At 34.0% G+C, this 50,773-nt stretch carries 59 protein-coding genes and 3 tRNA genes (1 of these 62 running past the window's edge); 57 read left to right on the top strand and 5 right to left on the bottom strand.

The window, feature by feature from the left end:
• A protein-coding gene (gene pgsA, locus ACCQ42_RS06035; protein WP_410035657.1) for a CDP-diacylglycerol--glycerol-3-phosphate 3-phosphatidyltransferase crosses the window boundary here: on the top strand, nucleotides 1–384 show its 3' portion. It extends 147 nt beyond the left edge of the window; only the last 384 of its 531 coding nucleotides appear in the window; its start codon lies off the left edge, out of view; its stop codon occupies nucleotides 382–384.
• A 93-nt stretch (nucleotides 385–477) separates the two neighbouring features.
• A complete protein-coding gene (gene recA / locus ACCQ42_RS06040) occupies nucleotides 478–1,536 on the top strand; it encodes a recombinase RecA (RefSeq protein ID WP_106459961.1) in 1,059 nt (352 codons plus the stop codon).
• Between the two features lie 45 nt (nucleotides 1,537–1,581).
• Here recA and ACCQ42_RS06045 read toward each other — a convergent pair whose 3' ends face one another.
• Nucleotides 1,582–2,616, bottom strand: coding sequence for a DNA polymerase IV (locus ACCQ42_RS06045; RefSeq protein WP_410035658.1), 1,035 nt, complete (start codon nucleotides 2,614–2,616; stop codon nucleotides 1,582–1,584).
• A 71-nt stretch (nucleotides 2,617–2,687) separates the two neighbouring features.
• On the opposite strand from ACCQ42_RS06045, the gene ACCQ42_RS06050 reads away from it, so the two are divergent.
• The 11 genes from ACCQ42_RS06050 to ACCQ42_RS06100 all read left to right on the top strand — a co-directional run bounded on the left by ACCQ42_RS06050 (nucleotide 2,688) and on the right by ACCQ42_RS06100 (nucleotide 13,012).
• Nucleotides 2,688–2,936, top strand: coding sequence for an RNA-binding S4 domain-containing protein (locus ACCQ42_RS06050; protein WP_106459963.1), 249 nt, complete (start codon nucleotides 2,688–2,690; stop codon nucleotides 2,934–2,936).
• Entirely contained in the window at nucleotides 2,926–3,417 is a 492-nt protein-coding gene (locus tag ACCQ42_RS06055; protein WP_265213980.1) for an FtsB family cell division protein, read from the top strand. Before ACCQ42_RS06050 ends, ACCQ42_RS06055 begins: the two co-directional genes overlap by 11 nt.
• Nucleotides 3,401–4,762: a tRNA lysidine(34) synthetase TilS gene (gene tilS, locus ACCQ42_RS06060; RefSeq protein WP_410035659.1), complete on the top strand. Its 1,362-nt coding sequence runs from the start codon at nucleotides 3,401–3,403 to the stop codon at nucleotides 4,760–4,762. Before ACCQ42_RS06055 ends, tilS begins: the two co-directional genes overlap by 17 nt.
• On the top strand, nucleotides 4,752–5,321 hold the full coding sequence (gene hpt, locus ACCQ42_RS06065; RefSeq protein ID WP_106459966.1) for a hypoxanthine phosphoribosyltransferase: 570 nt from the start codon (nucleotides 4,752–4,754) through the stop codon (nucleotides 5,319–5,321). The genes tilS and hpt overlap by 11 nt, the downstream gene beginning before the upstream one ends.
• A gap of 39 nt (nucleotides 5,322–5,360) precedes the next feature.
• Entirely contained in the window at nucleotides 5,361–5,852 is a 492-nt protein-coding gene (locus ACCQ42_RS06070; RefSeq protein WP_106459967.1) for a DUF986 family protein, read from the top strand.
• Between the two features lie 61 nt (nucleotides 5,853–5,913).
• Entirely contained in the window at nucleotides 5,914–6,705 is a 792-nt protein-coding gene (locus ACCQ42_RS06075) for a type III pantothenate kinase (RefSeq protein WP_106459968.1), read from the top strand.
• The gene (gene dusB, locus ACCQ42_RS06080) at nucleotides 6,683–7,681 is read left to right on the top strand and encodes a tRNA dihydrouridine synthase DusB (protein WP_410035660.1); all 999 of its coding nucleotides are present in this window, start codon (nucleotides 6,683–6,685) and stop codon (nucleotides 7,679–7,681) included. The genes ACCQ42_RS06075 and dusB overlap by 23 nt, the downstream gene beginning before the upstream one ends.
• Nucleotides 7,650–8,123 (top strand): transcription elongation factor GreA, encoded by a 474-nt coding sequence (gene greA, locus ACCQ42_RS06085; RefSeq protein WP_106459970.1) that lies wholly within the window; start codon nucleotides 7,650–7,652, stop codon nucleotides 8,121–8,123. Before dusB ends, greA begins: the two co-directional genes overlap by 32 nt.
• Before the next feature lie 9 nt (nucleotides 8,124–8,132).
• On the top strand, nucleotides 8,133–10,022 hold the full coding sequence (gene lysS, locus ACCQ42_RS06090) for a lysine--tRNA ligase (RefSeq protein WP_410035661.1): 1,890 nt from the start codon (nucleotides 8,133–8,135) through the stop codon (nucleotides 10,020–10,022).
• 51 nt (nucleotides 10,023–10,073) lie between these two features.
• Complete coding sequence (locus tag ACCQ42_RS06095; protein ID WP_410035662.1) at nucleotides 10,074–11,390, top strand: sodium-dependent transporter; 1,317 nt, start codon at nucleotides 10,074–10,076, stop codon at nucleotides 11,388–11,390.
• An 8-nt stretch (nucleotides 11,391–11,398) separates the two neighbouring features.
• Nucleotides 11,399–13,012 (top strand): alpha-amylase family glycosyl hydrolase, encoded by a 1,614-nt coding sequence (locus tag ACCQ42_RS06100; RefSeq protein ID WP_410035663.1) that lies wholly within the window; start codon nucleotides 11,399–11,401, stop codon nucleotides 13,010–13,012.
• Nucleotides 13,013–13,052: 40 nt separating this feature from the next.
• On the opposite strand, the gene ACCQ42_RS06105 is transcribed toward ACCQ42_RS06100, so the two are convergent.
• On the bottom strand, nucleotides 13,053–13,955 hold the full coding sequence (locus ACCQ42_RS06105) for a diacylglycerol/lipid kinase family protein (protein WP_410035664.1): 903 nt from the start codon (nucleotides 13,953–13,955) through the stop codon (nucleotides 13,053–13,055).
• Nucleotides 13,956–14,104: 149 nt separating this feature from the next.
• On the opposite strand from ACCQ42_RS06105, the gene ACCQ42_RS06110 reads away from it, so the two are divergent.
• Genes ACCQ42_RS06110 through ACCQ42_RS06125 form a run of 4 tightly spaced genes read left to right on the top strand, consistent with a single transcriptional unit; the run spans nucleotide 14,105 to nucleotide 17,896 of the window.
• Nucleotides 14,105–15,172, top strand: coding sequence for a siderophore ABC transporter substrate-binding protein (locus ACCQ42_RS06110; RefSeq protein WP_410035665.1), 1,068 nt, complete (start codon nucleotides 14,105–14,107; stop codon nucleotides 15,170–15,172).
• A gap of 2 nt (nucleotides 15,173–15,174) precedes the next feature.
• Nucleotides 15,175–16,146, top strand: a complete 972-nt coding sequence (locus tag ACCQ42_RS06115; RefSeq protein WP_410035666.1) for an ABC transporter permease — start codon at nucleotides 15,175–15,177, stop codon at nucleotides 16,144–16,146.
• Nucleotides 16,147–16,148: 2 nt separating this feature from the next.
• The gene (locus ACCQ42_RS06120) at nucleotides 16,149–17,144 is read left to right on the top strand and encodes an iron chelate uptake ABC transporter family permease subunit (RefSeq protein ID WP_410035667.1); all 996 of its coding nucleotides are present in this window, start codon (nucleotides 16,149–16,151) and stop codon (nucleotides 17,142–17,144) included.
• Nucleotides 17,141–17,896, top strand: a complete 756-nt coding sequence (locus ACCQ42_RS06125; RefSeq protein WP_410035668.1) for an iron ABC transporter ATP-binding protein — start codon at nucleotides 17,141–17,143, stop codon at nucleotides 17,894–17,896. The genes ACCQ42_RS06120 and ACCQ42_RS06125 overlap by 4 nt, the downstream gene beginning before the upstream one ends.
• 43 nt (nucleotides 17,897–17,939) lie before the next feature.
• On the opposite strand, the gene ACCQ42_RS06130 is transcribed toward ACCQ42_RS06125, so the two are convergent.
• Nucleotides 17,940–18,302 carry a PaaI family thioesterase gene (locus tag ACCQ42_RS06130; protein WP_410035669.1) on the bottom strand — a complete coding sequence of 121 codons (363 nt, stop codon included), beginning with the start codon at nucleotides 18,300–18,302 and terminating at the stop codon, nucleotides 17,940–17,942.
• 110 nt (nucleotides 18,303–18,412) lie between these two features.
• Here ACCQ42_RS06130 and ACCQ42_RS06135 point away from each other — a divergent pair, with 110 nt between their 5' ends.
• The 27 genes from ACCQ42_RS06135 to ACCQ42_RS06265 all read left to right on the top strand — a co-directional run bounded on the left by ACCQ42_RS06135 (nucleotide 18,413) and on the right by ACCQ42_RS06265 (nucleotide 42,639).
• The gene (locus tag ACCQ42_RS06135) at nucleotides 18,413–19,717 is read left to right on the top strand and encodes a CapA family protein (RefSeq protein WP_410035670.1); all 1,305 of its coding nucleotides are present in this window, start codon (nucleotides 18,413–18,415) and stop codon (nucleotides 19,715–19,717) included.
• Nucleotides 19,717–20,274: a phosphatase PAP2 family protein gene (locus ACCQ42_RS06140; RefSeq protein ID WP_410035671.1), complete on the top strand. Its 558-nt coding sequence runs from the start codon at nucleotides 19,717–19,719 to the stop codon at nucleotides 20,272–20,274. The genes ACCQ42_RS06135 and ACCQ42_RS06140 overlap by 1 nt, the downstream gene beginning before the upstream one ends.
• 31 nt (nucleotides 20,275–20,305) lie before the next feature.
• Nucleotides 20,306–20,392: transfer RNA gene (locus ACCQ42_RS06145), tRNA-Leu, on the top strand.
• Between the two features lie 180 nt (nucleotides 20,393–20,572).
• On the top strand, nucleotides 20,573–21,235 hold the full coding sequence (locus ACCQ42_RS06150; RefSeq protein WP_410035672.1) for an ABC transporter ATP-binding protein: 663 nt from the start codon (nucleotides 20,573–20,575) through the stop codon (nucleotides 21,233–21,235).
• Entirely contained in the window at nucleotides 21,232–21,945 is a 714-nt protein-coding gene (locus ACCQ42_RS06155; RefSeq protein WP_410035673.1) for a beta-carotene 15,15'-monooxygenase, read from the top strand. Before ACCQ42_RS06150 ends, ACCQ42_RS06155 begins: the two co-directional genes overlap by 4 nt.
• The gene (locus ACCQ42_RS06160; protein WP_410035674.1) at nucleotides 21,942–22,580 is read left to right on the top strand and encodes a hypothetical protein; all 639 of its coding nucleotides are present in this window, start codon (nucleotides 21,942–21,944) and stop codon (nucleotides 22,578–22,580) included. Before ACCQ42_RS06155 ends, ACCQ42_RS06160 begins: the two co-directional genes overlap by 4 nt.
• 2 nt (nucleotides 22,581–22,582) lie before the next feature.
• Nucleotides 22,583–23,740 carry a histidine kinase gene (locus ACCQ42_RS06165; protein WP_410035675.1) on the top strand — a complete coding sequence of 386 codons (1,158 nt, stop codon included), beginning with the start codon at nucleotides 22,583–22,585 and terminating at the stop codon, nucleotides 23,738–23,740.
• Nucleotides 23,721–24,314 (top strand): response regulator transcription factor, encoded by a 594-nt coding sequence (locus ACCQ42_RS06170; protein ID WP_410035676.1) that lies wholly within the window; start codon nucleotides 23,721–23,723, stop codon nucleotides 24,312–24,314. Before ACCQ42_RS06165 ends, ACCQ42_RS06170 begins: the two co-directional genes overlap by 20 nt.
• A gap of 13 nt (nucleotides 24,315–24,327) precedes the next feature.
• A complete protein-coding gene (locus ACCQ42_RS06175) occupies nucleotides 24,328–24,549 on the top strand; it encodes a hypothetical protein (protein WP_410035677.1) in 222 nt (73 codons plus the stop codon).
• A gap of 127 nt (nucleotides 24,550–24,676) precedes the next feature.
• Nucleotides 24,677–27,316, top strand: coding sequence for a DNA polymerase I (gene polA, locus ACCQ42_RS06180; protein ID WP_410035678.1), 2,640 nt, complete (start codon nucleotides 24,677–24,679; stop codon nucleotides 27,314–27,316).
• On the top strand, nucleotides 27,303–27,896 hold the full coding sequence (coaE, locus tag ACCQ42_RS06185) for a dephospho-CoA kinase (protein WP_311531307.1): 594 nt from the start codon (nucleotides 27,303–27,305) through the stop codon (nucleotides 27,894–27,896). Before polA ends, coaE begins: the two co-directional genes overlap by 14 nt.
• Nucleotides 27,893–28,549 (top strand): lytic transglycosylase domain-containing protein, encoded by a 657-nt coding sequence (locus ACCQ42_RS06190; protein WP_106460028.1) that lies wholly within the window; start codon nucleotides 27,893–27,895, stop codon nucleotides 28,547–28,549. Before coaE ends, ACCQ42_RS06190 begins: the two co-directional genes overlap by 4 nt.
• 68 nt (nucleotides 28,550–28,617) lie before the next feature.
• Nucleotides 28,618–29,946 (top strand): electron transport complex subunit RsxC, encoded by a 1,329-nt coding sequence (rsxC, locus tag ACCQ42_RS06195; RefSeq protein WP_265213936.1) that lies wholly within the window; start codon nucleotides 28,618–28,620, stop codon nucleotides 29,944–29,946.
• 8 nt (nucleotides 29,947–29,954) lie between these two features.
• Complete coding sequence (locus ACCQ42_RS06200) at nucleotides 29,955–30,935, top strand: RnfABCDGE type electron transport complex subunit D (RefSeq protein WP_311531310.1); 981 nt, start codon at nucleotides 29,955–29,957, stop codon at nucleotides 30,933–30,935.
• Nucleotides 30,928–31,473, top strand: coding sequence for an FMN-binding protein (locus ACCQ42_RS06205; protein ID WP_106460031.1), 546 nt, complete (start codon nucleotides 30,928–30,930; stop codon nucleotides 31,471–31,473). The genes ACCQ42_RS06200 and ACCQ42_RS06205 overlap by 8 nt, the downstream gene beginning before the upstream one ends.
• An 8-nt stretch (nucleotides 31,474–31,481) precedes the next feature.
• A complete protein-coding gene (rsxE, locus tag ACCQ42_RS06210) occupies nucleotides 31,482–32,105 on the top strand; it encodes an electron transport complex subunit RsxE (protein ID WP_265213930.1) in 624 nt (207 codons plus the stop codon).
• An 8-nt stretch (nucleotides 32,106–32,113) separates the two neighbouring features.
• Nucleotides 32,114–32,692, top strand: coding sequence for an electron transport complex protein RnfA (locus ACCQ42_RS06215; RefSeq protein WP_106460033.1), 579 nt, complete (start codon nucleotides 32,114–32,116; stop codon nucleotides 32,690–32,692).
• Between the two features lie 9 nt (nucleotides 32,693–32,701).
• A complete protein-coding gene (locus ACCQ42_RS06220) occupies nucleotides 32,702–33,499 on the top strand; it encodes an RnfABCDGE type electron transport complex subunit B (protein ID WP_410035679.1) in 798 nt (265 codons plus the stop codon).
• A 219-nt stretch (nucleotides 33,500–33,718) separates the two neighbouring features.
• A complete protein-coding gene (locus tag ACCQ42_RS06225) occupies nucleotides 33,719–34,108 on the top strand; it encodes a NusG domain II-containing protein (RefSeq protein WP_410035680.1) in 390 nt (129 codons plus the stop codon).
• A complete protein-coding gene (locus tag ACCQ42_RS06230) occupies nucleotides 34,108–34,623 on the top strand; it encodes a Gx transporter family protein (protein WP_410035681.1) in 516 nt (171 codons plus the stop codon). Before ACCQ42_RS06225 ends, ACCQ42_RS06230 begins: the two co-directional genes overlap by 1 nt.
• Nucleotides 34,620–35,300, top strand: a complete 681-nt coding sequence (radC, locus tag ACCQ42_RS06235; RefSeq protein ID WP_265236887.1) for a RadC family protein — start codon at nucleotides 34,620–34,622, stop codon at nucleotides 35,298–35,300. The genes ACCQ42_RS06230 and radC overlap by 4 nt, the downstream gene beginning before the upstream one ends.
• A 9-nt stretch (nucleotides 35,301–35,309) precedes the next feature.
• Nucleotides 35,310–36,320 (top strand): rod shape-determining protein, encoded by a 1,011-nt coding sequence (gene mreB / locus ACCQ42_RS06240; RefSeq protein WP_410035682.1) that lies wholly within the window; start codon nucleotides 35,310–35,312, stop codon nucleotides 36,318–36,320.
• 6 nt (nucleotides 36,321–36,326) lie between these two features.
• A complete protein-coding gene (gene mreC / locus ACCQ42_RS06245; RefSeq protein ID WP_410035683.1) occupies nucleotides 36,327–37,229 on the top strand; it encodes a rod shape-determining protein MreC in 903 nt (300 codons plus the stop codon).
• Nucleotides 37,222–37,713, top strand: a complete 492-nt coding sequence (gene mreD / locus ACCQ42_RS06250) for a rod shape-determining protein MreD (protein WP_106460040.1) — start codon at nucleotides 37,222–37,224, stop codon at nucleotides 37,711–37,713. The genes mreC and mreD overlap by 8 nt, the downstream gene beginning before the upstream one ends.
• Before the next feature lie 8 nt (nucleotides 37,714–37,721).
• Nucleotides 37,722–41,078: a penicillin-binding transpeptidase domain-containing protein gene (locus tag ACCQ42_RS06255; protein WP_106460041.1), complete on the top strand. Its 3,357-nt coding sequence runs from the start codon at nucleotides 37,722–37,724 to the stop codon at nucleotides 41,076–41,078.
• Between the two features lie 14 nt (nucleotides 41,079–41,092).
• Complete coding sequence (locus ACCQ42_RS06260; RefSeq protein ID WP_106460042.1) at nucleotides 41,093–41,716, top strand: hypothetical protein; 624 nt, start codon at nucleotides 41,093–41,095, stop codon at nucleotides 41,714–41,716.
• Entirely contained in the window at nucleotides 41,713–42,639 is a 927-nt protein-coding gene (locus tag ACCQ42_RS06265) for a ribonuclease E/G (protein WP_106460043.1), read from the top strand. The genes ACCQ42_RS06260 and ACCQ42_RS06265 overlap by 4 nt, the downstream gene beginning before the upstream one ends.
• Here ACCQ42_RS06265 and ACCQ42_RS06270 read toward each other — a convergent pair.
• Both ACCQ42_RS06270 and ACCQ42_RS06275 read right to left on the bottom strand, forming a co-directional pair.
• Entirely contained in the window at nucleotides 42,628–42,882 is a 255-nt protein-coding gene (locus ACCQ42_RS06270; RefSeq protein WP_106460044.1) for a GIY-YIG nuclease family protein, read from the bottom strand. The two genes, ACCQ42_RS06265 and ACCQ42_RS06270, sit on opposite strands and share 12 nt — an antisense overlap.
• Entirely contained in the window at nucleotides 42,882–43,487 is a 606-nt protein-coding gene (locus ACCQ42_RS06275; protein WP_106460045.1) for a regulatory protein RecX, read from the bottom strand. Before ACCQ42_RS06275 ends, ACCQ42_RS06270 begins: the two co-directional genes overlap by 1 nt.
• Nucleotides 43,488–43,809: 322 nt before the next feature.
• Here ACCQ42_RS06275 and ACCQ42_RS06280 point away from each other — a divergent pair.
• The 13 genes from ACCQ42_RS06280 to rpmF all read left to right on the top strand — a co-directional run bounded on the left by ACCQ42_RS06280 (nucleotide 43,810) and on the right by rpmF (nucleotide 50,735).
• Nucleotides 43,810–43,886 (top strand) — tRNA-His (locus tag ACCQ42_RS06280).
• 1 nt (nucleotide 43,887) lies between these two features.
• Nucleotides 43,888–43,973: transfer RNA gene (locus tag ACCQ42_RS06285), tRNA-Leu, on the top strand.
• Nucleotides 43,974–44,164: 191 nt separating this feature from the next.
• A complete protein-coding gene (gene pyrH / locus ACCQ42_RS06290) occupies nucleotides 44,165–44,878 on the top strand; it encodes a UMP kinase (protein ID WP_410035684.1) in 714 nt (237 codons plus the stop codon).
• A 1-nt stretch (nucleotide 44,879) separates the two neighbouring features.
• The gene (gene frr / locus ACCQ42_RS06295; RefSeq protein WP_410035685.1) at nucleotides 44,880–45,440 is read left to right on the top strand and encodes a ribosome recycling factor; all 561 of its coding nucleotides are present in this window, start codon (nucleotides 44,880–44,882) and stop codon (nucleotides 45,438–45,440) included.
• 78 nt (nucleotides 45,441–45,518) lie between these two features.
• Nucleotides 45,519–46,535, top strand: coding sequence for a type II secretion system F family protein (locus ACCQ42_RS06300; protein WP_410035686.1), 1,017 nt, complete (start codon nucleotides 45,519–45,521; stop codon nucleotides 46,533–46,535).
• Nucleotide 46,536: 1 nt separating this feature from the next.
• Nucleotides 46,537–46,905, top strand: coding sequence for a type II secretion system protein (locus ACCQ42_RS06305; RefSeq protein WP_410035687.1), 369 nt, complete (start codon nucleotides 46,537–46,539; stop codon nucleotides 46,903–46,905).
• A 3-nt stretch (nucleotides 46,906–46,908) separates the two neighbouring features.
• Nucleotides 46,909–47,610: a prepilin peptidase gene (locus ACCQ42_RS06310; RefSeq protein WP_410035688.1), complete on the top strand. Its 702-nt coding sequence runs from the start codon at nucleotides 46,909–46,911 to the stop codon at nucleotides 47,608–47,610.
• A 4-nt stretch (nucleotides 47,611–47,614) separates the two neighbouring features.
• Nucleotides 47,615–48,052, top strand: coding sequence for a type II secretion system protein (locus ACCQ42_RS06315; protein WP_265236745.1), 438 nt, complete (start codon nucleotides 47,615–47,617; stop codon nucleotides 48,050–48,052).
• Nucleotides 48,042–48,404 (top strand): type II secretion system protein, encoded by a 363-nt coding sequence (locus ACCQ42_RS06320; protein ID WP_410035689.1) that lies wholly within the window; start codon nucleotides 48,042–48,044, stop codon nucleotides 48,402–48,404. The genes ACCQ42_RS06315 and ACCQ42_RS06320 overlap by 11 nt, the downstream gene beginning before the upstream one ends.
• On the top strand, nucleotides 48,388–48,858 hold the full coding sequence (locus ACCQ42_RS06325) for a prepilin-type N-terminal cleavage/methylation domain-containing protein (protein ID WP_410035690.1): 471 nt from the start codon (nucleotides 48,388–48,390) through the stop codon (nucleotides 48,856–48,858). Before ACCQ42_RS06320 ends, ACCQ42_RS06325 begins: the two co-directional genes overlap by 17 nt.
• Nucleotides 48,855–49,235 carry a hypothetical protein gene (locus tag ACCQ42_RS06330; protein ID WP_410035691.1) on the top strand — a complete coding sequence of 127 codons (381 nt, stop codon included), beginning with the start codon at nucleotides 48,855–48,857 and terminating at the stop codon, nucleotides 49,233–49,235. Before ACCQ42_RS06325 ends, ACCQ42_RS06330 begins: the two co-directional genes overlap by 4 nt.
• A 62-nt stretch (nucleotides 49,236–49,297) precedes the next feature.
• Nucleotides 49,298–50,491, top strand: coding sequence for an acetate/propionate family kinase (locus tag ACCQ42_RS06335; protein ID WP_106460055.1), 1,194 nt, complete (start codon nucleotides 49,298–49,300; stop codon nucleotides 50,489–50,491).
• A gap of 64 nt (nucleotides 50,492–50,555) precedes the next feature.
• On the top strand, nucleotides 50,556–50,735 hold the full coding sequence (rpmF, locus tag ACCQ42_RS06340; protein ID WP_106460056.1) for a 50S ribosomal protein L32: 180 nt from the start codon (nucleotides 50,556–50,558) through the stop codon (nucleotides 50,733–50,735).
• Nucleotides 50,736–50,773 lie beyond the last annotated feature (38 nt).

The raw sequence follows: 50,773 nt of genomic DNA on the forward strand, positions 1-50,773 counted from the left end.
GCAAGAAGTAGAAATCTAATTACAAACTTCGGTAAATTTGTAGATCCACTTGTAGATAAGGTATTAACTCTTGCAGCCTTTATAGTACTTGTAGAAAGTAAAATAATTCCCGCTTGGGCAGTAATAATAATTGTAGCAAGAGAGCTAATAATTACAGGTTTTAGGACTCTTGCAGCTGATATGGGTATAACCATAGCGGCAAGTGTATGGGGCAAGGCCAAGACTATAAGCCAGATGGTATCCTTAGTCCTCTTGCTTCTAGAAAGTGAATTTACCCATATGATTGGAATATACGTATTTTACCTAGCAGTAATCCTTACAATTATATCTGGCCTTGACTATATAATTAAAAATAAAAAGGTTCTAGACCTAGAAAATATTTAGAAAAACTATATTTTTTACAAAAAAACTTTAATAAAGAAAAAATAAGTATATAATAGTACTAACGATTAGACATTTAATGTATAAGGAGAAAATATGGATAAAGAAAAACAAAAAGCTCTGGACCAAGCTTTTAAGCAAATAGAGAAAAAATACGGAAAAGGTTCTGTAATGAAGATGGGAGATGCTCCTAAGATTGAAATTGAAGCAATACCAACTGGAGCTATCAACCTTGATATAGGTCTTGGTATAGGTGGTCTTCCACGTGGTAGGGTAATAGAAATCTATGGACCAGAATCATCTGGTAAGACAACCCTAGCCCTTCACGTAATAGCTGAAGCCCAAAAGCTAGGCGATACTTGTGCCTTTGTCGATGCTGAACATGCTCTAGATGCGGAATATGCCGCAAATCTTGGTGTAGATATAGACAATCTTATCATGAGTCAGCCAGATACAGGTGAGGCAGGACTTGATATAGCTGAAAGTCTTGTAAGAAGTGGGGCGGTTGGCCTAATTGTAATAGACTCTGTAGCAGCTCTAGTACCAAAGGCAGAAATCGAAGGAGAAATGGGAGATAGCCATATGGGTCTACAAGCTAGACTTATGAGCCAGGCCCTAAGAAGACTAACAGGTATTATTGCTAAATCAAACACTACAGTTATTTTTATTAACCAATTAAGAGAAAAAATTGGAGTAATGTTTGGAAGTCCTGAGACAACAACAGGCGGTCGTGCCCTTAAATTCTATTCATCAGTAAGACTTGATATAAGAAGGATAAAGACCATCACCGAGGGAGATAACTCAATTGGATCTCGTACAAGGGTAAAAATTGTCAAAAACAAGGTGGCACCACCATTTAAGGTAGTAGAATTTGATATAATGTATGGTAAGGGAATCTCCAAAGAAGGAGTACTCCTAGATACTGCGGTAGATTTAGATATAATAGACAAGGCAGGATCATGGTTCTCCTACGGTGACCAAAAACTTGGCCAAGGTAGGGAAAATGTAAAGAAAATGCTAGAAGATGATCCAGAATTTGCCAAAGAAATCGATGCTAAGGTAAGAGCGGCCTTCAAAAAGGACGCAAAAGCTGAAGACTCATCAGAAGAAGCCGAAGAAGATAAACAAGAATCATTACTTGAAGATAAAGAATAAAAGAAAAACCAAGTCATCCACAAAAATGGATATGACTTGGTTTTTTTATAAGAAGGTAAGTTGGTCAATGTCCCTATCAGATAAATTTGAAAGGGAAATACCGATAAGCCTTAGATATTCACCTTCAAAAACCTCATCAAAAAGACTTATCGCTTCATTGTAAATATCACTTGCCTTATAAATGGGCTCCTGAAGTGTATAAGACCTGGTTCTGTTTTTAAAATACTCATCTTTAAGTTTGATAGAAACGGTCTTAGCTTGGATTTTCTTATCATCCATCTCTTTTTCAATGAGACTTGCAATCTTTTTAAGATATGATTTAAGGAGAATTTTATCATTGGTATTCTTACTTAGGGTCCTCTCCTTACCAATTGACTTTCTAAGTCTTGAAACTTCAATTGGTCTGTCATCAATACCTCTAATTACATGGTAAATATAATCCCCACCCTTGCCAAAAAGGTCTTCTAAAAAGACCCTATCAAGTTTTAGAAGGTCACAAACCTTATAAATCCCGATTTGATTAAGCTTGGAAGCTGCCTTCTTACCAATGCCGTGGACCTTTCCAACAGCAAGGTCTGGTAAAATCCTATCAGCTTCTTCTTTATCAATATACTTTATTCCAAAAGGTTTATTCCAATCAGAACCGAGCTTGGCAAGAAACTTATTATAGGAAATACCGATGGAAATTGGAATGCCAGTCTTATCTATGATTTCCTTTTGTAAGTCCTTGGCAAAGGAAATTGGGTCATCCAAATAAATTTGTATATAGGCCTCATCTATTGAAACTTGCTCGTAGATTCTAGAATAGGACCTAATTATGCCAAAGACCTCCCTTGACTTTTTCCTGTAATAATCATGGTTAACAGGAACAATCTTAAGGTCAGGACAGAGGTCCCTTGCAATAAAAACAGGCATAGCAGAGTGGATGCCATATTTCCTTGCCATGTAATTGGCAGTCGTAATAATAGACTTATTTGTAAGGCCACCCACAGCCATAGGAATATTTTTAAGTTTTGGATTTCTAAGCTCCTCGCAGGATGCGTAAAAAGCATCGCAGTCGATGTGAAATATGTACTTCATACCTACACTATACTAATTTTTGGCTAAATACCTATTATTGAATAAGATATAAGAAAAAGTACAGTTATGTTATGAGAGTAGATAAATTTTTAAAGAATTCAAGAATAATTAAAAGAAGACAAGTAGCAAAAGAAGCTTGTGAAAACGAGAGAGTAAAGATTAACGATAAAATAGCAAAGCCAGGCAGCGAGGTAGAAATAGGCGATATAATTGAAATAACCTTCGGTAAATCTGTCTTAAAGGCAAAAGTTCTAAGCCTGATAGAAGGGGCTAAGAAAAATAATGCTGAGAGCATGTATGAGGTAATAGATGGCGAATAATATGAGAAAGGCTAGGAAAAATTCCTACCTTAAGCAAAGAGGCAAGAAGAATAAGAGGTTTTTGCTAACAGCCTTTGGTCTTGTGATTTTTTCTGTAATTGGCTTTTATTTTTTAAATTCAAATTTAAATGCTGATATGAATAAACTCGACCAAGATATAGTTTCTAGTAAGAAAAAGCTTGAAAATGTCAAAAAAGAAATCGATAGCCTAAATAAAGACTACGAAAATAGGAATACTGACCAATTTAAGGAAAAAGTCGCCAAGGAAAAACTAGGTATGGTCAAGAAATCTGAAGTCAAGGAAGAAAATTCAGGCGTAATCAATAAAATTGATCAAAATGATAATAAAGAAGGTCAAGAAAATAACGAAAAAGTAGAAAATCCTGACCAAGGACAAGGCGTAGATCCTAATAATGAAGTAGAAAGCCAAGAAAATACAGAAACCAAAGAGAATACAGAAACAAATGAAAATGGAAGATAGGTTTTTAGAAACTATTAGAAAACATCAGCTAATAGAAAAAGGCGACACGATAATTGTTGGAGCAAGCGGTGGACCAGATAGTCAATTTTTAATCTATATGCTAGATAAACTTAGAAAAGAAATTGACTTTGACATAGTCCTTGCCCATCTTAACCACCTCCATAGGAAAGAGGCCGCAAAGGATGAAGACCTTGTAAGAAATACAGCAAAAAATCTTGGCCTTAAATTTTTCTCAGAAGCAAGGTCTATGGATGATTTAGCAAAGAAAGAGAAAATTTCATCAGAAGATGCAGGTCGCAGGCTGAGATATGATTTTTTTAACCGCTTAGCAGGAAAATTTCCGCATTCAAAGATTGCAGTTGCTCATAATAAGGATGATCAAGCAGAAACTGTCCTTATGAGGATAGTAAGGGGAACAGGCCTAGATGGCTTAAAGGCCATGGCTTATAGGTCTGGAAATATTATAAGACCAATTCTAGATATAAAGAAGAAAGATATCTTAACTTATTTAGGTAAAAATAACATCCCCTACGCAATAGACCACACTAATTTTGAAGCAGACTACACTAGAAATAAGATAAGGCTAGAAGTAATACCTCTTCTAGAGGAGATAAATCCTAGATTTATTGACCAAGCAGCAAGACTAAGTGACCTTGCCAAGGATGACCTTACAATAATAGATTATACTATAGGAGAGATTTTTGATAAAATATGTGATAGGTCAGTTAGAGCAATAAAATTTAGAAAAAATGATTTTGAAAGTTTAAGAAAGCCCTACCAAAATAGGCTCATAAGACTTGGGATTGAAAAGTTAAAAGGGACTATAAAGGATATTTCAAAAGATAATATAGATGAATTTTTATCTCTAATTACTCTTGCCAATGGCAAGGAAATAATAAAGGATGATCTAAGGTTTAGAAAGTCTTACGACTATTATATTTTAGAAGATGTCAAGGACTTTAAAAATGAAAGCGTCTATGATTTATACGCCGAAGATGAGATTGACTTTGATGGTAAAATCATAAAATCAAGTATAATTAATAGTAAGACTTACACAAGGGATAGATCAAAGGCTTTCTTTGATTATGATAAGCTTAAATTTCCCCTAAAAGTTAGAACTAGGCGAAATGGCGATAGGTTTATCCCCTTAGGAAGTAAATCTAATAAGAAGCTTAAGGACTTTTTTATCGACCAAAAGATAGATAGGGCTAAAAGAGATAGACTGCCAATAATTTTATCGGATGATAAGATTATATGGATAACAGGTCTAAGGATGAGCGGAGAATTTAAGGTCACAGACCTTACGAGCAAAATACTACAAATCGAGGTATATGATGAAGATTGACAGCAATGATCTTATAGAGAAAGTACTCATTGATGAAGAAAGTTTGAACAAAAAGATAAGAAAATTAGCTAATACTCTAAATGAACATTACGCAGACAAGGACGAACTAATTCTAGTTTGCATCCTAAAGGGATCAGTGATGTTTGTAAGCGAGCTAGCTAAATATCTAAATGTAGAATGTAAGATGGAATTTATGTCAGTTTCATCCTATGCTGACAATACTTATTCTTCAGGCAATGTTAAAATCTTAATGGATTTAGACATGGATATAAAGGATAAGGAAGTACTTATTATAGAAGATATAATAGATACTGGCTACACCCTAAAGAAGGTTAAGGAGAACCTACTTCAAAGAGGTCCAAAGGATTTAAAGATTATAACACTTTTAGACAAACCTGAAAGGCGTGAAGTTGACTTAAAATCTGACTGGGTTGGCTTTAAGATACCAAATGAATTTGTAGTAGGTTTTGGTCTTGACTATAACCAATTATATAGGAATCTTCCTTATATCGGCGTAGTTAAAAGATCAGTATACGAAGACATAGAAGAGATGAAATAGGTCGCTTGGCCTATTTTATTTTGAAAGAAAGGAGAATATATGGGAAGTTTTGACAATATGATACTAATTTTATACGGGGTAATAACAGTATTTTTTATTTACAGGATTTTTAAGCAACAAAGAGATAAAAAACACCTTGGGAGTGATATAAAGTCCTTCAAAAGACCAATATCAAGCATGGAAGCAATTTTATTTTCCATTCTAATTGTAACAGCTATTGTTAATTTATATCAAGGTTATAAGGTTTCAAACAAAAACTCCATGATGGTAGCATCCATAATGATAGTTCTTGCTCTAGTATTTGCAATTTATTCAACCACAAAGCTTTATATAGCAGATAACGGTATGCTCATAAATACAGGCTTTGTAAGCTTTAAAGAACTTAAAAAATGGGGCTTTGACCAAGAAAGAGGAGACCTTGTTATGGCTATCAAAAAAGATGGCAATACAAATAGGGAATCAACCAAGGTAAGAAAAGAAGATATAGAAGAGATAAACGACCTAATAAGAAAGCATAAATTAGGCAAATAATCTTGAAAAAACGTCTAAAAACCGTATCATATAAGAGTTAAACAAGTAAAAAGGGGATTATATGTTACTGGTTATAGATATTGGCAACACAAACACTGTAATAGGTGTCTATGATGATGAAAATTTAAAGGCTAGATTTAGAGTGGCAACTGACTTGAAAAGCACCAGCGATCAATTAGTTGCTACTTTATTTAATATGTTTATGATTCATGGCTTTGACATAAAAAATATCAACGACACAATCATATCATGCGTAGTACCAGATGTGCTCTACAATTGGCAATCAGCAAATAGAAAGCTATTTGACAAGGAAGCTAAGGTAGTAGATCATACTACCTACACAGGGATAAGCATAGCCTACGAAAATCCAACAGAAGTTGGGGCTGACAGGATAGTAGATGCTGTAGCAGCCTATGAAAAATACGGCGGTCCATCCATCGTAGTGGATATGGGTACAGCCATAACCTTAGATGTTATAACAGGTGATGGTAAGTATCTTGGTGGATCAATTGCCCCTGGCATAAGGATTGCCCAAGATGGATTATTTGGAAAAACAGCTAAGCTGCCAAAAATAGAGCTTAAACAACCAACTACAGCCATCACAGAATCAACATCAGAAGCCATCAACGCAGGAATTGTAATAGGTTATATAGGAATGATTGATAAGTTAATAGAGACAATAGAAGATGAAATCATAGAAAGACTTGGTATCAAAAGGGAAGATATCAATGTCATAGCTACTGGTGGATTTTCAGAATTAATTTCTCAATCAAGTAAATATATAGAAACCATAGAACCAGATTTGATGCTTGAAGGGCTTAAAATAATCTATGACAGAAATATTAACAGATAAAAAAATAATGCTAGCTCCCCTGGCAGGAGTCACAGATACAGCCTTTAGGATAATATGTGAAAGGCATGGGGCAGATAAGACCTTTACTGAAATGGTATCAGTCAATGCCCTAGTCTATGACAACAAGGCCACAGAGGATATCATGTATATATCAGATTTAGAAAAAAAGGCCAATATCCAAATATTTGGTTCTGATATAGACAAGATAAAAAAAGTAGTTGAGGAAAAAATAAATCCCCTTAAAAATATTGAGGAAATATCCTTTAATATGGGCTGCCCAGCTCCAAAGATTTTTAATAATGGCGAAGGATCAGCTCTTCTAAAAGATCCTAGAAAAGTTTATCAGATTACAAAGGCACTTAAAGAAGCAACTGATAAGAAGATAAATATCAAATATAGGCTTGGCGTAGATGATGACCATATAAATTATCTAGAAAATGGTAAGGCCATGGAAGAGGCAGGAGCTGACTATCTAATCCTTCATGGAAGGACTAGGAAGGCCATGTATTCAGGAAAGGCCGACTGGCATGCTATTGGAAAGCTTAAAGAAGCTGTAAAAATACCGGTAATTGCAAATGGTGACTGCTTCAGCGTAGAAGATTTTATAGAAATTATTAATACAACAAAAGCTGATGGAGTCATGCTTGCCAGAGGTGCAATGGGTAATCCGTTTATATTTTCTTATATAAAAGACTATATAAAAACTGGTTCTTACACAAAAGCAAGTTTTGATGATATAATAAATCAGATAAAAGATCACTACGAACTTGCCCTAAGATTTAAGGATGAAAGACTTGTAATAAATCAAATGCGCAAGCATGTTGGCTGGTATATAAAAGGCCTATATATGTCTAGCGAATACAGAGATAGGGTAAATAAGATATGTACAAGAAAGGAAATTTTTGACCTGCTTGACGAATATAAAGAAAAATTAGGTGAATATAATGACAGAGAAAAAAGAAGTAATATTAACTAAAGAAAAATTAGAAAAATTAGAAGATGAACTAGAGTATTTAAAAACCAAAAAGCGTCCAGAAATGGCAGAAAAAATCAAGATTGCTAGAAGCTTTGGAGACCTTTCAGAAAATGCTGACTACGATGAAGCAAAAAATGAACAGGGTGAAGTAGAATCTAGGATAATGAAAATTGAGGATATGATCAGAAATGCCAAAACTATCGAAGTAGTAGAAAACTCTGATATAGTTGGAGTCGGAAATACTGTAAGGCTTTTTGATGAAGAATTTGAAGAAGAAGTAGAATACAAGATAGTAGGAACAGCTGAATCAAATCCTCTTGAAGGATATATTTCAAACGAATCACCAGTTGGAGAAGCTATTATTGGCCATAAGGTTGGCGATAGGGTAGAAGTTGAAACTCCAAATGGTAAAATGTATTTTGTAATTAAAGGTATTAAATAAGGAGAGAAAATGGCTGATAACACACAAGATTTAAATGAAATGCTTCAGATCAGAAGAGAAAAGCTCCATGATCTAAAAGAAGAGGGCAAAGACCCACACAGAATAGTAAATTTTAAAAACAGAACAGACTCAAAAGAAATCAAGGATAACTTTGATAAATATGAAGATCAAACTGTAAGAGTAGCCGGTAGAATTCTTGCCAAAAGAGGCCACGGAAACATGAGCTTTATGGATGTGCAAGATGAATCTGGCAGAATTCAAGTAGTAAATAGAAAAAATGTTATCGGCGATGACTTCAAATATGTCAAAAAATACGATATCGGTGATATAATCGGTGTTGAAGGAAAGGTATTTAAAACCAACCAAGGTGAAATATCAATAGAAGTAGCAAAAAGCGACCTTTTAACCAAGGCCCTACAAATGCTACCAGAAAAATGGCACGGCCTAAAGGACCCAGATTTAAGATATAGACAAAGATATGTAGACCTAATAGTAAATCCTGAAGTAAAGGATGTATTCATGCAAAGGTCAAAAATCATATCCGCAATCAGAGAATTCTTAGATAATAGGGGCTTCTTAGAAGTTGAAACTCCAATCCTAAATACAATAGCAGGTGGAGCTACAGCTCGTCCATTTATAACCCACCACAACACTCTAGATATAGATATGTACCTAAGAATAGCAAACGAGCTTTACCTAAAAAGACTTATCGTTGGTGGCTTTGATAGGGTATATGAAATAGGCAGGATGTTTAGAAACGAAGGAATGGATGCAACCCATAACCCTGAATATACCGCTATGGAATTATACCAAGCCTACGGAGACTATGAAGACATGATGGAAATCACCGAAAACATGGTTGAATTCATTGCTAAAAAGGTAAAGGGCACAACTGTAGTAGAATTTGATGGCCAAGAAATAGAACTAAAGGCTCCATGGAAGAGAATTCCAATGATAGAAGCTGTCAAAGAATATTCTGGTGTAGACTTTAATGAAATTAAAACTGACGAAGAAGCAATAGCTATTGCTAAGGAAAAGGGTGTAGAAGTTAAGGAAACAAGGGGAGAAATCATAGCAGAATTCTTCGATGCTTATGTAGAAGAAAACCTAATCCAACCTACTTTCATAACTGATTACCCAGTAGAAATCTCACCACTAGCTAAGAGAAAGAACGACGACAGAAGCCTAACCTATAGATTTGAGGCCTTTATTTCTGGAGCAGAAATAGGCAACGCATTCTCAGAGCTAAATGATGCTGAAGACCAAAAGGAAAGATTCCTAGACCAAGTTAGAAAAAGAGAAGCTGGCGATGATGAAGCCCAAATGATGGACTATGACTTCGTAAATGCCCTAGAAGTAGGACTTCCTCCAACAGGTGGTCTTGGAATTGGTATCGACAGACTAATAATGATCTTGACAGGCCAACACTCAATTAGAGACGTCCTATTATTCCCAACAATGAAGCCACTTGGTCTTGAAAAAACAGAAAATAAAGCAAGCCAAGAAGCTCATAAGATTAAACTTGACCTATCAAAGGTAAAAGTTGAGCCATTATTTGAAGAAGATGTTGATTTTGAAACATTTTCTAAATCAGACTTTAGGGTTGTAAAGGTTAAATCTTGTGAAGAAGTTCCAAAGTCTAAAAAACTTCTAAAATTCACCCTAAATGACGGTACAGGAGAAGATAGGGTAATCCTATCAGGAATTAAAAATAACTATAGCGCAGAAGAATTAGTAGGCAAGACCCTACTTGCTATAACAAACCTTCCACCTAGAAAAATGATGGGTGAAGAGTCTTGTGGTATGCTTTTATCAGCTATATGTGAATACGATGGCGAGGAATTATTAAATCTAATAATGCTTGACCCATCAATACCAGCTGGAGCAAAAATATATTAATATGAAAGGTGCCGCTTTGTCGGCACTTTTTTTAAAAATTATGGAGTAATTATGGAAAAAAGAAACGAATTTACAAATTCCTGGGGCTTTGTCATGGCCTGCGTGGGCTCTGCTGTAGGCCTTGCCAATGTTTGGGCCTTTCCCTATCAACTTGGAGCAAATGGTGGCCTAGCATTTTTAATACCTTATTTGATATTCATATTTTTATTTGGCAGGGTAGGCCTCGCAGCAGAAAATGCTATAGGAAGAAAATATAAGTCAGGCCCAATGGTTGTTTATAAAGAAGCCTTCAAGGAAAGAAATATGGAAGGCTTTGGCAAAATTATAAGATGGCTACCTATGCTTGGAGTAACCCTCCTTGCCGTAGGTTATGCGGTAGTTATAACCTACGTCTTAAAGGCATTAATAGATACAATTAGCGGCAATCTTTTCGCTACAGATAGCCAGGCCTGGTTTGAAAGCATATCTACAAGTGACTTTAGACTTGTAGGTGTCCACTTGATTCTATTAATAATGGTTTATTTCACTCTAGCTTATGAGACAAAGGGAATAGAGAAGACTAACAAGTTGATGATGCCATTATTCTTTGTTTTATTTTTAGTTTTGGTTCTTAGGGTGGCCTTCCTTGATGGGGCAAGCGATGGTTATAAGTTTATCTTTACTTTGGATAAGGCAAAGCTTTTTGAAGTTAAAACCTGGGTAGCAGCCATGGGTCAAGCTTTCTTTTCCCTATCCCTTGTTGGAACTGTAATGGTTGTTTATGGATCATATCTTCCAGATAGGGAAGATGTAGTAAAAGCATCAACAACTACAGCAGCTTTTGATACCCTAGCTGCTATGCTAAGTGCTTTTGTTATGATACCAGCATCCTTTGCCTATGGACTTTCACCAGAAGCAGGTCCAAAGCTTTTATTTATAGTATTACCTGAAGCCCTAAGACAGATGCCTCTTGGCAGAATCTTTGCCTTAATTTTATTTGTGGCTATAGTCTTTGCAGGAATTTCTTCTATCCAGTCAATGATAGAAACAGTGGCAGAGGCGATTGTCTTCTCCTTTCCAAAATTAAAGAGAAACCTAGTCCTAATTGCTTTGATAGTAATAATCTACTTAGGAGGAATCTTCCTCCATCCAATAAGCAAATGGGGTCCATGGATGGATGTCATAACAATCTACATTCTGCCAATAAGCGGGATAATTGGGGCCATAACATGGTTTTGGGTAATCAAAAAAGATGAACTTTTGGCAGAAGTAAACAAAAATTATCCAAATAAATATGGAAATATTTGGTACAATCTTGGAAGATTTTTATATGTTCCACTTGCAATTATCCTATGCTTCATTGCAATAAGATATCATATTTCATTCTAGGAGGGGCAGTGAAAAAAATATTTTTTAGGCTATCGAGTATATTTTTAGCCTTAATCTTAATATTAGCACCTAAGTCTTTTGCAGAAGAAAATAAGAAAAATTCAGACTGGGATGAAGAAATTATCTATATGATAATGACCGATAGGTTTTTTGATGGAGATGAATCTAATAACAATCCAGCTAATGTAGAAGGGTCCTTTGATAAAGAGCACTTAGAAGCCTATCATGGTGGTGATTTTAAAGGAATAATAGAAAAAATTCCTTATCTAAAAGATCTTGGAATTACGACCTTGTGGATTACACCGATTGTAAAAAATATAGATGCAAATATGATGGCTGATAAGGGAGGCAAGCAATTTGCCTACCACGGCTATTGGGCAGAAGATTTTACCAAGCTTGACCCACATTTGGGTAGTGAAGATGATTTTAAAAACTTAATCGATGCCCTCCATGATAATGGCATAAAGCTAATGGTAGATGTAGTAATCAATCATTCAGGTTATGGAACTAAAAACCAAGGACCATTTGCCGGTATGCACAGGGAAAAAAGCGGGGCTGGTGATATAGAAACAGAACTTGCTGGTCTGCCAGATTTTAAAACAGAAGATAAGAGCGTTAGAGATAAGATAATTGCCTGGCAAGTTGCTTGGCTAAAAAATATAAAGACTGCAAAGGGAAATGGAATCGACTATTTTAGGGTCGATACAGTTAAGCATGTAGACTACGAGGCTATGAAGGATTTCAAGGCTGAGGCTCGTAAAGCTAAGCCAGATATAAAAATGATAGGGGAAAATTTTGGGGCTTCTATTTTAAAGGATGGAGGATATCTAGACCCAAGTATGATGGATTCTCTCCTAGACTTTGACTTTAAGGACTTGGCAAAAGATTTTGTTCGTGGCAAGATTTCTGAAACTGAAAGCAAACTAGCTAAGAGAAATTCAGAGATAAGCCAAGATAGGCAAATGGGCCAATTCTTATCATCCCACGATGAAGATGGTTTCCTAAAAGTGAGACTAGGTGGGGATGTAGGCAAATTTTTAGTAGCTTCATCCTTACAACTCACAGCAAAGGGCCAACCTGTCATATATTATGGTGAAGAAATCGGCCAATCAGGAAAAAAGGACAATTTTGATAAGGGAATATTCAGCGAAAATAGGTATGATTTTGACTGGGCAAAGATTGAAAATAACCCAATCCTAGACCACTATAAGAAACTAATTGCAATAAGGAAGACATATCCAGAAATTTTTGCAAGAGGCGATAGGAAAAGTCTATACATGGATGATGGAGTATCTGTTTTTGCTAGGAGCCTAGGAGATAGTGAGTTAATTATCGGCTTAAATACTAGTGATGAGGAAAAAACTATTAGCTTTGACCTAAAATCTGATGAAAACTTATATGACCTTTACAATCAGAAAAAAGTTAAGCTAAGCGGCAATAAAGTAACTTTAAAAATTCCTTCAAGAGACGATGGGGGAACGGCAATACTTTCCAAAGAATCAAGCCTGCCAGAAGATTTCAAAACAAAATCTAGTTTTGAGCCTAATTTGTATTGGCTTTTAGGTTTTGGCTTTATAATTCTTATACTTATATATATTTTAAGAAGCAAAAAGGCTAAATAATAAAAAGCTTATCAATCTCAATTTGAGATGATAAGCTTTTTTAATTAAAATAAACCCAATTAATGGCCTTTGGAAGGACTTCAAATTCAATTTCCTTGGCCCTAAAAATTTCCCCATCGGCATTAGCAATAAATTCCTTAGGAGAAATGATTTTACCCTTTGTAACCTCAATTTCCCTGAGATATTTACTAGCTTGGTGGCGACCTTTTTTATACTTTAAAATCATGCCAGGAAGCTTTGGAAGTGGTATTTTATCAGCTAAGATAAGGTTTAAGTAACCATCATCTATTTTAGCCTCAGGAGCAGGGTTAAAACCTGACCCATAATAGGATCCATTGCATAGGGCAGAAATTAAATACTCACCAGATATTTCAAAATGCGAACTGTCTTTTAATTTTAATTTAAAGCTTAAGTTCTCGTAGTTTAGATCTATAAGACTTGCAAGTGTAGCTTTTAGGTAGGCTTTCTTTCCTAGTTTTGGCTTCTTGTCCAAATATTCATAAGCTTTTTCCAAAACCTGGGTATCAAAGCCAATGCTTGTTACATTTATGGAATAAAAGTCATTCACTTTAATCAAATCTATTGGCTTAATCCTAAAATCTAAGAGGTCAGTGAGCTTAAAGGAATCATAATCAAAATTTTTTGCAAAATCATTGCCTGTACCCATTGGAATAAGGCCGATAGCTATATTCTTGCCATAGGCTACATTTACTAGCTCATTAAGAGACCCATCCCCACCGCAAATTATGACAACTTTCTCGTCATAATCCAGGCTATCAAAAGCATCTATCAGATATTTGGTGTGGTTCTTGTATCTTGTGTTAACAACCTCAATTTCTGATAGCCTTTTGACCCTCCTAAAGGTATTTTCTATATCTTCTTTTTTTATGTCAAATTCAGTTTTACCTGCCTTTGAGTTAATAATAAATAAAATCTTTCTCATAATAAATCCTAAGATGACTATACTAATAATTTTAGATTATAAAAGCTATTTTATAATGCGAATAAGAATCATTTTCAAAATATATTTGACTTTAAAATTTTCTTATGCTATGATTATGATATCAATAATCAATTTCATAAGGAGATATAATGAAAAACAAATTACTTATTGCGATGTTATTAGCATCAATTAGCCTTTCGGCATGTGGAAATGGAGCTGAGAAAGAAGCTCCAAAGGAAGAAGCAGCTCAAACTGAACAACAAGCTCAGCCAGAAGAAGCTGCTAAGGATGAGAACAAAGAAGAAGCTAAAGATACAGCTTCAGATTCTGCTACAGTTAAAATAAAAGATTTGACTGGCGAAGTCGAAGTAAAGAAAAACCCTAAAAAGGTAGTAGCTCTTGACAATAGAACATTTGAAACACTTGAAGAATGGGGAATTACACCAGTAGCTGCTCCAAAACCAATTATGCCAGCTACAAGCGGCTTTGTTAAAAACGATGAAATCCAAGATATTGGAAACCACAAAGAGCCAAACCTTGAAGTAATTGCTGCAGCTGACCCAGATTTAATTATAGTTGGACAAAGATTTGGTAAATATACAGAAGAGCTTAAAAAGCTTTGCCCAAATGCTGATGTTATCGATTTAAACTGGGATGTGAGTGATAAGGCGGCAAATCCTGGCGAAAACTTAGTTAATGGTTTTAAAGATTCTCTAGAATCTCTTGGCAAAATATTTGATAAGGAAGATGAAGCAAAGGCTCTTATAGAGAAATTAGACAAATCTATAGCAGAAGCTAAGGAAGCCTACAAGGAAGGCACTGTAATGTCTGTAGTAGTAAATGGTGGAGAAATCGGATACTCTGCTCCAGGTTTTGGTAGGGTTTGGGGTCCACTATATGAAATTCTAGGCCTAAAACCTGCTATAGAAGTAGAAAATTCATCAACAGACCACAAGGGAGATGACATATCTGTAGAGGCTATCGCTCAGTCTAACCCAGCTTACCTCTTAGTCCTAGATAGGGATGCTGCTGTTACTAAGGAAGGTGAAGAATCAACCCCTGCTAAGGATGTTATAGAAGGAAGCGAAGCTTTAAAATCAACAGATGCTATTAAAAATTCTAAGGTATACTATGCACCTGCTGATACCTACACAAACGAATCTCCTCAAACTTTCATAAAAATATTTGAAGGCCTTAAGGAATTATTTTCTAAATAAGTATGAAAAGCCAAAATCCTAGTCATAAAAAATTAATAGATAAGAATTTAATTTTTCTCTTACTTTTGGTTTTTGGACTTGCAATTTTATCTATTTTTACAGGGGCCTATAATATTAGGGAAAACCCTGAAGGATGGAAGATGATATTTATAACAAGGATACCAAGGACCCTTAGCCTCATGTTAACAGGCCTTGCCATGAGTATGGCAGGAGTGGTGATGCAGCTTATAAGTCAAAACAAGCTTGTAGAGCCAACTACAACAGGCACCATAGAGTGGGCTGGGCTTGGTCTTATCCTTGCCTATATTTTAGTCCCTTCAGCTAGTCTTTTTATAAGAACAAGCTTTTCAATCGTATTTGCCTTTATCGGATCGATGGTATTCTTTCTCCTTTTAAGAAATATTAAGTTCAAATCGTCATTGTTCGTTCCGATAATAGGCATTATGATGGGGGCGGTTGTATCTGCAATTTCTACCTTTGTAGCCCTAGAATTTGATATGATGCAATCTCTTGAAGTATGGTTTGCTGGATCTTTTGCACCAATGCAAAAAGGAAGATATGAATACTTATACCTTATTATAATAATATCGGTTATTATTTACATTTATGCTGACAAGCTAACCCTAGCAGGCCTTGGAGAGGCAGTATCAACCAATCTAGGCCTTAATTATAAGAGGATAATCCTAGTTGGAAATGTTTTGATATCCCTAGCTACAGGTCTTGTGGCAAGTGTAGTTGGAAATGTTCCCTTCCTTGGGATAATAATTCCAAACTTGGTATCAATCTATAGGGGAGATAATCTTAGGGAGAATTTGCCATATATTGCCCTGATTTCCATGCTTGTTATAATCATAGCAGACCTCATATCTAGGACAATAATCGCGCCTTTTGAAGTACCAGTTTCTCTTATTCTGGGAAGTTTGGGATCTATTTCATTTTTAATCCTCTTGTTTAGAAAGAAAGTGGGTAGTTAAATATGAATCAAATATCTTTTAGACAAAGCAAGGATAAAACAAGATATTTCCTTATCTTAGCTTTTTTAATTTGCCTTACACTTTTAAACATTTATGGACTGTTAACCTACAATAACCCGGTGCCAATTGATTCCCCATCATTTTTGCCAGTTGTAAAAAGAAGACAAAATTCAATAATTGCTATGCTTATAGCAGCAACTTGCCAAGCTTTAGCAACCTTGATTTTTCAATCTGTTACCAATAATAAAATCATAACTCCATCACTTCTTGGCTTTGAGGCTATTTACTCAACAATAAATACTTCCACTATGTACTTTTTAGGAGTTACAGCTTTTACAGCAATGACAGGTATGACCTACTACATAAGTCAGATACTTATAATGGTAATAGTGAGTGTGGCCTTATTTTCAAGCATCTTAAGCTCAAATAGAAATATTGACTTCCTTCTTCTAGTAGGAATTATTTTAGGCCAAGGCCTAAGGTCTATTTCAGCTTTTATGAGAAGGCTCTTAAACCCATCTGAGTTTGATGTTCTTCAAGCTAAGCTCTTTGCTTCCGTAAATAATGCTGATTCATCATATTTTTTAGTTTCAGCTATAATCGTATTTATAGTAGCTTTTATAATCTTTGCATATGCTAAAAAGCTTGATGTTTTAAGCCTAGGAGAGGCAGTTTCAACTAATTTAGGCCTTGACTATAAGAAGTCAACAATACTAGCCTTGATAGGAGTATCAATCCTCATGAGTGTGTCAACAGCCCTAATTGGGCCAATGAATTTCTTTGGATTTTTGGTAGTAAGTTTAACCTATGAGTTTTGCAAGTCCTATAACCATAAATATTTGTTAGTTATGGCTCTGGTCTTTGCCTATTTTATAATCACTCTTGCATATTTTGTAATGAATCATATTTTCAATGCAAATGGAGTGGTATCAATACTCATAGAGCTAGTAGGTGGATTATTCTTCTTGTTAGTAATCTTTAGAAGGAGGAGCGAATGATTGAAGTAAAAAATGTAGAAAAAATATATGGTAGTGAGACTAAGATAGGTCCAATTAATTTTAAGATAAAAGAATGCGGCCTAAACTCTATAATAGGCCCAAATGGAGCTGGTAAGTCTACAACTCTTCTTATGATAGGAAGGCTCCTTGATATGGACCTAGGAAGTATAAATATTGGCGGCATGGATGTTTGTACCTGTCATAGCGGCGAACTTGCCAAGATTTTATCCATCTTAAGGCAAGAAAATCACTTCACAGCTAAACTTACCGTACGTCAGCTAATCTCCTTTGGGAGGTATCCATATTCAAAGGGTAGGCTTACCGTTAAAGATATGGAGATAATCGATCAATATATAGATTTTCTGGACCTTAAAGGCCTAGAACACAGGTATCTTGATGAGCTATCAGGCGGTCAAAGGCAAAGGGCCTACGTAGCTATGGTTTTAGCTCAAGATACCAAGTATGTCTTACTAGATGAACCTTTAAATAATTTGGATGTTGCAAGAAGTGTATCAATGATGAAATACCTAAGAAAAGCCTGCGATGAGTTTAACAGGACAATCTTATTGGTAATCCACGATATAAACTTTGCAGCAGCTTATTCAGATAGGATACTAGCCATGAAAGATGGCAAGCTAGTCTTATCTGGAAGCGTTGATGAAATAATGAAAGCAGATGTTTTAACGGAAATATTTGATACAGACATAAGCGTTTTAGATTCAGCAAAAGGAAAAATTGCAGTATATAATTAAAGGCCAGGCCTTTTGATAAAAATCTTATCATGGGCCTAGCCTTTTATTTTTTCTTAGTCACAGCAAACTCAGTCCTAGTGGTGGCTGCAATTTTCTCGTCATCACCATAAACTGTACAATCTACAGTTATAATTCTCTTGCCCTTTTTAAGAATTTCTGCCTTAGCATAAATATACTTACTTTTAATAATTGGTCTTAAAAAGTGAGTGGTCATCGAAAGAGTAGGGGCCACCATTCCAAATGAATTGGCAAGGTCACCTGATGCATTATCAGCAAGGGTCATTATAACCCCACCGTGGATTGCACCTATTTTATTTAAGTAATCCTCCTTGAAGGGAATTCTTAAAATAAGACAATTTTCATCTATAATTTCTTTCTCCATATCAAAATAATCACTAAAACTCATAAAAACTCCTTTATTCTACCCTATAATTATATTATAATTAGAATAACTTTCATCAACTAATAATAAGTGATTAATACTAGTAAATAGTATAGTGTATATAAGGAGAGTTTATGAAGAAGAAATATTTATCATTTATTTTAACGTTATTAAGTCTAGTAGTTTTTGTAGGATGTGGATCAAAAAACGATGCGAATGAAAATAAAAACACCGATGTGGCTGATCTAATAAACAATTTGAACAAGGCAGAAGAAAATCAAAAGATAGAAGAAGAGGCTAAAAAACTTGCCCCAAAAGAAATAGAAGCTTCTAAAAGAGCTGAAAAATCTGTCGAAGAAAAAGAAGCAAGTTCAAAGGAAAAAAAGTCGGACATTAAAAAGGTAAAAATCAAGGCCGTTGGGGACATAATGGCCCACCTTGCCCAAATCCAATATGCCTATAACAGAGGTGGTGGATCTTATGATTTTTCCAAGTCTTTTGAATATGTATCTGATTTTATTAAAGATTCAGACCTAGCAATAGGAAATTGCGAGACAACAACAAATCCGAACCAGCCTTATGCAGGCTTTCCTAGATTTAATTCACCAGAATCCTTCCTTACAGCTATTAAAGATGCTGGCTTTGATGTAGTTACAACTGCCAACAATCATTCCATGGATACAGAACTTGAGGGAGTATTTTCAACCATGGATGCTGTAGAAGATGCAGGTCTTTCTTATGTGGGAAGCATGAGGGATGAGTCAGAAAAAATCCTAACTAAGAAGATAAATGGTATAAGAATTGCCATCCTTGCCTACACCTATGGTTGTAATGGTAGGGAAAATCTTATAGTACCAAGGGAAGAAGTAGAAAATTTAAACTACCTAACAGACGAGACCCAGGTAAAAGAAGATATAAAAAAGGCCAAGGCCCAGGGAGCCGACTTTGTAATAGTCTATCCACACTGGGGAGTGGAATATCATTCATATCCTGTAGATACTCAGATAAAGCTAGGTAGAAAGATGATAGAATGGGGAGCAGACCTAGTAATAGGCAACCACCCACACGTAGTAGAGCCAGTTGAGCTTTACAAGGCAGAAGATGGCAGAGAAGGCCTAATAGCCTACGCTCTAGGTAATTTTGTCTCCTTCCAAAGCCTGGAAAATAACAAAGACATCAGGGTAGAACAAGCCCTAGCTCTAGAAATAGAACTTCAAAAGGACCTAAATAGCGGAGATAAAAAAATCTCAGATGTAATCTTCCACCCACTTTGGGTAGGAACGACCTATGATGATTTCGGCAGAAACGTTCAGACCTACCTAGCAGAAGACTTCTTAGATGGTGGAAAATACTACGATTATGTAAATGAAAACCAAAGGGCAAGGATAAAACAAGCCTACGACATGACTCTAGAGACAGCAAATACAGGAGTGGAATAATGGAAAATTTTGAAATAGGAATCCTAAATGCCATCCAAGGCTTGAGAAATAATCCCCTAGATAAATTTATGGTCACTATTTCATCTTTGGGAAACTTATCACTAATTTGGATAAGCTTTATAATAATATTCTTAGCAGCAAGAGATTTAAAAAAACAAGGCAAGGTAATGATCCTTGCCTTTATCCTAAATCTCATAATTGTAAATATCCTAGTAAAAAACATCGTAGCAAGGCCAAGACCCTACGAAGTGACAGGTTTTAGTGACCTATTAATCCACAAGCTATCAGACAATTCCTTCCCATCAGGCCACTCATCCTACGCCTTCACCTTTGCGACAATAATAAGCCTTCTAAACAAGTCAAGACTCCTAAAAACATACACAAATATCCTAGCAGTTCTAATAGCCTTCTCAAGACTCTATCTATACGTTCATTTCCCAACAGACGTTCTAGTAGGAGCTCTAATAGGCATAGGAATAGGAATCCTAGCCATAAAAATATACGAAAGTCAAAAATATAAGCAAATAAAAGAAAAATATAATTTACATTGGGCCTAAAATGTGATATAATAATTTGGTAAGCATTTAGGCCGGTGTGTCGGAACTGGCAGACGAGATAGACTCAAAATCTGTTGTCCAACCGGGCGTGTGGGTTCGAGTCCCACCACCGGCACCATTATGTTTTATAAGTGATTTAAATAATAAACTTTATATTAATTTAGGAATCTATTGTTACTAACAAGTTTCAATAGATTTTTTTATTGTCTATAAATAAGGTTTTACCAAAAAAACTTTGCAGTTTTTACTCATGTAATATTTACTCTAATTATTTAGAATATAATAAAGAGGTGATTTTATGAATATGATAGAAGTGAAGAATATGAGTAAGAACTTCGAAAATAAGAAGCTTTTTAATAATTTTTCTTTAGAAATTGAAGAAAATACGGTCCATGCTCTAGTTGGTCCTAATGGCTCTGGTAAGACTTCTTTACTTAGGATACTTACTGGTCTTTATGAAGAATATGGTGGTGAGGTTAGACTTAAGGGAAGTCATGCAATGTTACTTGAAAATGACTACTTATATGAAGATAAGACAGGACTTGAAAACATTAAATTATACGGTTTATATTTCGGCTATGGTCTAGATTCTTATCAAAAATATTCTGACTTGTTAGAAATTACAAATGATCTGGGTAGAAATGTTTCAACATATTCTAAGGGTATGAAGAGAAAATTATCTTTGTTAATTATTGTAATGATGAATAGAGAGATAATATTTTTAGATGAAGTAACTAGTGGGGTTGATCCAATATCAAGGGTTGAGATAAGAAAGCTTATTAAGCTTCTAAAAAATGAGGGTAAAACAATAGTTCTTACCAGCCATGATCTTTCTGAAATTGAAAAAGTAGCCGATAAAGTATCTATGATAAAATCAGGAGAGCTGCTTTTTACGAAGAATATAGACGAAATTCAAGGAGAAAGCTTAGAAGATTTATTCATTGAGGAGGGTTCAAAATGAATGATAAGATGAATATTAATAGGGCTTGTCGATACTATATAACTAAAGATAAAGATTTTATTTTAAATTTATTGTTATTTACTTTGATTTCCTTAGGCTTTATTTTTTTACTATATAATGGGACCTTTGATTCAAGAGGAAATGATTATATTATATTAATGCTATATGTACTAATGCTTGGAATTTCAATTCTTATGTCTAATTCTATGGTTGTAAATCTTACAGTCAAGGATAAACTAAATAAACGTATTGAATTTATCCTAGGGTCAGGAATTAATATAAAAGCTGTGATTAAAGCCTATGGGCTAGAAATGTGGAGACTATCTTCTATAATTACATTTTTATTATTTTTCCTAACTTATGTCCTAGTAGACTTACAGATCGAATTTAAGTGGATTGTGGGGATATTTGTGACAATGATAGGAATGACATATTTTGAAATACTATTTTTTAACCTTATATCTTTATCTCAAAAAAACTTTAAGTTTTTTAAAAATATAGTTTTCTTTGGAACAACAATTTTAATTTACATGATAGGCACATTTTCAGGAAAAATTCTATCATTAATAGAAAGATATAATCTAAATCTTATTTATATAATATTAGGTATAAATATTAGCTTAGGATTAATCTTTGTAGTTTTTTCTATGAAAGATTTGTCTAAAATGAACAATGAATCTGTTCTTAATAAAGAAGGATCATGGTCATGATCTTAGTCATTAACGATTTAAAAAAGCTTTTAGATAAAAATTCCTTATTAATGTCTCTTATGGCACTAATCTGCTCCTTTATGGCTTTGTTTTTTGGCGATGGAGGAAGTTATGAAATAAATAAGGTCATGAATATAGTTAAAATTGATGGGATTTTAATACTTTTCCTAATGTTTGGAGTAGAACTAGCTAAAAACACCTTGGTATCAGATAAGATTAGCAAAAAACTTGAATTTTTACTTGCAAATGGACTTTCTATAAAAAAAATTCTAGCCAAATATTTGTTTAGTATTTATTTAGGGGCTTTGATAATAGTCCTTCCAAGCCTTATATTAAACCTAGTTAAACTTGATCTAAGCTTAACTATTGGTATAAACTTAATTACATCAAGTTTTCTTTACACTCTAATAATAGTTTTTGTAATTCTTAATACTAGAAACATGAATAAAGTAAATTCTCTCCAAATTCGTTTGATAGGACTATCCTTAGTAATCATGATTGCATCGATCCTAGTATATAATTTTACAAATTCCTTTCCTTGCTACTTGATAACTAAGCTTTTGATTTTAGGATCAGTAATAATAATTTTGGGTATAAATACAAATAAAGAAAGGATTGTTCTTAGCTACTATTAGATATGTATAAGAAATTAGAAAAAATTGTAAGCATCCATTTAATGATAATTTTATTTTGGGGTCTTCTTTTTAAAAACAATTTGTTAGCAAAAGAGGGCCCGATTTTAAATGCAGTTTCACTTATTTTATTTTTTACCTTGTATGGACTTATATACACTGAAATTTCAAATAAAAAAATACCTCAGAGATTTTCTGTTTTGGTAATTTTCACATCATTATTACCATTAAATTTGATTTTAATAAATGATTTGCCTTATAAGTTTATATTCGCTCTCATAAGCATCATTTCAACAAGTTTATTCATAAAAAAATACCTGGTATTGGAGAATATAAAATATATAAATATCTTGCCAATATCTAGAAAATCCACCCAAATATTTACTATTGGACTTGTATTTTTTATTTTTGCAGTGATTTATTTATTTGATATAGGAACTGTAATGATTAATATTTTTACCCAGATAATTTTCCTTATTACAGAATTTTTCTTTATTCTATTTTTAAAGGAAAAAGAGCTAGCATATGATAAAACTTTCAAACTTTATTACCTATCAGATTATATGGCGAGTGAAAGAGATGAATTTGCAAGAATTATTCATGATGATATTATCCAAGATATATTTGCAAGTAAAAATTATTTGTCTTCAAAAAATCCAGATATAGAATATACTAAAAACATTCTAAGGGAACTTGAGAAAAAAGCACGAAATATAATGAAATTCTACCAATCTTCTTTATTTGAAAAAGCGAATTTGGAAACATCTCTATTAGCTATATTTGATAATGTAGGAAGTCTATATCCAGATAAAAATATTGAAATTAGCAAATATATCGATAGGGATCTAACAGAAGATAAAAGATTAATTAGGTTGATTGCAATAATATCAAAGGAACTTATAAATAATGTATATAAGCATTCCGATGCCAAGTATTTATCTTACAAACTTTATAAAAAAGAAAATTATCTTTATATAGAAATGGAAAGTGATGGTGCAAACCTTTCTGATTTTAATAAAATTAAGGAATCCAAAAGAGGGGTATTGCTTCTTAAACTTTTGATAGATTCAAATTCAGGAAATATTTCTTATAGCTTAAATAAAGATATACTTACAACTAAAGTTTCCTTGGAGGTGGAAGGAAATGAAAATTATTTTGCTTGATGACCATAAATTATTTGGTCAGTCTCTTAATATGCTTTTAGAAGAGCAAGAAGAAATTTCATGTACTTATGTATCAAAAGTCCAAGAGTTTTTAAAAATGACAGAAAAAGATCCCTATGATATTTTCTTAATTGACATAAATTTAAAAGATGATAAGACAGGCCTTGATTTAATTGAAGATTTGCTAGCTGAAAATCCCAAACAAAATATAATAGTCTTAACATCTTATGACTTAGACAATTACAAGGATATGGCTTTTGACTTGGGAGTAAGGGATTTTATAAATAAGTCTATCGAAATTGAGGAAATGCTAGTAAGACTTAAAAATGTTTACCAAGGCAAAAGCCCATCTAGGAAGACTTTGATTATTGAGCCTCTTACCCAAAGAGAAATAGAAGTATTAAAGGAGCTGGTAAAAGGTGCTGATAAAAAGAAAATTGCCCAAAAACTTTTTATCAGCGAGAGAACTCTTTACAATCACCTGGCTAATATTTATGATAAGTTAGGAGTAAATAATGCTATAGAAGCCTATAACAAGGCAATGGAGCTTGGTTATATTGACCCTGTTATGTAAAAAAGGAGAATTTATGAAAAATACGAGAAAGTGCCCAAAGTGTGGGGCTAGTGATATTTTATTTGTGCCGGGATCTGCTGGGGCTTATGGGGCTGGAAATAGTATTATGACAGGTCTTACAATTAAGTCAGCAGTGCCTGTTGATAGGTATATTTGCACTAGATGTGGCTATAGCGAGGAGTGGATCGACCTTGACTACATGGATAAGTTAAAAAAGAAATATGATGAGATTTAATTAAAAAGGGAAGCATTTGTGAGAATGTTTCCTTTTTTCTTTAAAAATTTGCCAAAATACGTTATACTATAAGGTAGAGATAAGATTTGTTGCAGAAAATAGAAATATTTTTTGTTAAGGAGATATAATGAAAAAAACTGTAATGTTAATTGATGGTTCATCTTTGATCTATAGGGCCTTTTTTGCTCTTCCAAATTTGACCAACAATGACGGAGTTATGACAAATGGCGTTTATGGATTTTTGACCATGTATAAGAACGCCTTTGATAAATATAAGCCTGACTATGTCCTGGTTGCCTTTGATAGGTCGGGTGGAACTTTTAGAAATGAAGAATTTAAAGATTATAAGGCAAATAGGGATAAGACTCCAAATGAGCTTTCCTACCAGTTTGGAATACTTAAGGATGTCCTTGAATCTATGGGAGTCAAATATACAGACCTAGATGGTTTTGAGGCTGATGATATAGTTGGAACCTATGCAAAAATGGCCAAGGAAGCTGGAGATGAAGCAGTCCTTATAACAGGAGATAGGGACTACCTCCAGCTGGTAGATGATGGAATAATTGTCTATTTGACCAGGAAGGGTGTTTCAGATACTGTTGAATATAATGTCGAAAAAATCAAGGAAGAATATGGCATTAGCCCTAAGCAACTTATAGATGTTAAGGGCCTTATGGGTGATAAGTCTGATAACATCCCCGGAGTGGATGGGATTGGTGAAAAGCGTGCCCTCCAATATATCCAAAAATATGGATCTATAGAAGGCCTATATGAAAATATTGACGATATCACAGGCAAGAAGACTAAGGAAAATATCGAAAATGGCGAAGCTATGGCCTACTTATCCAAGAAAATTGGGACAATTGTCACAGATGCTCCAGTAGAATTTGACTATGATGACCTAGCCCTTGGAGAGATTGACAAAGAAAGCCTTAGGGAGAAGTTTGCTAAACTTAATTTCAATAAGTTTTTAGATGAGCTTGATTCTGATGGCAAGGATTCCCCTAAAATTGAATTTAAATATGAAATCACAGATGATTTTAAGGACTTAATTGAATCTATAAAGGAAGATAAGGAATTTTTCTTCAAATCCTTATATAATGGAGATAATTATATTCATTCAGAAATATTTAAGCTGGCTATTAAAACTAAGGACTCTAAGGTCTTTATAATTAAGCCTGATGATGAATTTACCAAAAACTTCAAGGAAATTTTTGCAGATGAATCCATTAGAAAGACTAGTTTTGATATCAAGGAAGAAATAGTTCTTTTCGATAAGATAGGCATAAAGCTTAAGGCTCCTTACGATGATTTGATGCTTATGCACTATCTAATTGACCCATCAAGGTCCTCTTATGATTTAAAGGTTCTAAGTCAGTCCTATGCGAATTTTGAGGTTGATAACGAAGAGGCTCTTTTGGGCAAGGGTGCTAAGAAGAAAAAATATGAAGATATTGAGTCTGATAAGCTCAATTCCTACCTGGCATCTATAATCTATGCAATAGAATATTCTAAAGATAAGCTTTTAGAAAATCTCAAAGAATACCAGATGTTAGATTTATATGACAATATAGAAAAGAAACTTGCTGGAGTCCTTGCAGCTATAGAAATAGTTGGATTTGCTACAGATAGAGAAGTCTTAGAAGAGTTAAAAGAAGGACTTGATAGTCAAATAGAAGACCTAACCAAAGACATATATGACTACGCAGGAAGCGAGTTTAATATAAACTCCACCAAGCAGCTTGGAGAAGTCCTTTTTAAAGATTTGGACTTGCCAGTTATCAAGAAGACCAAGACTGGATTTTCGACAGACCAATCAGTCCTAGAAAAACTTAGGGACAAGCACCCAATCATTGAAAAGATTGAAAAATACAGGGAAACCTACAAGCTTCGCTCAACCTACATCGAAGGCCTAGAAAATGCTATAGATGAAGATGGAAGAATCAGATCAACCTTTAGGCAAAATATTGCTTCAACCGGTAGATTATCAAGCCAAGAGCCAAATCTACAAAACTTGCCAATAAAAACTGACGAAGGTAGGGCCATTAGAAAGGCCTTTAAGGCAGCTGAGGGCAATATCCTAATAGATGCCGACTATTCACAAATTGAGCTAAGAATTTTGGCAAGCCTAGCAGATGATAAAAATATGCAAGATGCCTTCAACCACAACATAGACATCCACACCCAGACCGCATCTGAAGTCTTTAATACACCCCTTAATAAGGTAAGCAAGCTTCAAAGGTCTGAAGCAAAGGCAGTAAATTTTGGAATAATCTATGGCATAAGCGATTATGGCCTATCTCAAAACCTAAATATTCCAAGAAAACAAGCAAAAGACTATATAGATTCCTACAAGGCTTCATATCCACAAATAAAGGCTTATATGGATAATGTAGTAAAACTTGCCAAGGACCAGGGCTATATAGAAACTCTCTTCCACAGAAGACGCTATATACCAGAGATTTCGTCAAGAAACTTTAATGTCAGAAGCTTTGGTGAAAGGATTGCCTTAAATACCCCAATCCAAGGCACTGCGGCAGATATAATCAAAATTGCCATGATAAATACTCACCAGACCCTCTTAGATGAAGGCCTCGATGCAAGGATAATTTTACAAATCCACGATGAAATAATTATAGAATCTTCTCTAGAAGATAAGGATAGGGCTAAGGAAATCCTAAAAAAGTGCATGGAAGATGCGGCAGAGCTTAAGGTAAAGCTTGTGGTAGACATAGGTTTTGGAGATAGTATGTATGAGTCCAAATAAGATTGTAATAACAGGGACAATTGGATCGGGAAAGTCAGCTCTAAGCTCCATAATTAGGGAATTGGGCTTTGTGGTTATTGACAGCGACCAGGTAAATAAAAAGCTATTAGAAAAAGGTCAAGCAAATTATGAGGCCATCAAAAAAGATCCATTTTTTAGGAAGGCTTTTGAAAATGAGGACCTTGATAAAAATAAGCTAGCTAAAATGATTTTTAGGAGTCCAGACCTTATGACAAGACTAAATAAGCTTACCCATCCCAATATTATGGCAGAGATTGAAAGGCAGATAGGAAGTCTTGATGAAAAAAATGTCTTTGTAGAAATACCTCTTTTTTATCAAATGGAAGCTAAATTTGACCCTGACCTTATCTTATTTGTAAGGGCAAGTGAGGAAATCCAGATTAAAAGGTTGACTGAGCGTGATGGGATAAACGAACTTTACGCCAAAAGCAAAATAGCCACTCAAGAAAAATCTATCAATGCTAAGGATGATGGTAAAATAATCATAGACAATGATGGTTCTATAGAGGAGCTCAGGGCAAAAATAATAGAAATTTTAAGGACGGAAAATATTTTATGAAAGCACTCAAAGCTATAGGTAAATTTATAGGTTTTATCCTACTTGCAATCTTGCTTCTATTTGTCATAATATATGGCATAATAGCCTATCAGACATCTAGGACAAGGATTAATTATCAAGATGAAATCTATGAATATTCAGAAAAATACAATGTAGACCCACTTTTAACAGCATCAATCATAAAGGTAGAATCAGATTTTAACAAGGATGCACAAAGTCACCAAGATGCTAAAGGCTTGATGCAACTTCTTGATCAAACTGCTTCCCATGCGGCTGAGCTTACAAATAAGGAATTTCACCCAGAAAAGCTTTCAGAAGTTGAGTATAATCTTGACCTAGGTCTTGCCTATTATGATTATCTTTATAGGTATTACAACAACAGAGACTTGGCCCTAGCAGCCTACAATGGTGGGGTGGGTAATGTCGATAAGTGGATTAATGAAGGGATAGTGGATGCGACAAATCCAAATCCTTTAGATATACCATTTGAAGAAACAAGACAATATGTAACAAAAATAGATGCAAACTATGATGTCTACAAGAAGTTTTACAAAAATGGCTTGCCTAGCAAGGAGAGACTTGCAAATCTAAAACAGCTAGCCTTTGATAACTTTATGACATTTTTAGAAGATATTATCTCAAATGTAAGATAAATATTGAGAAATTTTCGATTTTATTCTATAATAGAAGTATAGAGAAAAAATAATAAAAGGAGAGAAAGATGGCAACTAATACTATGACATTTGCTCATGGTGTTCAGATGGCGGAATATAAAGAGCTAACAGAAAATAGCAGCCTTAAAACAGCTGCTATTCCAAAGCTTGTAACAATTCCACTAACTCAACACATAGGCGCACCTAGTAAGTGCATTGTCAATAAGAAAGATGAAGTTGCTGTAGGAGATTTGATTGCTAGTGCAGTTGGTAACTTCTCAGCAAACATACATTCCTCAGTGGCAGGCATTGTAAAAGACATAGTCGACATACAATCAGCCTCAGGTAAAAATACCAAGGCAGTAATAATTGACACTGAAGGCTTCGATCAAGAAAAAACTTACCTTGAATCTGAAAACGTAAACTTAAGCAAGGAAGAGATCGTAGCAAAGATTAAGGAAGCTGGAATAGTTGGTATGGGTGGAGCAGCCTTTCCTGCCCACATTAAATATTCACCAAACAAACCAGTAGATACCGTAATTGTAAATGGTGCAGAGTGTGAACCTTTTATCACCTGTGATGACTACATAATGAAAAATTATCCCCTACATATAATAAAGGGTTTAATTCAACTACTTAAGGCAGTGGATGCCAAAAAAGGTTTTATAGCCATAGAAGATAATAAACCAAAGGCTTACGAAACAATGACAAAGGCCCTAGAAGAATTTGCGAAATCTAACAAATTCGAAGGCACTATTGAAGTAGTAAAGCTTAAGACCAAATATCCACAAGGTGATGAAAAAAGACTTATAAATGCAATCCTAGATAGGGAAGTACCATCAGGTGGACTTCCAATGGATGTAGGAGCAATTGTATCAAATATTTCTACTGTAAATGCAATTTATGAAGCGCTTTTCATGGGTAAACCTCTATATGAAAGAATCCTAACTGTTACAGGCTCATCAGTCAAAAACCCAACAAACATGAAGGTAAGACTTGGTGTAAGCTTTGGTGAGCTTCTAGAAGAAGCTGGCGGTTCAGATGATGTAGCTAAGGTTATAAATGGTGGACCAATGTGTGGTATAGCTCAACCAGACCTCACAAAACCAGTGGAAAAAGCTACTAACTGTATCCTAGTTTTAGATAGCAAGGAAGCCTTCATCGAAGAAGCAGATCCTTGTATAAGATGTGGAAGATGTGTAAGCGTATGTCCAGTATTCTTGCTACCAAACTACATCCACAAACACGCTCTAGACGGTAGATTTGAAAAGGCAGACCAAGAGGGAGCTCTTGATTGTATAGAATGCGGTTCATGCTCATTTGTGTGTCCTGCAAGAAGACCTTTAGTAGAAGCTATCAAATTTGCTAAGAGACAAATAAGACAGGCAGGAAAATAGGGGGAATTATGGAAAATAATAAACAATTATTAGTAACTGCTTCTCCACACCTTAGAAGTAAAAGAACAGTAGCAAATGACATGCTTGATGTTATTATTGCACTTATTCCTGCAGGAGCTGTCGGAATTTACTACTTTGGTTACAGGGCCCTAGTATTAATACTAGCATCAGTAATAGCCTGTGTTTTATCAGAAGCAGCCTTTAATAAATTAACAAAAAGAAAAAATACAATCAAAGATTTATCAGCAGTTGTAACAGGTATTTTATTAGCCTACAACGTACCATTTACCTTACCAGTTTGGCAAATAGTGATAGGTTCAATGTTTGCTATAATCGTTGCAAAGATGTTCTATGGCGGAATTGGTCAAAACATTGTAAACCCAGCTCTTGCAGCAAGAGCCTTCCTAATGGCTTCTTGGTCAGATACAATGACAAACTTTGTGCCAACAGAAAGAGTTGCAACTCTAAAAACTATAAGCGATGTATCAATGGTTTCTCAAGCAACACCATTATCAGATCCAAAAGCTTACAGTCTAATGGATTTATTTATCGGACACATTCCAGGATGTATTGGTGAGATTAGTGCTATAGCCTTATTAATTGGCGCAGGATACTTACTATTTAGAAAAGTAATCCATATAAGAATCCCACTTACATATATAGTGACAACAACAGTCCTACTTGCAATATTTGGCAAGGGTTTTGATCTTAATTATCTACTAAGTCAAATCTTATCAGGTGGTCTAATCCTTGGTGCCTTCTTTATGGCAACAGATTATACTACAGCCCCAATCACTCCTAAGGGACAAATAGTATTTGCCTTTGGTTGTGGTTTCTTAACAGCTGTTATAAGACTATGGGGTGGATATCCAGAGGGTGTATCTTACTCAATCCTACTAATGAACCTCTTAGTACCTGTTATTGAAAAATACACAAGAGATAGGATTTTTGGTAAAGCAAAAGCTAAAAAAGGAGGGGAAAATGAATAAGAGTATTAAATTAGGTATAAAATTACTATTAATAACATCAGTAACTGCCCTAGCCCTTGCTTTTACAAATAATATGACTTCTCCAATCATAGAAGCTCGTAAACAAGAAGAGCTAAAAGAATCCCTTGCTATAGTTTATAAAGCAGATTCCTATGAGCCAGTAGAAGTAGCAGATAAGCCAGACACCATCCAAGAAGTATACAAGGCAAAAGGAGAAAGTGGCGATGGATATGTATTCCAAATCCAATCTCCAGGCGGTTACGGCGGCGATATACAATTCTTAATTGGTGTTGATAGTGACCATAATATAACAGGATTTGCTCCACTAAGCCATTCAGAGTCAGCAGGCTTTGGTAAACAGATGGAAGAAGATTTCTTCAAAGAAGGAATGGTCGGAGTAAATATGGACAGCGAAGTTAAGGCATCAGCCTCAGGTGGGGAAAATGAAATAGTCGGCTTGTCAGGAGCTACAATTTCTACTAATACTATCCTTAGAGGTATAAACGATGCAAGAGAAGTTCTCTCTAAATTAGAATAGGAGCTATCATGGCAAAAGAAAATAAAAAAGAAAAGGTAAATTTTGGTAAAATATTTACCGATGGAATCATAAAAAACAACCCTGTCCTTGTACAGATGGTTGGTATGTGTTCTGTACTAGCCATATCTTCAACCTTAACTAATGCTGTAGGTATGGGAGTGTCAGTAACCTTCGTACTTGTAATGAGTAACTTAGTTATATCCTTATTACGTAACTTCATATCAGATGAAATAAGGATACCTTCTTTCATCGTAGTTATAGCAGGCTTTGTAACTATTGTTCAAATGCTAATAAAGGCCTATGCACCAGCCCTTGATCAGTCTTTGGGTATCTTTATACCACTAATAGTAGTAAACTGTATCATCCTTGCTCGTGCAGAAGGATTTGCATCACAAAATGGCCCAATCGCATCAATAGTAGATGGTATCAGCCAAGGTATAGGCTATACTATAGCTATATCAATACTTGCCTTCTTCAGAGAATTACTAGGAGCAGGCACACTTTTTGGAATAGGAATCATACCAGAAGAATACACTATAGGATTTATGCTTCAACCAGCATCATCATTTATAGTACTTGGAATGATTTATGCAGCCTTCCATGCGATTACAAATAGAAAGAAAGCTAAATAGGAGTTATCATGCTAGTAGAATTATTTAAAATCATAATAGCAACTATATTTGTATCAAACTACGTACTTGGACAATTCTTAGGTATTTGTCCAACCCTAGGTGTTACAAGTAAGGTTGAGACTGCTAGAGGAATGGGTTTTGCGGTAATATTTGTAATAGTACTTGCAACAATTATAACTTGGTTTATCCAATATTACATATTAGAGGCCTTTAATGTACAATACCTACAAACAGTAGTATTTATCTTGGTTATAGCAACTCTAGTTCAATCAGTAGAAACAGTAATGAAAAAATCAATGCCTGCCCTTTATGGAGCTTTGGGTGTTTATCTACCACTAATCACAACCAACTGTGTGGTTCTTGGTGTAGCAATCAAAACAATAGACTTATCTTATAACTTAGTAGAAGCAACAGTATATGCCTTTGCATCATCAATAGGATTTATGCTAGCAATCATGATCCTAGCTTACCTAAGAGAAAAGACAGAATATAACAACGTTCCTGAGTCATTTAAGGGAGCCCCACTCTCTTTAATAACCCTAGGTCTAATGGCTATAGCCTTCATGGGCTTTGCAGGTTTAGCATAGGAGGAAGCGATGAATTTATTATTACCAATGGCAATACTAGCCGTAATGGGCTTTGTATTTGCGATAGCTTTAGGATTTATCTCAGATAAATTCCACGTAGAAAAATCAGTCAAAGAAGCAGCAGTTAGGGATGCCCTACCAGGTGCTAACTGTGGTGCATGCGGTTATCCTGGCTGTGATGGACTTGCAGCAGCCATAGCAAAAGGCGAAGCAGAAGTAAATGCCTGTGCTATAGGCGGACCAAACACTACAGCAGCAGTAGCAGCTGCAATGGGTGTAGAAGCTACAGCATCAGACGATAGAAAGGTAGCTATAGTAAAATGTAATGGTACTACAGAAGCTGCTAAGGATAAATTTGCTTACCAAGGTCTAGAGGACTGTAGGGCGCAAATTGCTTTATTTGGCGGTAAAAAAGCTTGTAACTATGGATGTATAGGATGTGGCACTTGTGAAAAAACCTGCCCATTTGATGCAATACATATAGTAGATGGAGTAGCCTTAGTTAATAGAGAAAAATGTGTAGCTTGTGGCAAGTGCGTAGACGTATGTCCAAAAAATATAATCGAGCTTATACCATTTTCACAAAAACAAGTAGTCCTATGTTCATCTCATGACAAGGGCAAAGATGCAAGAGCAAACTGCTCTAATTCATGTATAGGTTGTACAATTTGTGCAAAAACCTACCCTGAAGCATTTGCAATGGATAACTTCCTATCAAAAGAAGTTCACGGTAATGACTTTGATATGGAACTATTAAAGACAGCATGTGAAAAATGCCCAAATAAATGTATAACAATAAATGAATAAAAACGAAGCCTGTGGCAACTATTTTGATAAAGTTAATTCCTACATAGGAAAATATTAATTTATATAACTACAAAGCATTCTTATACTTTATCAAAATTGGAAGCCCTGGGCTTCTTTTTTTATCTTAAATTTTACATATAAATTCCTAGTTTTATAGGCTAAAAGGCATATAATATTATAATTGAGTAAAATTAAAATTTATATAGAGGGGATATATAGATGAAGATAAAAAAAGGTGATATAATCGTAATAGTCGGACTTCTGTGCCTGTCTTTAGGATTTAATTTTTTGATATATAAAGAAAGCCAAAAGTATGACGGTGATATATTAGTAGTAGAACAAGATGGCAAGATAATAGAAAGACTTCCTTTAGAAAAGGATGGAGAGTATGTAGCCAGATACGGTGGCCATTATAATAAGATTGAGATAAAAGATGGTAAGGCTAAGGTTGTTGAGGCTGATTGTCTTGATCAAATTTGTACCCATATGCATGCAATCTCAAAAGAAGGCGAGACAATAATTTGTCTACCTCACAGGCTCTTTCTCGAGGTAGAAGAAAGCGATAAAAAAGGCCAAGAGGAAGAAAAAATAGATAAGGTGGTAAGATAATGAACATTAAAAAGTTAACTAATATGGCTCTTCTCTTAGCCCTTGCCCTAGTGATATCAGTTGTGGAATTACAAATCCCAATGCCAGTTCCTATTCCAGGTGCAAAACTTGGACTTTCTAATATAATAATACTAGTGAGTCTTTATTTTTATGGATTTAAGGCAAGTCTTACAATATCCTTACTAAAATCCTTTATGCTGGTTTTAATAACAGGAGCAGTTTCTGCTTTCTTTTATTCAGCTGCTGGGGCCATTCTAGCATCAATTGCCATGGTTCTTGCCCTTAAATTTCATGATAAACTATTTTCTTTTATTGGTGTAAGTGAAATTGGTGCCTTTGCCCACAATCTTGGACAGATAATAGTATCTGTTGTAGTTATGGAGAATATAAAGATGTTTTATTATTTACCACTCCTTGTATTTGTTGGCACCTTTACCGGATTTTTTGTAGGCCTTTCATCCAATTTTATAATAAAGCATATGAAAAAACTAGATATTGGAGAAAAGCTTAAGTGAAACAAACTATAAAGCAGATGAAAGAATCTGATAGGCCCAGAGAGAAGTTAATAAACTATGGCTATGGAGCTCTGACAAATACAGAGCTTTTGGCCATAATTTTACAAACAGGGACAAGTGAGAAAAACGCAATAGAACTTGCTGAAGAAATCCTTGATTCCTTCTCAACAGAAGACCTTCTAGAAATAGGAGTATCTGATCTTAGAAAGATTAAGGGGATAAAGGATGCTAAGGCTACAAAGGTAATAGCGAGCCTTCAGCTTGGTAAGAGGCTTAAGGAAGAATATCTAAACAAGAAATATGACAAAATTACATCTAATGAAGATGTCTACCAGATGTTTAGAAATAAACTTGCCATGGAAGATAGGGAACATTTTTACATAGTTTTATTGAATAATAAAAATATGGTTATAGCAAATGAATTAATATCTATAGGTGACTTAAATTCATCAATAGTAAATCCTAGAGAAGTTTTTAAGAAGGCAATCAAAAAGAGTGCCAAGTCTATAATATTAGTGCACAATCACCCATCAGGTAATCCAGACCCGTCTAAGGCTGATATAATGGTTACTAGAAGACTCATAGATGCTGGAGAAATACTTGATATAAATGTACTTGACCACATTATAATTGGTCATACTGATTATGTATCTTTAAAAAGAGATAATTATATATAGGAGAATATTATGAAATTAAAGTTGATTGCTACAGATTTTGCCATAGACCTTGGTACTAGCAATATTTTAGTTTATAAAAAAGGCGAGGGTTTAATAATAAACGAACCATCAAGCTTAGTGCTTGACGAAAACTACCAAAAAGTCGAAGCGGTAGGCCAAGAGGCAAAGGATATGCTAGGCAAGACCCACAAAAATATACAGGTAGTAAAGCCAATTAAAAATGGAGTTATAACAGATTTTAACCTTACAGAAGCTATGCTCAATTACTTTTTTGGAAAAGTAAATGAAGGTTTTAGCTTTATACAGCCAAAGGTTGTAATAGTGGTACCTTCTGGCATTACAGATATACAAAAAAGAGCGGTGGAAGATGCAGCTCTCCATGCAGGTAGCAGGGATATAATACTTGTAGATGAGTCCTTAGCTTGTGCGTATGGTATGAACCTATCACCTGAAGAATCTAAGGGGATTCTACTGATAAATATGGGAGCTGGTACAAGCCAGGTAGCTGTAATTTCCCTAAATGGAATAGTTACATCAAAAACCATAAATAAAGGGGGAGACTACCTAGATGAAAAGATAGTTTCATATTTTAGAGATAATAAAAATCTTGAAATAGGTAAAAATACAGCTGAAAAAGTAAAAATAGCCCTAGCAAGCCTAAAGGTAAAAGATGCCAATATGGAAATGGCGGTTGATGGTAGAGATTTTACAGATTCTAAGCCTAAAACTGAGATTATTAAATCAAATGAGCTAGTTTCAACAATATTGCCATTTGCAGATGAGATATGTGATATGGTATTTGAAGTTTTAGAAAAAACACCACCAGAAATTTCAGCAGACATAAAGAAAAACGGTTTTGCTTTATCAGGTTCCCTATCACAACTATCAGGTATGGCAGAATACATTGAAAAGAAAACTGGACTTAAATCTTACCACTCAGAAGACCCAAGCACAGATGCTATCCTAGGGGCAGGTATGATTTTGGAAAATCCAGAAAAATATTTGAAATATCGTAAGTAGGTTTTTATGGCATATAAAAGAGTAAAAAAAGAAAAAGCACCATTTGTAATAACCATAGTTAGTTTATTAATAGTGATTTTGATTTCAAGTCAAGTGGATGGGCTATCTAAAACAGGTTCAAACATAGCAAACACTCTTCTAAAACCAATAGAAAGTGTGACTTATTCTATCTCATCTGCTATAATAGATCAGCTTGAAAGAACAATTGGATCAAGAGAAACTAGGGCAGAAGTCTTAAGACTAGAAGCGGAAAATAGAGCTTTAGTTATGGAAAATGCAAGATATGCAACAGCCATAAATAGAAGTGAATTCCTAAAAGATGAAGCTGCTGCCACAAAGGGAACAGACAATAAGTATATTAAAGCAAAGCTAATTAATACAGATGTAAATTCCATGACCACTCACTTTACTATAGATAAGGGTAAGGTCGATGGAATTGAGAAAAATGATATCATTCTCCAAGCTGTAGGAGATAGCAAGTTTTATACAGGCCTTGTAGGCAAGGTAACAGAAGTTTATCAAACAACAGCCAGAGTAGAAACAATAAACTCAAGTCAAAATGACGTATCTTTCGTAAATGCAAATTCGGGAGATTATGGTGTAATTGATAGGTTTGATAAAAATACCATTCAAGGCTATATGTTAGATATAGAAAGCAAGATAGAAGAAAAAGATATACTCCTAACAAGTGGTTTAGGTGGAATATATCCTTATGGAATCTATGTAGGAAGGGTAGCGACAGTTACCATGACACAAGATTCTTTGAGAAAAAATATTACAATAAATTCACCAGTTGATTTTTCACATCTTTATAGGGTTTTGGTCCTAAAAAGTTCAAACAATTATAATTTAGATGAAAAGCCAAAAAGTGAACAACCTAAGCAAAAGGAAGGAGAAATTCATGAATAAATTTAAAAGCTTTATAATTTTATTTATAACCTTCATTTTGCAAACATCTATATTTGCCAAAATTGATATATTAGGAGCAAATGTAAATATTATAATCCCAGCAGTAATAGCCCTATCCCAAGTCTTGCCAGGTAAGACTGGTCGAGCAGGAGGATTAGTAGTTGGTATAATAGAAGATTTTCTATTTACCCAGTTAGTTGGTGTACGAGCTTTATCTTATTACCTAATAGGTCTTTTTGCAGGAGGACATATAGTAAAGGTATCAAAGGATAAGACTAAAGGCTTTATTATTTGCTTAATAGCAACCCTATTTAATTTCTTGCTTGTAAATGGTATATATTATATCTTTGGCAAGTCAATCTTATCAATAACAGATTATTTAGGAATTGAGATACTTGTAGAAGCAATCCTAAACTCCCTAGTGTATCTGATTTATTATTATTTGATAAAGAAAATAATGTATATACCAACTTATAGGATTTAGAGGATAATATGCGCGATAAAAAAGAGAATAGACTTATTTTTATTCAAGTAATAGTTGTTCTCCTAATGTTAATAATTGGAGTTAGGCTTTTTAATGTAATGGTCTCAAAGGGGGACTATTATAGAGACCTATCTGATAATAGGAAGGTAAAGGAAGTCGATGAATTAGCAAGTAGGGGAAATATCTACGATAGAAATGGAAAGCTTCTAGCAAGCTCAATTCCATCTTTTACCATAAAGCTATATAAAGATGAGCTAATGGCTGTAGATGATGATAAGAGGCAAAGTCTCATATCAGATTTAGTAGATATACTTGAAGAAGATGGAGTCAATTATACAGAAGATTTCAACATAAAATTAAATACTTTCAAATATAAAGACTTTAAAGATTACTTTAGCCAAAAAGAAATGCCAATAGAAAAAGTAGTCGATACAATTATAGATAATGACTTAGTATCTGACTTTCTATTCTCCTTTTATGAAAAAGATGGAATGAAGTATGAAACAGCAAATACAGCCATCCTTGCTCTTAAAAAGAGGGGGATAGATATACCAGCCCATGCAAATCAGGTAAATGGCAATCTTAAGCTAGAATATAAGAAAAATTATGAGAAAAAGCTTGCTTCTATAGGATTTACAAAAGATGATGAGCCTACAGATGTAATCTTAGAATCAGTAGGAAATGATAGATCAGTTCTTTTATCAATACTACAAAACTCTCATGCAAGGCTATTAGCATATAAGCTTCTAGAAGATAATAATTTATTAGGAAAGCTTACCATGGATGAATACGCCATAAAAGCTGATCAGGACTTGATAGAGAAAAAAGCGAGATTGCACAAGGTCTTTGATAAGATAAATCTTAAGTCAACGCCAGCTAATGACTTTTATGAAATAGTTAAAAATGCTACAATAAGTGATGTTTTAACATCAGCTATGGTAGATGATAAGGGAGCTTATGTAATCCCAGCCAATATGCTAATTGAACAGCTAGAAAATAAGGGGATATATGCGAACTTTGAGACAGAAGTTATCACTGAATCAAAAGATGATAAGAACCAATATTCAGTAGACTTGAGATTTAGGAATCCTCAAGCGGGTTCTGCAGTAGACGAACTTGCAAGACTTGCTGATGAAAATGGTTTGTTAAAGCCGCTTCTTTTGTCAGAATATGTGAAATACATGGCACAAAATGCCAATACTAAAAATAATATTTATCCAAACATAGATATCACAGAAGATGATCCAGAAGATTGGTCCTATACCTTTACTACAGATAAAAAAGATTTTTACACCTACTATGCAAATAAGGATAAGACAAATTCTACAAAAGAAACAGTAGATATCCTTATGAAGGAGAAAAATGGCCAACAAATCTTAAAATACCTTAAAAAGGTTACAAATCTTGAATCTTATAATGATGTTGAGGCTGTTGGAATACTTACAATTGATAACACCTTAAATCGCCAAGGGAACTTTGGTTATAGACCTATAAATATAGTCTACAACCTAGATGAATCAACAGTTCTAAAAATAGAAGAAAAAATAGATTCTGCTTCAGGGATAGTTGTAGAAACCATGCCAATAAGGTCCTACCCAAATAGGAATCTTGCAAGCCATATACTAGGTTACATGGGACCAATAGCCACACCTGAGGAAGTAGATAAGTATGTAAAAGAGAGAAATTATCTTAGAGATGAGATAATTGGTAAGACTGGTATTGAAGAATCTTACCAAGACAACCTTAAGGGTAAAAACGGTAGGTCACTTGTAACAGTCGATTCAGCTGGTAACAGGCGCAAATTAATATCTCAAACAAAGTCTGAACCAGGCGATGATGTTTACCTATCAATAGATGCCAAGCTTCAGAAACAAGCCGAAGATTCTCTAAAAGGGGTCCTAGAAGCATTGAGAGAAACAGGATTTTATGAGTCAGAATATGGTTCATTTAGACCGTTTAAGATGGCTCCTCATGCAGAAAGTGGTGCTGTAGTAGTATCTGATGTTAAAACTGGTGAAGTTTTAGCAATGGCTTCATATCCAAACTATGACCCAAACCTATTTTCAACAGGTATATCTCAATCAGACTGGGAAGGGCTCCAAGTAGAAGAAAGTGATGGGCCGCTTGCTCCAAGACCAATGCTAAATATAGCAACCCAAACAGCAGTGATGCCAGGTTCAACCTTTAAGCTAGTAACAGCCCTAGCAGCCCTAGAAAAGGGTCTAGATCCACTTGCAGTTAATAACTGTCACGGCTTCATGGAAATAGGGAATAGAAGATTTTCATGCCTAATCTACACAGAAAGTGGTACAACTCATGGAGAAGAAAATCTCTATGGTGCTATAAGAGATTCTTGTAACTACTATTTCTACACCCTAGCCTTAGGAGAAAACCCAGAAGATGGAGACTCCTTAGGAACCAAACTTGAGCTAAATGATATAAGACTTGCTGCAGAAATGCTCGGACTTGATAAGGAAACAGGTATTGAAATCAATATACCTAAGGAAGCTAAGGGCAATGTTCCTTCAATTGGCAAAAAAGTAGAAGTAACTAAGCTAATGCTTAAAGATTATCTTGATAAAAATCTAACTCTTTTCATAAAAGAAGGAGTTAAAAAGACTAAAGATGAGTATGAACAAGATATAAAGGATATAGTCAAATTTACTGACAATCCTAAAGAATGGTCAAGAAAAGCCATAATAGATTTCTTCGATGAAAGAGGCTATGATCCTCTTATCATGCCAGAAGGCCAAAGAGCAGGTCTTGCTGATACTATAAAATATACCTATTTAAACCAAGCAGTATGGGATATAACAGATATGTTAAATATAGTAATAGGCCAGGGACAAAACTCCTACACACCAATCCAGATGAATAGGGCTATAGCAACTATAACAAACGGGGGCTATCTAAATAAACTTACCCTAATTAACAAGATTAAAAACCACGATTCAGGCGAAGTCCTTTTTGAAAATGTACCTCATAGTGATAAAATAGATATCAAAGATCCAAAATATTTAGAAGATATCAAATACGGAACACTTCTAGTAAGTCAAAATAATGCTGTTTTAAACCAACTACCGGTAGATATTGGTATAAAAACAGGTACAGCAGAAGTAGAAGGTCAAAACCCAGATGGTACAGACTATGATACCTATGCATGGATGGTAGGCTTTGCTCCATATGATAATCCAGAGATAGCTATATCTATAGTTCTAACCCAAGGTGATACTTCTTATAATGCATCACCAATAATGAGAGATATAATAGCAAGGTACTTTGACCTAAACGTAGAAATGATAAATGCAGAACCAACTGAAAATGATATTAGAAATCTCGGTGAATCTGCAAATGGGCAAAATTAACAAAGGATGTTTTTATGAAAATATATTTAATAAATGGGGAAAATAATATAGGGAAGACAGATTTTGCTGTAAATCTTTCTGAAAGACTAGCCCAAAATGAAAAAGTCCTACTCACATCATTTTTTAGAGATGAAAAGCAAAATTTGGAAGACTTTTTTGGCAAAGATGGGATGATAAGCTATGATATAGCTGATTATTTCTTAGGCTTTGCCGGTCTTGATAGGGTCATAGTAAATGAAAATTCTAACCTAGGCTTTATAATCCCGCCACTCTTAGAAGATAAATATGATTTTAAGGTAGAAGATGTTTATACTTTAATAGATATATTAGATAGTGATATAGTAATTATCGATAATCTAGACCTAGATATTAAAGGAGCAGTAAAAATAGACATAATATCAGAAAAAGATATAGATAAGGACTTAAATTCTAATTATTTCTTTATAAACAAGGCCTCACAAGATTTTGATATAAGAAATTATAAGGATAAAATCGATAGCAAAAATTCTAAATTTCTTGGAGTCGTAAAGGAAAATGAATTTTTCAAAACTGTTATAGATAATCTCATAGCAGACAAGGAAGAAGAAATACCAAGTCTTGGATTTTTTGAAAAACTAAAAATGATATTTGCAAAATGAAATATATTTATATAGACCCAAAAGAAAAAATAATAATTAGACAAGAAGATAAGAGAGTTATGGAAGTCATTTTCTATGACTCTCTTCTTAATAATATCTATAGGGGAAAAGTTGTAAATAAAATTGATAGCCTCTCTTCATATTTCGTACAAATAAGTGATAATGAAAATTTATTTTTGAAATCAAGTCTGTCTTATGCCATAGGAGATAATGTAATCATAGAATATGTTAGAGAGCCGGCTAATGGCAAGCTAGGTCTCGCCAGTGAAAATTTCTCTTTAGAAAATGAATCTTATAAGATAAAAAGATATCCAATAAAGGCAAAGGCAAAACGTAAGTCTGGAAAGAAAAAAGATGATATATTATTTGAAGAATTAAATAATAAGAAAGCCTGGCTAATTAATGAAGAAAAATTTTTTCCAAGCCCTAAACTCCTCATAGAAAATTCTAAGAAAGACTCTTATATTAAAAAATATAAGGATTACGAAATTAAAGAAATAGACATCAAAAATTCACAAGTCTTTAATAATTTGATAAAAGATATAAGTAATAATAAATTAAATTATAAAGACTTATCGATTATTATAGATGAACTAGAGACCCTTACTGTAATTGATGTAAATACAGGAAGCCGAAAGTCTAAAATGCAAAAAGAAGATTTTTTATTAGGTATAAATCTAGAGCTAATAGACTTTATAGCCTATAATCTTAAATTAAGAAACATAGGAGGTATGTGTCTGATAGACTTTTTAAGAGTTCATGATAAGGAAAAAATTACAGCAGAGATGCAAAAAGCCATAGAAAAATACCAAATTGAAGCCGAAATATTTGGATTTACACAGATGGGCCTATTTGAAATTTCTATAAAAAGAAGAGGAGATAGTCTAAAAACATCCTTAAGAAAGAGAAAGTTAATTTCCTAAGGCAAATTTTTGGACTAGATCCTCTTTTTGCTTTTTATTTAATTTTTTAAGCCTTGCTTCAAGCTTAAGACCGATAGATTTGCTATCAACTCTTCTGTAGAATACAAGACTAACAGGTAGCCTTGCTCTAGTATACTTTGCTCCCTTTCCAGAATTGTGGACCTTAATCCTGTTTTTAAGATCATTAGTATAACCTGTATATAGGCTATCATCAGCACATCTTAGAATATAAACAAAATGCATTACTTAAATCTTTCATCAAGGACCTTATTAATTATATCGATATCAAAGCCCTTGCCAGCCAAATGCCTAAAGACCTTTTGCCTATTTTCAAAAGAAAAATCATCCTTAATCTTTTTATCAGCAAAAAAACTAGCCTTTTCATATTCTCTTTGATCATCCACAAGGCCAATGTATTCCTCTATAAGATAATCATCTACGTGTTTGGTTTTTAACATATAAGAAATCTTATTTCGAGACCATCTTGAAATCTCATCCTTATCAGTGATGTAAGCTTTGACATAAGCTGCATCATCTAAAAACCCGTAAGAATCGAGAAAAGCAACAACCTTATCGATAACTTCATTAGAAAATTTCTTCTCAGCTAACTTCTTTTTGATTTCATAAGTAGATTTTTGTGAATAAGAAATCTTAGACAAGGCAAAATTCTTGGCCCTGTTATACTCATCATTGGCCAAGATTATTTTATAGGTATCAAAGTCTAATTCCTCATCTTTTTCTAGGTTAAGCTCATAATAAAGATCATAATCAACAAAGAATTTCTCATTAGAAATGCTAAGCCTAATTAAATTATATTTTTCTGAATACTCAATATTTTCTATAATCATTGCATAGACAATATAGCGTTATAAACAAGGGGAGCAATCATAGCTATAGCGATAACAATAGCAAATAATTTTAAAATAAATTTTCTTGTATTTTTCATAATTCACCTCTCTTGATATTCTACTTCAAAAGATAGAAAAATAAAATAAGGAAAAAATTTGCATTATTTTTAAAAACGTGGTATTATATTATTTGTCAGTAAGAAAGCTTTAGAGCTTATGAGATAAAGATTAAATAAAAATCTTAAAAAATATTTGACAAAGTAAATAAAAAGTTGTATACTGTAATAGTCAGTGAGACATTAGTAGAGAACAACTTAGCGTGGTGGGTATGGTCCAGTTGGTTACGACACCTGGTTGTGGCCCAGGAGAGCGTGAGTTCGAATCTCACTACTCACCCCATGCGGGATTGGCGGAATTGGCAGACGCGCTAGACTTAGGATCTAGTGAGAATTTCTCGTGAAGGTTCGACTCCTTTATCCCGCACCAAGCTTCAGACGTTAGAAATAACGTCTTTTTTTGTACCCATATTTTAATTTACTAATAAAAGATGACTTTTTATTATATTTATGATAAAATATACATATAAACTTATTTTCAAATATTTTGCAAAAAATCGTTTTTGCTCTTTTAATTTTTGCTAAAATAGTTTATACTTTATATAAGCTAGGAGGAATATTTTGCAAGATTTTAAAAGAATTGTATTAAAGTTAAGTGGAGAAGCTTTATCTGGCAAGGCTGGTTTTGGCTTTGATGATGAAGTTATTGATAACATTTGTACTAATATTAAGACTTTATCCCTAAGAGGAATTGAGGTTGCCATTGTTGTTGGCGGAGGTAATTTCTGGAGGGGTAGGTCTGGCACAAATATCGACAGGGCAAGTTCTGATAATATCGGCATGCTTGGCACTGTTATGAATGGACTAAGAATTCAAGGTACCCTAGAAGAGATGGGACTTGATACTAGGCTTATGACTGCTATTTCTATGACTGAGGTTGCAGAACCTTATATAAGAAGAAGGGCTATCAGACACCTTGAGAAAGGTAGAATTGTAATTTTCTCTGCTGGTACTGGTCTCCCATATTTTTCAACTGATACTACAGCAAGCCTTAGGGCACTAGAGATTGGTGCTGATGTTATTCTTTTAGGTAAAACTGGTACTGATGGCATATATGATAAGGATCCAAATGTCTATGATGATGCTGTTAAATTTGATAAGCTTACCTATAAGGAGATCCTACAAAGACAGCTTAAGATTATGGATACAACTGCTACATCTTTGTGTATGGATAATGATATGCCACTTATAGTATTTAATATAGATGACCCATCAAACATGGTCAAAGTATTTGAAGATCAAGATTTAGGTACAAGAGTAAAGGAGAGTTTTTAATATGCTATATGAGCAAATAAGACAAGATGCCGAGAAGGGCATGAAAGCAGGAGTAGATTCTTTTGAAAGAAGAATTTCAACTATTAAGGCTGGTAGAGCAACTGAGGCTGTTCTTGATGGAATTACGTTTTCTTATTACGGCACAGAAACTCCTATTAACCAAGCCGCAACAGTTTCAATTCCAGAAGCTAGACTTCTTGTTATAAAACCATGGGATAAGACTAATATTGCCCCAATCGAAAAGGCGATTTTAAAGTCAAATATTGGTATAACACCACAAAATGATGGTGAAATTATTAGATTACCTTTCCCTGCTCTTACAGAAGAAAGAAGAAAAGAATATACAAAAGAAGTTGATGCCTATGCAGAAGATGCAAAGATTGCTATAAGAAATAAAAGGCGTGACTCTATGGATGAAATCAAAAAGAGCGAAAAGTCTGGAGATGTAACTGAAGATGATAGGTACACTCTAGAAGATGAAATTCAAAAAATCACAGATAAATATATTAAGTCAATCGAAGATATCGCAAAGAAGAAAAACCAAGAGTTGATGAACGTATAGGTGAAAAGAGTCAATTTAAATAAAATAAAGGACCTATTGAATAAGGACATAAGCCCAAGGAAAATTTCTCCTAGGCTTATGTTCTTATTTTTAAAGCAATTATCCTTGTTATTAAATTCAGGTATATCACTTTTTGATAGTTTGAAGGTGATCAAGACTCAAAATCTCGATAAGAGATTAAATATAGCTTTAGATATTGTAATTAAAAATCTAAATCTAGGCAAAAGTCCTTACGAATCTTTCCTTATGGCAGAAAAATACTTTACACCTATTGTAATTGCTTCAGTTAAGTCATCAGATAAGACTGGCAGACTTTCTTCAATTCTTGATGATTTATCAGAATTTATATACGAAGATAGTAAAAATAGAGAAAGCATAAAGGAAGCCTTGGCTTATCCCGTTATAGTCCTAGTTGTGACTATCTTAATGGTGGGACTCATTTTAGAATATGTCATGCCTACTTTTGTGAGCGTTTTTGAGGGAGCTGATATGAAGCTGCCATTTATTACTAGATTTTTAATAGAATTTTCAGGCTTTTTATCAAATAATTTCATTTTCATTATTTTGATTCTATGCTTACTTATCTTTATTGTTTTGTTTTTTAGGACAGATAAAACTAAAAAAATAAAAATGGATAAATTTGTATTTAAATATGGAATTTTTTCTAAGATAAGGAGATTGAATCTTGAATATCAATTAACTTCTCTATTTTACATATTAAGAACTGGGGGAATTGATCCAATTTTATCTTTTGAAATTATTGGAGATTCATTTTCTAATTCTTACCTTAAAGAAGTTTTTTCTCAAATTAGAAGTGATATTGATAGGGGCTTAGGCCAGGCCCAAGCCTTGATGAGAGCTGATCTTTTCTCACCTCTTTTGTTATCAATGTTTATGATTGGTGAAAAGACTGGCAAACTTGATGAGATTTTAAAAAGATCAAAGGATTATTTTGCAAGTGAGTATATATTCAGGACCAAAAGACTTGCAAGGCTTGCAGAGCCAGTTCTAATTATTATAATGAGTATAATTGTTTTTGTAGTTGTTATAGCGGTTGCGCTTCCTATGTTTGATGCAGTAAATATTGGAGTATAAGATGAGAAATAAGAAGAAAAAGGGATTCACATTAATTGAATTAATAATTGTAATAGCTATACTAGGAATTTTGGCTGCAATAGCTATTCCTAGATATAACAAGTCTAAGATAAAAGCAGCAGAAACTGCCGATCAAGCTAATATTGAGATGCTAAAATCGGCAGCCCAGCTTAAGGCACTTGATGCAGGTGAGACAGGAAAATTTCAATGGGATAATGGAACTAATAAAGTAGACGCTTTAAAGTATTTAGAGAAATGGCCAGTAGTTCCAAAAGGCATAAACAAGACAGGTGATTATAAAGTTGTCTATGATAATGGACATTTGATTATTTATCGTGGTGATGAGTCTGTATATGATTCAGAAAATTAAGATATGATAAAAATATTAATTTTTGCTTTAGGAGCTTGTCTAGGCTCTTTTATCTCCGCCTTGATGGATAGAAGGAGGCTTGGCATGTCAATCATTAGTCCGCCAAGCTTCTGTGAATCTTGCGGTCAAAGAATAAGGCCCTATGACCTAGTTCCAATAATTTCTTTTATAATATTAAGGGGTAGATGCAGGTTTTGTAAGGACAAGATTTCTATCAAAACCTTTTTAATAGAAATTCTAGGCAGCCTATCCTTTATATTTGCCTTTAATATTTATGGAGGTACAAGAGCTCTTATTCTTGGTATAGGCCTTATCACAAGCCTTCTGATAGCCTTAACAGACCATTCCTATTTGGAGATATATGATATAGATTGCTACGTCCTAATTGGTCTTGGTTTTCTATATAGGTTAATATACATTGAATATGATTTTGAATTTTTTAAGATTTCTCTTATATTTGTTTTGGTATTTTTATTAATTAGATATTTATCAAAGGGAGGCTTAGGTGATGGAGATTTGTTTTATTACCTGGGCTTATTTTTATTTTTAGATACTAGCATAATAATTAAATTTATCTTAATATCTTTATGGATAGGGGCGATTTTTGCTATTATAAAATCCATAAAGATAAAAAGCCTAAAGGGAGAGATTCCCCTATGTCCATCAATTTTGCTTGCTTTTGCTCTTGTGTTAATTTTAGGATGAAACTATGAAAAAAGCCTTTACCTTATTAGAATTGATAATAGTACTTGCAATAATTAGTATAGTCATTGCCATTCCGATGATGAAAATATCTCTTATCGAAGATAGGGCGGCTGATATTGAGGTGGAAAATTTTATTAATGATTATAACTTGGCAAGAAAAAAAGCCATGGCTATAGGTATTCCATATTATCTTGATTTAAGGAAAGATTTTTATTATCTGAATACTACTCATAGTGATGAGACCACTATAAACGATCCAAAATCCAAGGCCTTTAAACATATAAGCTATACCTATTCAGATACTGTAATTGAATTTAAGCCAGATGGTTATGCGAGTACTCTTAAAAACGGCACATACGAGCTGGTATTTATCAATAATAAAAGCAAAAAAATTAGAAAATTTACCATAAGCGCACTGACAGGATATTTAAATGAAAAGTAAAGCCTTTAGCCTAATAGAAATAATTGTATCACTTATGATTTTAAGTCTTATAGCCTTATTTGTATTTCCTTCAGCTAGGAATAATATGCAAATCTCAGAGAAAATAAAAGATAAGGCCCAAGTGACATTTGCCCTTCAAGCAGGACTAGAGCTTGGTAAGGATATAGCAAGGAAAAATAAGAATGTAGATAAGCTAGAAAATGAAGTCCAAATTGGAGATTATAAGATAAAAATCTCAATAGGTCCTTATAAAAACTCAGGACTTAAGTCAGATAGATACATAAAAGTAAAGGCATCTTTTGGGAATGATAGCTTAGAAGTAATAGAGGTTATAGATGAAGAAAGCCTTTAGTCTTTTAGAATTGATAATAAGCCTTGCTATAATCTCAATCTTAGTCGTTATTTTATCATCTTTTTTCAAGGTAAACTTCAATATTCTTTCATCATCCATTACTAGAGAGGCCGAGTATAAGGAAGCATGTACCGCCATGCTTTATGTTGATACTAATATCAGAAGGTCAAAAAAGATTGAAACTAGGGATAATGAAGTGTGTAATTTTTATTTTTATAAGACAAACATGGATGGTATAGATTCAAAATGCTATTTTTATCGTGACAATAAATTTCTGAAAATTAATAGAGATAACCTGTCAACAGATGCTTCTGGCAGAGATAATAATATAGCTAAAATAAAAGAGATAAAGTTGGTTTTGGATGAGGATAGTAAGCTAATTAGGGTTTATATAAGAAGTTTAAGAGGAAATTTTAACTTTGAAACAGCCATTGATGTGGGAGATAAGCTATGAAAAAAGCCTTTATTAGTATATATGTGCTTATAATATTATTATTACTTGCCCTAAGTGTCAGTTTTATAGCAGGACAAAATCAAGTGGATACAGAATTATCAAATAATATTAGTGATAAAAAACAAAGTTTATTTGATGCAGAAAGTTTTGCAAATGTACTTATAGAAGAATTAAGTCTTGATAAAAACCTTGAACCAAACTCATTAAAAGGAGTGCTATATTTAAAATCTGATATTGAAATCTACCAATCTGAGGATGAAAATAATTTACAGTTCAATTTAAAATCAAAGTACAAAAATACAATAAGCAGAGCCCTAATAAAATATAAGTATGATGAAAAAGATAAATTCATTCTTATAAATAAGCGAATTTATTAATATTGCTAAAGTAACATTTAAGGTATAATGTAGGTAAATAGAAGAAAAATATTGGAGGAAAAATGAAAGTATTAGTAATTAATTGTGGTTCTTCATCACTAAAATATCAATTATTCAACATGGAAAATGAAGAAGTAATGGTAAAAGGCCTAGTAGAAAGAATTGGTATCGAAGGTTCAAAACTTATCCAAGAAAAGGGTGATGACGAATATATAATAGAAGAAGCTATGAAAGATCACACAGAAGCTGTTGCTCATGTATTTGATGCTCTAGTTGATAAAGACAACGGTGTCATAGCAGACCTTTCAGAAATTGACGCAGTAGGCCACAGATTTGTACACGGTGGCGAAAAAATCACTAAATCTGCCTTAATAGATAAAGAAGTAAGAGATGCTATAGAAGAATATACAAAATTTGCACCACTTCATAACCCAGCTAACCTAATGGGACTTGAAGCTTGTGAAAAATTACTTCCAAACGTTAAAAACGTAGCAGTATTTGATACAGCTTTCCACCAAACAATGCCTGCAAAAACTTATTTATATGGTATAGACTACAAATATTACGAAGAAGAAGCTATAAGAAAATACGGCTTCCACGGCACAAGCCACAACTTTATTACTAATAAAGCAGCAGAAGTACTTGGCAAAGATGTAAATGATTTAAATATCATTTCAGCCCACCTTGGTAATGGTTCATCAATTTGTGCTGTTAAAAATGGTAAATCATTTGATACATCAATGGGACTTACTCCACTTGAAGGACTTGTAATGGGTACAAGATCTGGTGATATAGATCCAGCTGCTGTAACCTACATCATGAAAAAAGAAAATCTTTCTCCAGAAGAAATGGAAAATGTCCTAAATAAAAAGTCAGGTGTTCTAGGAGTATCAGGTGTATCATCAGACTTTAGAGACCTAGAAAATGCTGCAAATGAAGGCAATGAAAGAGCCAAAGCTGCCCTAGAAATGTTTGCTACAAGAGTAAAAAGATATATAGCAGGCTATATGGCAGAAGTAGGCGCTTGTGATGCTATAGTATTTACAGGTGGTATCGGCGAAAACTCAATTTCTATGAGAGAAGATATCATGGAAGGCTTTGAATTATTTGGTATTAAAATAGACAAAGAAAAGAACAACGTACGTGGTGGTTGCCATGTAGTATCTACAGATGATTCTAAAGTTAAGGTTATGGTAATAGCTACAAACGAAGAATTAATGATAGCAAGAGATACAAAATCTCTCGTAGAAGCTTGACAAGCAAAGTTTTAGCTTATATAATATAAAGGATTGCTAAAACTGATAAGAGGAGGTGTCATAGATGGCAGTACCAAAAAGAAGAACATCAAAAACAAGAAAAAATAAAAGAAGAGCCTCAGCTTATACTTTGAACAGATCAAACTATGTTGAGTGTCCAAATTGCCACGAAATGAAGCTACCACACAGAGTTTGCCCATCCTGTGGAGAGTACAAAGGCGTAGCAGTAGTTGAAGAAAATTAATTTTTAAAAGAGGTGATGTTGCAGAATAGTTAAATCTA

It is taken from the genome of Anaerococcus kampingae (assembly GCF_046365475.1).
Lineage (GTDB): Bacteria > Bacillota > Clostridia > Tissierellales > Peptoniphilaceae > Anaerococcus > Anaerococcus kampingae.

Coding starts and splice junctions, on each gene's coding strand:
- ACCQ42_RS06265 (WP_106460043.1), top strand. CDS start 41,713: ATGAAATATATTTATATAGACCCAAAAGAAAAAATAATAATTAGACAA.
- ACCQ42_RS06325 (WP_410035690.1), top strand. CDS start 48,388: ATGAAGAAAGCCTTTAGTCTTTTAGAATTGATAATAAGCCTTGCTATA.
- ACCQ42_RS06175 (WP_410035677.1), top strand. CDS start 24,328: ATGAAAAATACGAGAAAGTGCCCAAAGTGTGGGGCTAGTGATATTTTA.
- ACCQ42_RS06330 (WP_410035691.1), top strand. CDS start 48,855: ATGAAAAAAGCCTTTATTAGTATATATGTGCTTATAATATTATTATTA.
- ACCQ42_RS06335 (WP_106460055.1), top strand. CDS start 49,298: ATGAAAGTATTAGTAATTAATTGTGGTTCTTCATCACTAAAATATCAA.
- ACCQ42_RS06125 (WP_410035668.1), top strand. CDS start 17,141: ATGATTGAAGTAAAAAATGTAGAAAAAATATATGGTAGTGAGACTAAG.
- ACCQ42_RS06260 (WP_106460042.1), top strand. CDS start 41,093: ATGAAAATATATTTAATAAATGGGGAAAATAATATAGGGAAGACAGAT.
- coaE (WP_311531307.1), top strand. CDS start 27,303: ATGAGTCCAAATAAGATTGTAATAACAGGGACAATTGGATCGGGAAAG.
- greA (WP_106459970.1), top strand. CDS start 7,650: ATGACAGAGAAAAAAGAAGTAATATTAACTAAAGAAAAATTAGAAAAA.
- ACCQ42_RS06155 (WP_410035673.1), top strand. CDS start 21,232: ATGAATGATAAGATGAATATTAATAGGGCTTGTCGATACTATATAACT.
- dusB (WP_410035660.1), top strand. CDS start 6,683: ATGACAGAAATATTAACAGATAAAAAAATAATGCTAGCTCCCCTGGCA.
- mreC (WP_410035683.1), top strand. CDS start 36,327: ATGGCATATAAAAGAGTAAAAAAAGAAAAAGCACCATTTGTAATAACC.
- ACCQ42_RS06120 (WP_410035667.1), top strand. CDS start 16,149: ATGAATCAAATATCTTTTAGACAAAGCAAGGATAAAACAAGATATTTC.
- ACCQ42_RS06110 (WP_410035665.1), top strand. CDS start 14,105: ATGAAAAACAAATTACTTATTGCGATGTTATTAGCATCAATTAGCCTT.
- ACCQ42_RS06305 (WP_410035687.1), top strand. CDS start 46,537: ATGAGAAATAAGAAGAAAAAGGGATTCACATTAATTGAATTAATAATT.
- ACCQ42_RS06220 (WP_410035679.1), top strand. CDS start 32,702: ATGAATTTATTATTACCAATGGCAATACTAGCCGTAATGGGCTTTGTA.
- ACCQ42_RS06205 (WP_106460031.1), top strand. CDS start 30,928: ATGAATAAGAGTATTAAATTAGGTATAAAATTACTATTAATAACATCA.
- ACCQ42_RS06255 (WP_106460041.1), top strand. CDS start 37,722: ATGCGCGATAAAAAAGAGAATAGACTTATTTTTATTCAAGTAATAGTT.
- ACCQ42_RS06200 (WP_311531310.1), top strand. CDS start 29,955: ATGGAAAATAATAAACAATTATTAGTAACTGCTTCTCCACACCTTAGA.
- tilS (WP_410035659.1), top strand. CDS start 3,401: ATGAAAATGGAAGATAGGTTTTTAGAAACTATTAGAAAACATCAGCTA.
- rsxC (WP_265213936.1), top strand. CDS start 28,618: ATGGCAACTAATACTATGACATTTGCTCATGGTGTTCAGATGGCGGAA.
- ACCQ42_RS06045 (WP_410035658.1), bottom strand. CDS start 2,616: ATGAAGTACATATTTCACATCGACTGCGATGCTTTTTACGCATCCTGC.
- ACCQ42_RS06310 (WP_410035688.1), top strand. CDS start 46,909: ATGATAAAAATATTAATTTTTGCTTTAGGAGCTTGTCTAGGCTCTTTT.
- ACCQ42_RS06070 (WP_106459967.1), top strand. CDS start 5,361: ATGGGAAGTTTTGACAATATGATACTAATTTTATACGGGGTAATAACA.
- ACCQ42_RS06075 (WP_106459968.1), top strand. CDS start 5,914: ATGTTACTGGTTATAGATATTGGCAACACAAACACTGTAATAGGTGTC.
- ACCQ42_RS06170 (WP_410035676.1), top strand. CDS start 23,721: ATGAAAATTATTTTGCTTGATGACCATAAATTATTTGGTCAGTCTCTT.
- mreB (WP_410035682.1), top strand. CDS start 35,310: ATGAAATTAAAGTTGATTGCTACAGATTTTGCCATAGACCTTGGTACT.
- ACCQ42_RS06315 (WP_265236745.1), top strand. CDS start 47,615: ATGAAAAAAGCCTTTACCTTATTAGAATTGATAATAGTACTTGCAATA.
- ACCQ42_RS06095 (WP_410035662.1), top strand. CDS start 10,074: ATGGAAAAAAGAAACGAATTTACAAATTCCTGGGGCTTTGTCATGGCC.
- ACCQ42_RS06150 (WP_410035672.1), top strand. CDS start 20,573: ATGAATATGATAGAAGTGAAGAATATGAGTAAGAACTTCGAAAATAAG.
- recA (WP_106459961.1), top strand. CDS start 478: ATGGATAAAGAAAAACAAAAAGCTCTGGACCAAGCTTTTAAGCAAATA.
- lysS (WP_410035661.1), top strand. CDS start 8,133: ATGGCTGATAACACACAAGATTTAAATGAAATGCTTCAGATCAGAAGA.
- ACCQ42_RS06105 (WP_410035664.1), bottom strand. CDS start 13,955: ATGAGAAAGATTTTATTTATTATTAACTCAAAGGCAGGTAAAACTGAA.
- ACCQ42_RS06160 (WP_410035674.1), top strand. CDS start 21,942: ATGATCTTAGTCATTAACGATTTAAAAAAGCTTTTAGATAAAAATTCC.
- ACCQ42_RS06115 (WP_410035666.1), top strand. CDS start 15,175: ATGAAAAGCCAAAATCCTAGTCATAAAAAATTAATAGATAAGAATTTA.
- ACCQ42_RS06055 (WP_265213980.1), top strand. CDS start 2,926: ATGGCGAATAATATGAGAAAGGCTAGGAAAAATTCCTACCTTAAGCAA.
- frr (WP_410035685.1), top strand. CDS start 44,880: ATGCTATATGAGCAAATAAGACAAGATGCCGAGAAGGGCATGAAAGCA.
- polA (WP_410035678.1), top strand. CDS start 24,677: ATGAAAAAAACTGTAATGTTAATTGATGGTTCATCTTTGATCTATAGG.
- ACCQ42_RS06140 (WP_410035671.1), top strand. CDS start 19,717: ATGGAAAATTTTGAAATAGGAATCCTAAATGCCATCCAAGGCTTGAGA.
- ACCQ42_RS06320 (WP_410035689.1), top strand. CDS start 48,042: ATGAAAAGTAAAGCCTTTAGCCTAATAGAAATAATTGTATCACTTATG.
- ACCQ42_RS06130 (WP_410035669.1), bottom strand. CDS start 18,302: ATGAGTTTTAGTGATTATTTTGATATGGAGAAAGAAATTATAGATGAA.
- ACCQ42_RS06270 (WP_106460044.1), bottom strand. CDS start 42,882: ATGCATTTTGTTTATATTCTAAGATGTGCTGATGATAGCCTATATACA.
- ACCQ42_RS06190 (WP_106460028.1), top strand. CDS start 27,893: ATGAAAGCACTCAAAGCTATAGGTAAATTTATAGGTTTTATCCTACTT.
- rsxE (WP_265213930.1), top strand. CDS start 31,482: ATGGCAAAAGAAAATAAAAAAGAAAAGGTAAATTTTGGTAAAATATTT.
- hpt (WP_106459966.1), top strand. CDS start 4,752: ATGAAGATTGACAGCAATGATCTTATAGAGAAAGTACTCATTGATGAA.
- ACCQ42_RS06300 (WP_410035686.1), top strand. CDS start 45,519: ATGTTCTTATTTTTAAAGCAATTATCCTTGTTATTAAATTCAGGTATA.
- ACCQ42_RS06215 (WP_106460033.1), top strand. CDS start 32,114: ATGCTAGTAGAATTATTTAAAATCATAATAGCAACTATATTTGTATCA.
- ACCQ42_RS06230 (WP_410035681.1), top strand. CDS start 34,108: ATGAACATTAAAAAGTTAACTAATATGGCTCTTCTCTTAGCCCTTGCC.
- ACCQ42_RS06275 (WP_106460045.1), bottom strand. CDS start 43,487: ATGATTATAGAAAATATTGAGTATTCAGAAAAATATAATTTAATTAGG.
- rpmF (WP_106460056.1), top strand. CDS start 50,556: ATGGCAGTACCAAAAAGAAGAACATCAAAAACAAGAAAAAATAAAAGA.
- ACCQ42_RS06165 (WP_410035675.1), top strand. CDS start 22,583: ATGTATAAGAAATTAGAAAAAATTGTAAGCATCCATTTAATGATAATT.
- ACCQ42_RS06050 (WP_106459963.1), top strand. CDS start 2,688: ATGAGAGTAGATAAATTTTTAAAGAATTCAAGAATAATTAAAAGAAGA.
- ACCQ42_RS06135 (WP_410035670.1), top strand. CDS start 18,413: ATGAAGAAGAAATATTTATCATTTATTTTAACGTTATTAAGTCTAGTA.
- mreD (WP_106460040.1), top strand. CDS start 37,222: ATGAATAAATTTAAAAGCTTTATAATTTTATTTATAACCTTCATTTTG.
- ACCQ42_RS06225 (WP_410035680.1), top strand. CDS start 33,719: ATGAAGATAAAAAAAGGTGATATAATCGTAATAGTCGGACTTCTGTGC.